This is a genomic window from Streptomyces sp. M92, from assembly GCF_028473745.1.
Classification (GTDB): Bacteria; Actinomycetota; Actinomycetes; order Streptomycetales; family Streptomycetaceae; genus Streptomyces.
In genome coordinates this window covers 3,234,485-3,290,853 of record NZ_CP101137.1, presented here as the reverse complement: position 1 = coordinate 3,290,853, position 56,369 = coordinate 3,234,485, and the positions used below count along the sequence as shown (strand labels likewise).

Sequence of the window (56,369 nt, the reverse complement as noted above, 5' to 3'; positions counted from 1 at the left end):
TCGCTCCAGTACATGAGCCACGAGCCGGTGCACCGCAAGTACCACCACGGCGAGATGACCTTCTCCATGGTGTACGCCTACAGCGAGAACTACGTGCTGCCGATATCGCACGACGAGGTGGTGCACGGGAAGAAGTCGCTGGTGTCGAAGATGCCCGGCGACTGGTGGCAGCAGCGGGCCAGTGTGCGGGCGTACCTGGGCTTCATGTGGGCGCACCCGGGCAAGCAGCTGCTCTTCATGGGGCAGGAGTTCGCGCAGGGCGCGGAGTGGTCCGAGGCGCACGGGCCCGACTGGTGGCTGCTCGACCCGGAGTACGGGGCGGCGGCGGACCACCGGGGCGTACGGGACCTGGTCCGCGACCTGAACACCGCCTACCGGGCCACACCCGCCCTGTGGCGGCTCGACACCCACCCCGACGGGTTCGCGTGGGTCGTCGGGGACGCCGCCGAGGACAACGTCCTCGCGTTCCTGCGGCTGGACGCCGACGGCACCCCGCTCCTCGCGGTGTCGAACTTCGCCCCGGTCGTCCGGCACGACTACCGCCTCGGCGTCCCGGACGACGTGCCCGCCTGGCACGAGGTGCTCAACACCGACGCCGTGCGGTACGGCGGCGGTGGCGTGGGCAGCCCCGACCCGGTCAAGCCGGAGGCGCGGGGGTGGCACGGCCGGGCGGCGAGCGTCCGCCTGACCCTGCCGCCCCTCGCGACGGTGTGGCTGCGTCCGGCCTAGGGAGCGGTGGCCTACGCGTCCACCAGTCCCTTCGGCAGCGGCTCGGTGTGCAGGACGCCGAGTCGCTGGGTGGCGCGGGTGAGGGCGACGTACAGGTCGCTGGTGCCGTAGCGGCCGGGCTCGACGACCAGGACGGAGTCGAACTCCAGGCCCTTGGACTGGCGGGGGTCGAGCAGGACGACCGTGTGGGTCAGGTCGGGTTCGCCGCCCGCCGTGACGCCGTCCAGCCGGGCGGCGAGCGCGGCGTGCAGCTCGCGCGGGGCGATGACGGCGAGGCGGCCCTCCTCGGGGGTCAGCTCGCCGACCGCCTCGGCCACCGCCGCCGGGAGGTCGTCCGTGGCGCGGACGAACGGCCGCACGCCCGTGGACCGCACCGAACTCGGCGGTTCGAAGGAGGGGTCCTCGGCCCGGACCACCGCCGCGGCCACGTCCATGATCTCGGCCGGGGTGCGGTAGTTGACGCCCAGACGGGTGTGCTCCCAGCGGTCCTCGACGTAGGGGGCGAGGATCTTCGACCAGGAGCCGACGCCGGCCGCCTCGGCGGTCTGCGCCGGGTCGCCGACCAGGGTCATCGAGCGGGTCGGGCAGCGGCGCATCAGCAGCCGCCAGGCCATCGGGGACAGCTCCTGCGCCTCGTCCACGATGATGTGCCCGAAGGCCCAGGTGCGGTCGGCGGCGGCACGCTCGGCGGCGCTGCGGTGGTCCTCCGCCTCCTGGCGTTCGGCGAAGCGTTCGGCGTCGATGATGTCGTGGGCGAGCAGGACCTCGGCGTCCTCCTCGTCCTTGTCCTCGAACTCGTAGGTCCGGGACGCGTACGACACGTCCAGCACGCCCTGCGCATAGGCGATCTGCGCCGCCCGCTCGCGTTCGGCGCGGGTGCGGGCGATGCGGTCGTCCACGCCGAGCAGTTCGGCCGCCTCGTCCAGCAGCGGCACGTCCGCGACGGTCCAGTGCCGGGTGACCGGGCGGCGGACGGCGGCGGCGTCCTCGGGGCTCAGGAAGTCCTCGGGGGCGGCGAGGAAGTCGGCGACCAGGCGGTGCGAGGTGAGGCGGGGCCACAGCTGGTCGACGGCCGACCAGACCTCGGGGTTCTCGGCGAGTTCGTCGCGGATCTGGGTGACGTCGCTCGCGTCGAGCAGGCTGGAGCCGTCGAAGGGGTCGGTGCCGATGCGCTCGGCGTACAGCTCGGTCAGCGTGTTGAGGATGTGCCCCTCGAAGTGCTCGCGGGCGGCGTTGTGCGGCAGCTTCGCGGCGCGGGTGCGTTCGCGGGCGACGCCGACGAGGCCGTCGTCCAGCATCAGGATCTCGCGGTCGTGCTCGATCGCGATCACCGGATCGGGCAGCGCCTGCCGGTCGCGGACCACCTCGGCGAGTACGTCGGCCATGTCGGCGCGGCCCTTGACCGCCGCCGCCTCGGGGGTGTCCGTCGCGGTGGCCTTCACGCCGGGGAACAGCTCGCCGACGGTGGCGAGGAGCACGCCGGTCTCGCCCAGGGAGGGCAGCACCTCGCCGATGTAGCCGAGGAAGGCGGGGTTGGGGCCGACGATGAGGACGGCGCGCTTGGCGAGCAGCTCGCGGTGCTCGTAGAGGAGGTAGGCGGCGCGGTGCAGGGCGACGGCGGTCTTGCCGGTGCCGGGACCGCCCTCGACGACCAGGACGCCGCGGTGCGGGGCGCGGATGATGCGGTCCTGGTCGGCCTGGATGGTCTGCACGATGTCGCCCATGCGGCCGGTGCGCGCCGAGTTCAGCGCGGCCAGCAGTACGGCGTCGCCGGACGGGTCCTCGTGGCCGGTGCGCGTCTCGTCGCCGACGTCGAGGAACTCGTCGTGCAGGGCGGTGACCCGGCGGCCCTCGCTGGCGATGTGCCGGCGGCGGCGCAGGCCCATCGGGGTGTGGCCGGTGGCCAGGTAGAAGGGGCGGGCGACGTCGGCCCGCCAGTCGATCAGCACCGGGGTGCGTTCGGCGTCGTCGGTGCGCAGGCCGATGCGGCCGATGTGGTGGCCCTCCCCGGAGGCGAGGTCGATCCGGCCGAAGCAGAGGGAGCCGTCCACCGCGTTGAGCGCGGCGAGCAGCCCGGAGCGCTCGGCGACCAGGATGTCCCGCTCCAGCCTGGCCTGCTGGGGGGTGTTGCCCTGCGCGAGCGCCTCGGTGACCGACACCTCGGCGTCGCCGCGCAGCGCGTCCACACGCGCGTACAGCCCGTCGATGAATTCCTGCTCGTGCCGCAATTCATCGTCCGGAAATTCGGTGTTTGACAATTCCACTCCCGGCCGCATATACTATGCCTACTGAACTTCTTCGTGACCTCTTTCTCCGAAGCTTCTGAAGTCACGAATCAACGAATATACGCAGAGAAATCCCCCGGGCGCAATTGCCCCGGGGGATTCTTTGTGCGGCGGTCCGGTCAGAGCACGTCGGCCAGCTCCTCCAGCAGCCGCCGCTTGGGCCGCGCACCCACCATCGACCTCACCGGTTCGCCCCCGCGGAAGACCATGAACGTCGGCATCGACAACACCTTGTACGCGTTGGTGGTCGCCGGGTTGCGGTCGACGTTCAGCTGCACCACCTTGAGCCGGCCGGCCTCCTCGGCGGCCACGGCGGCGAGCACCGGGGCCATCTGCCGGCACGGCGGGCACCAGTCCGCCGTGAACTCCACCAGCACCGGCAGCTCGCCGGCCAGCACCTCCTCGCCGAACTCCGCGTCCGTCACCTCCGGCACCCCGGTGACCGTCGTCATGCGTGTCCTCCCAGTTCGCACTTGGGCTCCGGACCCCCCGGAACCGCCGCCTCGGCCCGCGCGAGCTGCGCACCCACCTGCGCCCGCACCGACGTCAGCTGCTCGATCAGCGTGTCCAGCTCCGCCAGCTTGCGCCGGTAGACCACGAGGGACGCCGGGCAGGAGTCGCCCTCGGGGTGCCCGGCGCGCAGGCACTCCACGAACGGGCGGGTCTCCTCCAGGTCGAACCCGAAGTCCTGGAGCGTCCTGATCTGCCGCAGCAGCCTCAGGTCGTCCTCGTCGTAGGTCCGGTAGCCGTTCTCGCCCCGCCGCGCGGGCAGCAGGCCCCGCGACTCGTAGTACCGCAGCGTCCGCGTCGTGGTCCCGGCGCGTGCGGCCAGCTCGCCGATTCGCATGCGGACGAACGTAAGCCTTGACGCGGACGTCAAGGCAAGAAGCCCCGCGCCGGGGGCGCGGGGCTTCCTGGGGGGCCGGGCGGCTGAGCAACGGGGGGAGCACCTCAGCCGCCCGGGGCGTGGGGTGCGGTCAGGCCCGCGCCAGCTCCTTCTCGCCGCCCTGCTCGGGCAGGTCGGGCGCGTCACCGGCGTCGTCGTCGGCGTCGTGGTGGTCGTCCAGCAGGGTCTTCTCGTCGAACGGGATCCGGCCGGCGAGCACCTCGTTCACCCGGGCCTTGTCGATCTCCTTGGTCCAGGTGCCGATCAGGACGGTGGCGACGGCGTTGCCGCCGAAGTTGGTCAGGGCGCGGGCCTCGCTCATGAAGCGGTCGATGCCGACGATCAGGCCGATGCCGTCCACCAGTGCGGGCTTGTGCGAGGACAGACCACCGGCCAGCGTGGCCAGACCGGCGCCGGAGACACCGGCCGCGCCCTTCGAGGCGACCAGCAGGAAGAGCAGCAGCGGGATCTGCTCGCCGATCGACATCGGCGTGCCCATGGCGTCGGCGATGAACAGCGAGGCCATGGTCATGTAGATCATGGTGCCGTCGAGGTTGAAGGAGTAGCCGGTCGGGACGGTGATGCCGACGACCGGCTTGCTGATCCCCAGGTGCTCCATCTTCGCGATGAGGCGCGGCAGCGCCGACTCCGAGGAGGAGGTGGACAGGATCAGCAGGAACTCGCGGCCCAGGTACTTGAAGAGCGAGAAGACGTTGACGCCGGCGATGACGCGCAGCAGCGTGCCCAGTACCAGGAAGAGGAAGAGGACGCAGGTCACGTAGAAGCCGAGCATCAGGACGGCCAGGCTCTTGAGGGCGTCGACGCCGGCCGAGCCGGTGACGGCGGCGATGGCACCGAAGGCGCCGACCGGGGCCGCCCACATGATCATCGCCAGGACCCGGAAGACCAGCCGCTGGATGTGCTCGATGCCGCGCAGCACCGGCTGCCCGGCGTTGCCCATGGCCTGCAGGGCGAAGCCGCACAGCAGGGCGATCAGCAGGGTCTGCAGGACCTCGCCGGAGGTGAACGCCGACACGATCGTGGTCGGGATGATGCCCATCAGGAAGTCGACGGTGCCCTTGGCCTCCGCGTCGACCTGCGCCTGACCGGTCTCCTTGACGGCGTCGGTCACCGCGAGGCCGGTGCCCGGGTCGAGGATGTTGCCGACGACCAGGCCGATGGCGAGCGCCACCAGCGACATCACCAGGAAGTAGCCCAGCGCGATACCGCCGACCGCGCCGACCTTGGCGGCCTTGCGGACGGAACCGATGCCCAGCACGATCGTGCAGAAGATGATGGGCGAGATCATCATCTTGATCAGGCTCACGAAGCCGGTGCCGAGCGGCTTCAGCTCCGTCGCGAAGTCGGGCGCGATCAGACCGACGGCGATACCGAGGGCGACCGCGATGATCACCGCGATGTAGAGGTAGTGCGTGCGGTCCCGCTTGGCTTTGGGTGCGGGTGGTGCCGTAGCGGCGTTGCTGGTCACGGCGGCCCTCCTTGACGACGTCGTCGGCATCACCGGCGTGCGGCTCACGTCCGGGCGGTTGTTCGGGGATGCGGCGACTATCTCCCGCGTTGTGAGCGCGGTCACCCTTGCGTTCATTTAGTTCACAATCCAGCCAGGAGGGAGACTTGCGGCATGCACTTCCGCGTCCCGAGACCCCGCCCGCGCTCTTTGGCCGGGCAGCTCTTCGCCATGCAGGCCGTACTGATAGCGGTCGTGGTGGTCGGGTACGCGCTGTTCACCTACCTCAGCGACCGGGGGCAGGCGGAGGAGGCCGCCGGACGCCAGGCCAGGGCCGTGTCGCTGGCGATCGCCGACTCACCGTCCGTGGCGGAGGCGATCCGCACCCCGGACCCCACCGCCCGCCTCCAGCCGTACGCGGTACGGGTCATGCGGGACACGGACGTGGACTTCGTGACGATCATGAATCCGGACGGCATCCGCTGGACCCACCCCGACCCGAAGCAAATCGGCCATCCCTTCCAGGGCCACATCGAGCGCGCGCAGCGGGGCCAGACCTTCACCGAGACGTACACGGGCACGCTCGGCCCCTCGGTCCGGGCGGTGACACCGATCGTGGACGACGGCCGGATCGTCGGTCTGGTCAGCGCGGGGATCAAGGTCGAGGAGATCAGCAAGCGGGCGCAGGACCAGCTCACGGCGTTGCTCGGGGTCGCGGCCGGGGCACTGCTGCTCGGCGCGGTCGGCACGTACGTGATCAACGCGCGGCTGCGCCGGCACACACACGGCATGAACGCGGACCAGCTGAGCCGGATGCACGATTACCATCAGGCGGCGCTGCACGCGGTGCGGGAGGGGCTGCTGATGCTGGACGGGCAGTACCGTGTCGCGCTGATCAACGACGGCGGACGGGAGCTGCTCGGCGTGCACGATGACGTGATCGGGGCCTCGGTGGCGGATCTCGGGCTGCCGTCGCAGCTGACGGGGGCGCTGCTGGCGTCGGAGCCGCGGGTGGACGAGGTGCACCTGGCGGCGGACCGGGTGCTGGTGGTGAACACCTCGCCGGTCTCCGGCGGTGAGCGGCGGGGCACGGTGGTGACGCTGCGGGACGTGACCGAACTGCAGTCGCTGACGGGCGAGCTGGACTCGGAGCGCGGTTTCACGCAGGCGCTGCGCTCGCAGGCGCACGAGGCGGCGAACCGGCTGCACACGGTCGTCTCGCTGATCGAGCTGGGGCGGGCGGAGGAGGCCGTGGAGTTCGCGACGGCGGAGCTGGAGCTGGCGCAGGCGCTCACCGACCAGGTGGTGGCGGCGGTGAGCGAGCCGGTGCTCGCGGCGCTGCTGCTGGGCAAGACGGCGCAGGCCAACGAGCGGGGAGTGGAACTGGTGGTGTCGCGGGACAGCCGACTGGACGACGGGCTGCTGCCGCCGTCGCTGCCCGCCCGGGACCTGGTGACGATCCTGGGCAACCTGGTGGACAACGCGGTGGACGCGGCGCAGGGCGCGGTGCCGTCGCGGGTGACGGTGGCGGCGTACACGGAGGCTTCCGAAGCCGTGGGCTCCGAGCTGGTGCTGCGCGTGTCGGACACCGGCGCCGGGGTCGATCCCGCCCACGCGGACCTGGTCTTCCAGCGGGGCTTCTCGACCAAGCCGGCCGGCGAGGGCGGGCGCGGCCTGGGCCTCGCCCTGGTCCGGCAGGCGGTACGGCGGCACGACGGCACCCTGACCGTGACGGAGGCGGAGGGCGGCGGCGCCCGCTTCGAGGCGCGGCTGCCGCTGGGCGACGCGGCGGCACCCGTCACCTCGGCGGGCAGACCGGGCGCCGGGGGTGCGAGATGAGCACGGCCGACTCGCAGCCCATCCGGGTCCTGGTCGTCGAGGACGATCCGGTCGCCGCCGACGCGCATGTGATGTACGTCGGCCGGGTGCCGGGGTTCACGGCGGTCGGCAAGGCCCACACGGGCGCGGAGGCCCGCCGCATGCTGGACCGCACGCCGGTCGACCTGCTCCTGCTCGACCTGCACCTGCCGGACGTGCACGGACTCCAGCTGGCCCGCTCGCTGCGGGCGGCGGGGCATCACACCGACGTGGTAGCGGTGACGTCGGCACGGGACCTGACGGTCGTACGGGAGGGAGTCTCCCTGGGCGTCGTCCAGTACGTCCTGAAGCCCTTCACCTTCGCCACCCTGCGCGACCGCCTGGTGCGCTACGCGGAGTTCCGGAACGCCGCCGGGGAGGCCAGCGGCCAGGACGAGGTCGACCGCGCCCTGGCCACCCTGCGCGCCCCCGGCCCGGCGGCCCTGCCGAAGGGGCTGAGCGGGCCGACGCTGGAGCGGGTGACGGGCGCGCTGCGCGGCTCGGACGAGGGCCTGACGGCGGCGGGGGTCGCGGAGACGGTGGGCATCTCGCGGATCACGGCCCGCCGCTACCTGGAGCACCTGGTGGACGCGGGGCGGGCGGGGCGGGCCCCGCAGTACGGGCAGGTGGGGCGGCCGGAGTTGGTGTACCGGTGGGTGCGGGAGAGCGAGCGGGGCCGTTGAACACGACTTGTCCACCGCACACGCATTGACCTGACTAGACCACTCCTCTTACGTTCGCCGAGCAGCCGTCCCGGCCACAGCGTCGTGCCCGTAGGAGGTCTTGCCCGTGCGTCCCACCGTCCGGTCCGTCCGGTTCACCGCCCTGTTCACCCTCACCGCGCTCGCCTCCACCGCGCTCGCCGCCTGCGGCAGCGGCTCCGGCGACGATCCGGACACGGTGAAGGTCTCCTTCAAGCAGTCGACGGACAACTCCATCAAGGTGATGGACACCTATCTCGCCGACATCAAGAAGCAGTTCGAGAAGGCCAACCCGGGGAAGAAGGTCGAGCTCGTCCCCGTCAAGGCGCCGGACTCGGAGTACTACACCAAGCTCCAGCAGATGCTCCGCTCCCCCAAGACCGCGCCGGACCTGGTCTACGAGGACACCTTCCTCATCAACTCCGACATCACCAGCGGGTACCTGAAGCCCCTCGACGACTACCTGGCGAAGTGGGACGACTGGGACCGGTTCGTCGACACCGCGAAGGCGGCGGCCACCGGCGAGGACGGCAAGACGTACGGCGTCCCGGACGGGACGGACACGCGGGGCCTGTGGTTCAGCAAGGACGTGTTCGCCAAGGCGGGGCTGCCCGCCGACTGGCAGCCGAAGACCTGGGACGAGGTCCTGGACGCCGCCCGCACCATCAAGGAGAAGGTCCCCGGCGTCACACCGATCAACGTGTACACCGGCAAGCCCGCCGGCGAGGCCGCCACCATGCAGGGCTTCCAGATGCTGCTGTACGGCACGGACGACGGGACCGAGGACCCGCTGTACGACAAGGACGGCAAGAAGTGGATCACGGCGGGGCAGGGGTTCGAGGACTCCCTCGCCTTCGTCGAGACGGTGTACGAGGAGAAGCTCGGGCCGGAGGTCTCCGACGCGCTCGATCCCAACTTCGGGACCAGGGTGCGCGGTGAGCTGCTGCCGCAGGGCAAGCTCGGGATCGCGCTGGACGGCTCCTGGCTGCCGCAGGACTGGCTGGAGGGCAGCGGGCACGAGTGGCCCGAGTGGTCGAAGGAGCTGGGGCTCGCCGCCATGCCGACGCAGAACGGGCAGGCTCCGGGGCGCGTGAGCATGTCCGGTGGGTGGACCTGGGCCATTCCGGCCAAGGCGGGCAACCCGGACCTCGCCTTCGAGTTCATCAAGACGATGCAGACCAGGGCCAACGCCCAGAAGTGGTACGTCGCCAACTCCGGCATCGCGGTCCGCGAGGACGTGGCGAACGATCCCGCGTACGTCGAGGCGCAGCCCGGCATCGAGTTCTTCACCGACCTCGTCGAGGTCACCCACTACCGGCCCGCGTACCCGGCGTACCCGAAGGTGTCCGTCGCCATCCAGGAGGCGATGGAGGGTGTGACGACCGGTGACCTGTCGGTCGAGGAGGCGGCGCGCGGATACGACGAGGCGCTCAAGGAGGCGACCGACAACCAGGTGGTGAGCAAGTGACGGCGACCGCGCCGCGGCACGCGGGGCCGGGGGTGCGGAGGGAACCGGCGTCCCCGGCCGCCTCCGGGGGGCGGGCCGGCACCGTGCGCCGGTCCCTGTTCCGGGCCCTGCCCGTCTCCCCCGCCGTCGTCCTGCTGCTGCTCTTCCTCGCCGGCCCCATCGGCTACTGCGTGGTCATCGCCTTCACCGACCTCCAGCTCACCGGGCAGGCCGAGTCGTCCTTCGTCGGCTTCGAGAACTTCACCCGCGCGTTCCGGGACGAGGCGTTCCTCAACGCGGTGTGGCTGACCCTGGTCTTCACGGTGCTGTCGTCGCTGATCGGGCAGAACACCCTGGGCCTGGCGCTGGCCTCGCTGATGCAGCGGGCCTCGAAGCCGGTCCGGACGCTCACCGGCGGCATCGTTGTCACGGCGTGGGTGCTGCCGGAGGTGGTGGCGGGCTTCCTGCTCTACGCCTTCTTCCGCCGCGAGGGCACCCTCAACGCCATTCTGGACTGGCTCCGTCTGCCGTCCCAGAACTGGCTGTTCACGCTGCCGATCCTGGCGGTGTCCTTCGCCAACGTGTGGCGGGGCACGGCGTTCTCCATGCTGGTGTACTCGGCCGCCCTGAACGAGATCCCCAAGGAGGTCACCGAGGCCGCCGAGGTGGACGGGGCGAGCGGCTGGCGCCGGATGTGGCACATCACGCTGCCGATGATCCGGCGTTCCATCGGCACCAACCTGATGCTCAACACGCTGCAGACCCTGTCGGTCTTCGGGCTGATCTGGGTGATGACGCGCGGCGGCCCGAGCGGCAAGAGCCAGACGCTGCCGCTGTTCATGTACGAGCAGGCCTTCCAGAACAGTCTGATCGGGTACGGCACGGCGGTGGCGCTGCTGCTGTTGCTGATCGGCTCGCTGTTCTCGGTCGTGTACCTGCGCCTGCTGCGGACGGAGTTCTGACATGGCGTCCACGCTCGCGCCCCGCCGTACTCCCGCTTCGACCGCCCGGCGGGGCAGGCGGCGGATGGCCGCAGACGCCGGGCTGCTGGTGGCCGCCGCCGCCTTCGTGCTGCCGCTGGCCTGGGTGGTGCTGTCCGCCCTGGACCCGCACGCCAGTCTCAGGGTGAAGGTCCCCGACGGGGTGACGCTGGACAACTTCGACGCGATCCTCACCCCGGAGATCACCTTCACGCCGCTGCTGAACAGCCTGGTCCTGTGCGGCGGCGCGACGGCGCTGACGGCGGTGTGCGCGGCGCTCGCGGCGTATCCGCTCTCCCGTTTCCGGTCGCGGCTGAACCGGCCGTTCCTGCTGACCGTCCTGTTCGCGACCAGCCTGCCGATCACGGCGATCATGGTGCCGGTCTACGCCCTGTTCGTGCGGGTGAACCTGATCGACACCATGCACGGGACGATCTTCTTCTTCGCCGCCTCCCAGCTCCCGTTCGCCATCTGGCTGATGAAGAACTTCATGGACGGCGTGCCCAAGGAGCTGGAGGAGGCGGCCTGGACGGACGGAGCGTCGTCGTTCCAGTCGCTGCTGCGGATCGTGCTGCCGCTGATGGGGCCGGGCGTGGCGGTGGTGACCGTCTTCTCGTTCGTGATGATGTGGGGCAACTTCTTCGTCCCGTTCATGCTGCTGCTCACCCCGGACCAGATGCCGGCCTCGGTGAGCATCAACGACTTCTTCGGCAACCGGGGCATGGTGGCGTACGGGCAGCTGGCGGCGTTCTCGATCGTCTACTCGACGCCGGTGATCCTGCTGTACGTGCTGATCTCGCGGCGGCTGGGCGGGGGGTTCGCGCTGGGCGGGGCGGTCAAGGGGTGAGGGCGTGCGACGACCGGCGTGCGCCCGTAGGTTCGTACAATGCGTATCGCTGGCTGAACAGCCTGTAGTCAGGGTGCGCCCGTACCCCTACGGTGTGCGCGTGCGCCGACCCTCACCTCACCCGAACCAGTCGGGTCCCCCGTTCAACGCCCTCGCCGCCCGCCGGCTGCGTGCCGCCCTCAACATGGGGCCCGAGCACGTCGCCCACGGCATGCGGGTGTCGTACGGACTGCCGTACGTCACCCCCGACCATGTCATCGCCTGGGAGCGCGGCATCGCCTCCCCCGCCGGTTCCGAGCTCACCGCGCTCGCCGGCGTGCTGTGGTGCTCGCCCGGCGACCTGATAGGCCGGCCGCAGACGCTGCGCGAGCACCGCGTCGCGCGCGGTCTGGCGCCGGAGGACGTGGCCCGCGCCGCCGGGGTCGCGCTCGCGGCCTACCTGCGGATGGAGGAGACGGACGCCTGGCGCGGCACCGACCGCCAGTCCGCCGCACTCGCCCACGTGCTGGACCTCGCGCTGCCCGACTTCGTGACCGTCACGGGGCGCGAGGAGAAGCTCGCCGAGCTGCTGAGCAGTGCCGTCACCACCCGATGGCAGGGGTACGTACGGCCGGTCGGCAAGATCGCGCCGCTGGACCGGCGGGTCCTGGAGAACGTGCTCCAGGTGCTGCACCAGGACTACCAGGGCCACATGACCGCCACCCTCAGCTGGGGCGGCGGCGGTCCCGACTCCAGCGCGGCGGGCCGGGACTTCCTGGACCGGATCGTGGAGCACTTCTGGGCGGCGGTCGAGAAGCACCCGTGACCCGGGCCCCGGCTGTCTAGAAGACCGACTCCGCCTCGTCCATCCGGTCCTTGGGCACCGTCTTCAGCTCGGTGACCGCCTCCGCCAGCGGCACCATGACGACGTCCGTGCCGCGCAGGGCGGTCATCCGGCCGAACTCGCCCTGGTGCGCGGCCTCCACCGCGTGCCAGCCGAAACGGGTGGCGAGCACCCGGTCGTACGCGGTGGGCACGCCGCCGCGCTGGACGTGGCCGAGGATGACCGGCTTGGCCTCCTTGCCGAGCCGGCGCTCCAGCTCGTGGGCGAGCGCGGTGCCGATGCCCTGGAAGCGCTCGTGGCCGAACTTGTCGATGGCACCCTTGCCGTAGTCCATGGAGCCCTCGACGGGGTGGGCGCCCTCGGCGACGCAGACCACGGCGAACTTCTTGCCGCGGGAGAACCGCTCCTCGACCATCTTGACCAGGTCGGCGGGGTCGAAGGGGCGCTCGGGCAGGCAGATGCCGTGGGCGCCGGCCGCCATACCGGACTCCAGGGCGATCCAGCCGGCGTGGCGGCCCATGACCTCGACGACCATCACGCGCTGGTGGGACTCGGCGGTGGTCTTGAGGCGGTCCATCGCCTCGGTGGCGACACCGACCGCCGTGTCGAAGCCGAAGGTGCGGTCCGTGGAGGAGATGTCGTTGTCGATGGTCTTCGGCACGCCGACCACCGGCAGACCCGCGTCGGACAGCATCCGGGCGGCCGTCAGGGTGCCCTCGCCGCCGATCGGGATCAGCGCGTCGATGCCGAAGCTCTGGATCATGTCCCCGGCGTTCTCGCAGGCCTCGCGGAGCCGGTCGCGCTCCAGGCGGGAGGAGCCGAGGATGGTGCCGCCGCGGGCCAGGATGCCGCTGACCGCGTTGAGGTCCAGGGCGCGGTAGCGGCCGTCGAGCAGGCCGGCGTAGCCGTCCTCGAAGCCGATGACCTCGTCGCCGTAGTTGTCGACCGCTCGGTGCACGACCGACCGGATCACTGCGTTCAGGCCGGGGCAGTCGCCGCCTGCGGTGAGTACGCCGATACGCATCGTGCTCTGTCTCCTGCTCGCTGTTGACACCGGTGAGCCGCTCCAATTGTTTCACGGTCCGGGCACGGGCGGGCACTGCCGATTGCTGACGGGCGCCTTATCCATCGCCGGAGGTATTGTCAAGAGGGTTCCGCTCACCCCGGTGGGCGATTTTTGTGCACGGGACAGCCGCCACCAGACGAAACGGAGAGCACGCGTGACGCGCAGCGTGTACGTGACCGGTATCGACCGCGGCGACGGCCGCCAGGTCGTCGAACTGGGGGTGATGGAACTCCTGACCCGGCAGGTCGACCGCGTCGGCGTGTTCCGTCCCCTGGTCCACGACGGACCCGACCGGCTCTTCGAGCTGCTGCGGTCCCGCTACCGGCTCGCGCAGGACCCCGCGACCGTGTACGGCATGGACTACCAGGAGGCGTCGGCGCTCCAGGCCGAGCAGGGCACGGACGAGCTGGTCTCCGCGCTGGTCGACCGCTTCCACCTGGTCGCCCGGGACTACGACGTCGTCCTCGTCCTCGGCACCGACTTCGCCGCCACCCAGCTCCCGGACGAGCTGTCGCTGAACGCGCGGCTCGCCAACGAGTTCGGCGCCTCGGTCCTCCCGGTCGTGGGCGGGCGCGGGCAGGCCGCCGAGTCGGTGCTCGCCGAGACCGTCAACGCCTTCCGCGCCTACGACACGCTGGGCTGTGACGTGCTGGCCATGGTGACCAACCGGGTCGCCCGCGAGGACCGGGACGAGATCGCCGGGCTGCTCGGCGGCCGGCTGCCGGTGCCGTGCTGGGTGGTGCCGGACGAGCCCGCGCTGTCCGCGCCGACCGTCTCGCAGATCGCGCACGCCCTCGGCGCCAAGGTGGTCCTGGGCGACGACTCGGGGCTCGCCCGGGACGCGCTGGACTTCGTCTTCGGCGGCGCCATGCTGCCGAACCTGCTCGCCGCCCTGACCCCGGGCTGCCTGGTGATCACCCCCGGCGACCGCGCCGACCTGGTGGTCGGCACCCTGGCCGCGCACAGCGCCGGCACCCCGCCGATAGCCGGGGTGCTGCTCACGCTCAACGAGGTGCCGGGCGACGGCATCCTCACCCTGGCCGCCCGCCTGGCCCCCGGCACCCCGGTGCTGTCGGTGACCGGCAACAGCTTCCCCACCGCCGAGCAGCTGTTCTCCCTGGAGGGCAAGCTGGGCGCGGCCACCCCGCGCAAGGCGGAGACCGCCCTCGGCCTCTTCGAGCGGTACGTCGACACCGCCGACCTCAGCGAGCGGGTCTCCGCGCCCAGCAGCGACCGCGTCACGCCGATGATGTTCGAGCACAAGCTGCTGGAGCAGGCCCGCTCCGACCTGCGCCGGGTCGTCCTCCCCGAGGGCACCGAGGAGCGGGTGCTGCACGCGGCGGAGGTGCTGCTGCGCCGGGGCGTGTGCGAGCTGACGCTGCTCGGTCCCGTCGAGCAGATCCGCAAGAAGGCCGCCGACCTGGGCATCGACCTGGAGGGCGCCGAGCTGATCGACCCGACCGTCTCCGAGCTGCGGGACTCCTTCGCGGAGAAGTACGCGGCCCTGCGCGCCCACAAGGGCGTGACCGTGGAGCTGGCGTACGACGTGGTGTCCGACGTGAACTACTTCGGCACGCTGATGGTGCAGGAAGGATTCGCCGACGGAATGGTGTCGGGGTCGGTGCACTCGACGGCGGCGACGATCCGCCCGGCCTTCGAGATCATCAAGACCAAGCCGGACGCTTCCATCGTGTCGTCCGTGTTCTTCATGTGCCTGGCCGACAAGGTGCTGGTCTACGGCGACTGCGCGGTCAACCCGGACCCGGACGCCGAGCAGCTCGCCGACATCGCCACCCAGTCGGCGGCCACGGCCGCGCGGTTCGGGGTGGAGCCGCGGATCGCGATGCTGTCGTACTCGACGGGCACGTCCGGGTCGGGCGCCGACGTCGACAAGGTGCGCGAGGCGACGGAGCTGGTCCGCGCCGGCCGGCCCGACCTGCGCATCGAGGGGCCGATCCAGTACGACGCGGCCGTGGAGCCGTCGGTCGCCGCGACCAAGCTGCCGGGCTCGGAGGTCGCCGGGCAGGCCAGCGTGCTGATCTTCCCCGACCTGAACACCGGCAACAACACCTACAAGGCCGTGCAGCGCTCGGCCGGCGCGATCGCCGTCGGCCCGGTCCTCCAGGGGCTGCGCAAGCCGGTCAACGACCTGTCCCGGGGCGCGCTCGTCCAGGACATCGTCAACACCGTCGCCATCACGGCGATCCAGGCCCAGCAGTCCCCGAGCGAGAAGGTCTCCGCCCAGTGAGTGCCACCCGTGTCCTCGTCCTCAACTCCGGCTCCTCGTCGGTGAAGTACCAGCTCATCGACATGCGCGGCGGCGAGCGCCTGGCCGTCGGGCTGGTCGAGCGCATCGGGGAGCAGACCTCGCGACTGAAGCACACCCACGTGGCCGACGGCGACACCCGGGAGCAGCACGGCCCGATCGCCGACCACGAGGCCGCCCTGAAGGCGGTCGCCGCGGAACTGGGCCGGGACGGTCTGGGCCTGGACTCCCCGGAACTGGCCGCGATCGGGCACCGGGTGGTGCACGGCGGCATGTTCTTCACCGAGCCCACCCTCATCGACGACAGCGTGCTCACGGAGATCGAGCGGCTGGTCCCGGTCGCGCCGCTGCACAACCCGGCCAACCTCACCGGCATCCGCACCGCGCAGGCGCTCCGACCTGACCTGCCCCAGGTGGCGGTCTTCGACACCGCGTTCCACACCACGATGCCCCAGGCCGCGGCGCGCTACGCGATCGACCCGAAGATCGCCGACCGGTACCGCATCCGCCGCTACGGCTTCCACGGCACCTCGCACGCGTACGTCTCCCGCGAGACCGCGCGGCTGCTGGGCAAGGACCCGTCGGAGGTCAACGTCATCGTGCTCCACCTGGGCAACGGCGCCTCGGCCTCGGCGGTCGAGGGCGGCCGGTGCGTGGACACCTCCATGGGGCTGACGCCCTTGGAGGGCCTGGTGATGGGTACGCGGTCGGGAGACCTGGACCCGGCGGTCATCTTCCATTTGGAGCGCGTTGGCGGAATGTCCACGGACGAGATCGACACTTTCCTCAACAAGAGGAGCGGCCTGTTCGGTCTGTGCGGCGACAACGACATGCGGGAGATCCGCCGCCGGGTGGACGAGGGCGACGAGCGGGCTCGGCTGGCGTTCGACATCTACATTCACCGGCTGAAGAAGTACATCGGCGCCTATTACGCCGTTCTCGGACGGGTGGACGCGGTGGCCTTCACGGCCGGGGTCGGCGAGAACGCGGCACCGGTGCGCCAGGCCGCGGTGGCGGGCCTGGAGGGGCTCGGCCTGGCGGTGGACGGCGAGCTGAACGCCGTGCGCGGGGACGGGGCGCGGCTGATCTCGCCCGCACACGCGCGGGTGGCGGTGGCCGTGGTGCCGACCGACGAGGAAATGGAGATCGCGACACAAACCTACGCGCTGGTAAATGATTCCGGTGGTTCAGTTGCTTCGGGGAATCTCACCTGAGCGGCATCCCGCCCTTTTGTATTTTCCGCCAGACGGAATATTCCGCGCCGAAACAAACCGATAGGATGGCACCCATGCGCCGTTCGAAAATCGTCTGTACCCTCGGCCCCGCGGTCGACTCCCACGAGCAGCTCGTAGCGCTGATCGAAGCCGGCATGAACGTGGCCCGCTTCAACTTCAGCCACGGCACGCACGCCGAGCACCAGGGCCGTTACGACCGTGTCCGGGCCGCCGCCAAGGAGACCGGCAGGGCCATCGGTGTCCTCGCCGACCTCCAGGGCCCGAAGATCCGCCTGGAGACCTTCGCGGAGGGTCCCGTCGAGCTGGTGCGCGGTGACGAGTTCACCATCACCACCGAGGACGTGCCGGGCGACCGGACGATCTGCGGCACGACCTACAAGGGCCTGCCCGGTGACGTCACCAAGGGCGACCAGGTGCTCATCAACGACGGCAACGTCGAGCTGAAGGTCACCGAGGTCGAGGGCCCCCGGGTGAAGACGATCGTCATCGAGGGCGGCGTCATCTCCGACCACAAGGGCATCAACCTGCCCGGTGCCGCCGTGAACGTCCCCGCGCTCAGCGAGAAGGACGTCGAGGACCTGCGGTTCGCCCTCCGCATGGGCTGCGACCTGGTCGCCCTCTCCTTCGTCCGGGACGCCAAGGACGTCGCCGACGTGCACCGCGTGATGGACGAGGAGGGCCGCCGGGTCCCCGTCGTCGCCAAGGTGGAGAAGCCGCAGGCGGTCGAGAACATGGAGGACGTCGTCGCGGCCTTCGACGCCGTCATGGTCGCCCGTGGCGACCTGGCCGTCGAGTACCCGCTCGAGAAGGTCCCCATGGTGCAGAAGCGCCTGATCGAGCTGTGCCGGCGCAACGCCAAGCCGGTGATCGTGGCGACCCAGATGATGGAGTCGATGATCACCAACTCCCGCCCGACCCGCGCCGAGGCCTCCGACGTGGCCAACGCGATCCTGGACGGCGCCGACGCGGTGATGCTGTCCGCCGAGTCGTCGGTGGGCGCGTACCCGATCGAGACCGTCAAGACGATGTCGAAGATCGTCGCCGCCGCCGAGCAGGAGCTGCTGTCCAAGGGCCTGCAGCCGCTGGTGCCGGGCAAGAAGCCGCGCACGCAGGGCGGTTCGGTGGCCCGCGCCGCCGCCGAGATCGCCGACTTCCTGGGCGGCAAGGGCCTGGTGGCCTTCACCCAGTCCGGCGACACCGCCCGCCGGCTCTCCCGCTACCGCGCGGCCCAGCCGATCCTGGCCTTCACCACCGACGAGTCCACCCGCAACCAGCTGGCGCTCAGCTGGGGCGTGGAGCCGCACGTGGTGCCGTTCGTCAACACCACCGACGAGATGGTCGACCTGGTGGACCAGGAGACGGCCCGCCTCGGCCGGTTCAGCGACGGCGACATCGTCGTGATCACCGCCGGCTCGCCCCCCGGCGTGCCCGGCACCACCAACATGGTCCGGGTGCTGCACCTGGGCGAGACGCGGCGCGGCTGACCCCGCGCGGGTTTCCGCACGACGCCGAGGGCGCCCCCCGCGACAGGGGGCGCCCTCGCTCGGTCCCGGAAGGGGTCAGGTGATGTACTGGTGCAACCCGGGGATGTGCAGGGTTCCGCCGAACTGACCCGCTTGCACCACCTTCACGTCGGTGAAGTAGATCAGCGGGATGTTCAGCGGCGGCGGGTGCTCCGGGTCGAAGGTGATCGGGATCAGCCCGAGCAGGTTGCCCGAGATGCTCTCCGTGTACATCACCGTGTCGCCGTCGCGGATCGTGGACGTCGATCCCTTGGCCGCCTGCACGTGGTAGGTCTTGCCGAACTGCTCGTCCTTGACGATCTGGTGCAGGTCACCGATGTCGGTGCCGTTCGATATGACGTACTTCAGCACCCTCTTGGTCTTGCCGCTCGCCGTCTTCACCTCGACGATGCCCTTGTAGGAGGCACCCTTGAGGAGCAGCGAGCTGGCCTCGAGGTGCCAGGGGTCGTCCGGCAGCGGAACGGAGTTGTCCACCCCGCCCTCCGCGTCCGTGGCGACGGGGCAGTCCTCCGGGTCGGGGCCCGCGCTCTCGGACGTGCTCGGGCTCGGGCTCGGGCTCGGCGAGGCGGTGGCGGCCCCGGTCTCCTCCTCCGTCCCGCCCTCGGCGTCTTCCCGCGCTTCCCCGGCCGCCTCGTCCACCGACTCCTCGGTGTCCTCGGCCGCCTTCGAGGCAGTGCCGACCGGGTCCTTCACGGCTTCCTCCGCCGTGCCGGCGGCCTTGTCGGTGGTCTCCTGCGCCGGGCCGGACGCGTCCTCGCCGGCCTTCCCGCTCGTCGACGCCGAGGGGGTCGGCGTGGGGCTCTGGGCCTCCTCGGCCTTGCCGCCGGTGAAGATGCCCTCGATGGCGTCACCGAGGCCTTCCAGCAGGCCCCCGCCTGACTCGGAGGCGGACGGGGAGGGGGTCCCGGCGGGCGGGGACGGCGGCTCCCCGCCGCGCGCCTGCTTCTCCTGCGACGCGGAGACGCTCGGGTCGGGGGCGGCCGCGTCGTCGGAACCTGAATCCGGCGAAGGGGCCTCGCCCGTGTCCGTACCCTTGTCCTTGCCGGAGTCGCCGGCGGAGGCCGAGGCGCCGGGCTCCGCGACCTCGTCCCCCTTGTCGTCGCCGGACCGGCCGGACGACGACGGTGAGGGCGTGGGGGACGCGGACGCTTCCTCGTCGCCGCCCGTCATGGCCTCCACACAGGCCTTGTACTCCTCCGCCGTCAGGCTGTTGGCCGGCGGTGCGCCCTGGTCGTTGCCGTCCGCGACGGCGAGGGTGGGTGTGAAGCCCAGTCCCATGAGGACCGCCGTGGGCATCGCGGCCAAGGCGATCGCCTTGCCGGCGGGCATGTGGAATCTGGTGAACAGCGGCTTTCTGGGAGCCGCGTGGCGCGGCCCGGTTCTCGCGGGGGACGCCTCCGCGTCAGTCGCGCGGATGTCCTCGTCAGCCGGCACTGTGCCTCCCGTTCGCCCCGTTGGCCGGGCTCGTTCCTGACAGGTCGTTCGGCTCGTCCGGCACACCGGCCTCCGCCCTCGGCTGCGGGGTCGTGGCATCGGGCCCGGCGGTGCCGGGCAGTACGCCACCGGGCGCCTCGTCCGTGCCCCCGCCCTCCCCCGGGGTCTCGGTCTCCGAAGGCGCGCCCGGCGCCCAGGACACCGCCATCGCTCCACCGACCAGCGAGAGCAGGAAACCGATCACGAAGCCGCCGAAGTTGGACACCGGAATGGAGACCAGGCCCAGAAGGATCGCGGCGACGCCCGCGAACACCCTGATGTGCCGCTGGAACCAGAGACTCATGCCGAGGACCACGAGCAGCACGCCGATGATCAGGGACCCGGCACCGGCGGTGGTCGACATGGCCAGCGTCAGGTGCCCGATCTGCAGATTCGCGTAAGGGAAGTACATGATCGGGAAGCCGGCGAGCGCGACGAACAAGCCGGCCCAGAACGGCCGCGCGCCTCGCCAGGCACGGAACTGCAGCCTCCGGCGGGTGAACTGACCGGATACGGCAGCAGGGGTCTCGGCGCTCATGGAAAACAGCTCCCTGTTACGGCTTTGCTGTGGTGGAGAAGTCCGGCCGCGCGGACGGCGCGGCCGGAGAGTGGACGGACGGGGCGCTTGTCGCCCCGCCCGTCAGAGAGTGCTCAGTAGCACTCGGCCTTGGTGCCCTTGTGCAGCGACATGCTCAGGCCGCTCAGCTTGAAGGTTCCGGCAGTGGTCGCCCACGCCGTCTGCTTCACGTCCGTGAGCACGGCGGTGTCGGACTGCTGCGCGAAGCCGAACCTGTTGGCCTGCTCCTTGCCGCCCTGCATGCCGGGGCCCTTGCTCAGGTCACCGGCCGCCACGCCGATCTCCATGCCGGTGAAGGTGGCGTCGGCTTCGAGCTTCTCGACGTCGAGCTGCAGGTTCTTGGCGTAGACCTGCTTGTCCTCGTCCGGACTGTCACCGGCCTCCAGCCGGAGGGTGACAGAGCCGATCACCGGAATGTTCGGGGTGACGACCGACTGACACATCTTCTGGATGTGCGCCTCGCTGAACGACGAGACCGCCACCGGGTGGTGCACCTTCTCACCGGTGAGCGTGTACCCCTCGGTGAGGGCGCCGTACTGGGTGAAGCCGTCGCCCTTGAGCTGCTTGGCCGTCACCTTGAACGACTGCCCCGACACGCTGAACGACGCGGCGAGGGCACCCTGCGCCATCGCGACGCCTATCGCCGCCGTGGCGGCGACGCTGGGCACCATCACCACAGCGAACCGCTTCCATCTGGTCCCGCCACGCACCTGGGACTCCATATTTCCTCCTTCTCGGACGTACATCTCCTGGCCTCGGCCCGCCTCCGGAGCGGCGGCTGGGCCTGGCAGGGATGGGAGAAGTGCTACGTCCTCGGGAAGGAGAGCGCCCGCACTCGGCGGCACGTACGAAACGAGCCCGAATCACCGGCGATCACCCCCGAGCGACAACCACTGGTCGCGCCTGACACGCATCACGCACAACCTTGCTGGACAGGCTTCGCCGGCTGGACGAAGACCCCCCTGCCCAAGAGCCGGCGCCACTGCCGCCGACTCTGCTCGGTGGGGACCCAGGAACCCCCGCGACCCGACTGGCTTTCGGGGTACGGGAATGGACCGAGCGTCGCCGATCGTGGTGCATTCTCGGCGTCGGCACAAGGGGGTTCGTTACTCGCTGGTAACGGCTGGACAACCGGAGCACGACGCACCGGCCCCGGACGGCGACGCTGGGTGTGTCATGCGGTTGGAACAAAACTATTGATCGCTGGACAGAAACCGACAGATCGGCGCCGTCGACTTACTGGCAGTAACAGCGGCCGCGATTACCAAGATTTGGTAAAGCGCGGCCGCAGTGACCTACCGGAGACAGCTCATTCACACGGGCACCACCCGGACGGACGGGCGGTACCCCGCCCGCTAGAACAGGGCGCGGGCCAGCGCCCTGCGCGCCGCGGCCACCCTCGGATCGTCGGCGCCGACGACCTCGAACAGCTCCAGCAGCCGCAGCCGCACGGCGTCCCGCTCGTCGCCGGCCGTGACGCGGACCGTGTCGATGAGGCGCCCGAAGGCGTCCTCCACATGCCCGCCCACCAGGTCCAGGTCGGCGGCGGCGATCTGCGCCTGGGCGTCGCCCGGCTTGTCGGCCGCGTCCTGACGGACCCGCTGCGGGTCGGCGTCCTGCACGCGCTGGAGCAACTCGGCCTGGGCGAGGCCCAGTTTGGCCTCCGTGTTGCCCGGGTCCTCGGCCAGCACGTTCTTGTACGCCTGGACGGCCCCGCCCAGGTCACCGGCGTCCAGCGCCTGCACCGCGGCCTCGAGCGCCGCGTCGTGCGGACCGGCGGGACGCTCGGGGGCGGCGGCCTGGGCGGCGCCCGGCTCCGCCTCGGGGTCGACGGCGAGCCCGGTCAGGCCGAAGCGCTCCTCGGCGACCTGCACCAGCTGGTCGAGGGTCTGGCGGATCTGCGTCTCGCTCGCGGCGCCCTGGAAGAGCGGCAGCGCCTGCCCCGCCACGACCGCGAACACGGCCGGGATGCCCTGGACGCCGAACTGCTGCATCAGCATCTGGTTGGCGTCGACGTCGATCTTGGCGAGGAGGAAGCGCCCGCTGTACTCGACGGCGAGCCGCTCCAGGACCGGGCTCAGCTGCTTGCAGGGCTCGCACCACTCGGCCCAGAAGTCGATGACGACCGGGACCTCGGTGGACCGCTGCAGGACGTCGCTCTCGAAGCGGGCCTCGTCGACGTCGATGACGAGGTCGGCCGGGGAGACGGCGCCCGTCCCGCCGTTCCGGGCCGCCTCGGCGCGCGCCTGCTCCGCCTTCGCCTTGGCCTCCTGGGCCTGCTTCACCGCGGCGAGGTCGACGACCCCGCTCATGGACATGTTCCGTGGCTGCATGGGTCTATCCTCCCCCGTACCGCGCGTGTGCGTGAAAAGCGGGGTCGAAGCCCGCCTGGAAGTGTGCTGTTGACAGTCGTGCCGGCGCCGGGTCCCCACCCCACGCCCGTGGTCGTCGCTGGGGCACGGGCAGACCCGTGCTTTCGCTACGCCCCGTAGCGTAATACCAGGACGGGCCGCCGGAACAGCCCCCCTCCGTGATCTGCCTCACGGACGCCCGTTCGTTACCCGCCGGTTAAGGTCGGGGGATGCAGAGCAGCACCCACGCCGGCCGCTCCGGGCGCCCGCGCAGCGCCGCGGCGGACACCGCGATCCTGGCCGCGACGCGGGCGGCCCTGGTGGAACTGGGCTGGTCGAAGCTCACCCTGCAGGACGTGGCCACGCGGGCCGGGGTTGCCAAGACGACGCTGTACCGCCGCTGGGCGGGCAAGAACGAGCTGGTCGTCGACGCGGTCGCCGAGCTCTTCGACGAGCTGCGGCTGCCCGACCGGGGTTCCCTGGCCGCCGACATCGAGGGCGTGGTGCTCCAGTTCGCGGCGATCCTGGCCCGCCCGGAGGCCAAGAGCGGGCTGATGGCGGTGGTCGCCGAGTCCACGCGTGACGAGGCGCTGCGCGAGCGCATCCGTACCTCGATCGTAGAGCGGCAGAAGCGCCTGGTGCTGGAGGGCCGGGCGCGGGCCCAGGCACGCGGCGAACTGCCCCCCGAGACGGACCCGGCCGAGGCCGCCCGTACCGCGGACCTCATCTTCGACGTGGTCGCGGGCGCGGTCGTCCACCGCACCCTGGTCAGCGCGGAGGCGGCGGACGGGGAATGGGTACGCGGCTTCACGCAGGTGCTGCTGTGGGGTCTGGCCTCTCGACCGACCGAGTCGGGTGGCGGGCGGGCCTAGGCCGGGGGTCCCAGGAGGCGGAGCCCCCTGGGACGACGCCCGCGCCGGCAGGCCGACGCTCAGAATCCCGCCGGCTCCGTGTACACCCCCCACTCGTCCCGCAGCACGCCGCAGATCTCACCCAGCGTCGCCTCCGCGCGCACCGCGTCCAGCATCGGCTCGATCATGTTCCCGCCGGAGCGGGCGGCGGCCAGCATCGCGTCCAGCGCACCGCGTACGGCCGCGTCGTCCCGCGCCGCCCTGCGCTCCCCCAGCACCCGCACCTGCTCGCGCTCCACCTCGTGGCTGACGCGCAGGATCTCCAGGTCGCCGGTGACGGAACCGGTGTGGACGTTGACGCCGACGACCTTCTTGTCGTCCTTCTCCAGCGCCTGCTGGTAACGGAAGGCGGACTCGGCGATCTCGCCGGTGAACCAGCCGTCCTCGATGCCGCGCAGGAGACCGGAGGTGATCGGCCCGACGGGGTGCTGCCCGTCGGGGTGGGCCCGCAGCCCCCGTTCCTTGATCTGCTCGAAGATCTTCTCGGCGTCGGCCTCGATCCGGTCGGTCAGCTGCTCGATGAACCAGGAGCCGCCCAGCGGGTCGGCGACGTTGGCGACCCCGGTCTCCTCCATGAGCACCTGCTGGGTGCGCAGGGCGATCTCCGCGGCCTGCTCGCTGGGCAGCGCGAGGGTCTCGTCCAGGGCGTTGGTGTGCAGGGAGTTCGTCCCGCCGAGCACCGCCGCCAGCGCCTCCACCGCCGTACGCACCACGTTGTTGTACGGCTGCTGCGCGGTCAGCGAGACACCGGCGGTCTGCGTGTGGAAGCGCAGCCACTGCGCCTTGTCGGACTTCGCGCCGTACACGTCCCGCATCCACCGCGCCCAGATCCTGCGGGCCGCGCGGAACTTGGCGATCTCCTCGAAGAAGTCGAGGTGGGCGTCGAAGAAGAAGGAGAGGCCGGGCGCGAAGACGTCCACGTCCAGTCCGCGGCTGAGGCCCAGCTCCACGTACCCGAAGCCGTCGGCCAGGGTGTAGGCCAGCTCCTGCGCGGCCGTCGCCCCGGCCTCGCGGATGTGGTAGCCGGAGACGGAGAGCGGCTTGTAGGCGGGGATGCCGGCCGCGCAGTACTCCATCAGGTCGCCGATCAGGCGCAGGTGCGGCTCGGGCTGGAAGAGCCACTCCTTCTGCGCGATGTACTCCTTGAAGATGTCGGTCTGGAGCGTGCCGTTGAGCACGGACGCGTCCACGCCCTGGCGTTCGGCGGCGACCAGGTACATGCAGAACACGGGCACGGCGGGCCCGCTGATCGTCATGGAGGTCGTCACGTCACCGAGCGGGATGTCCTTGAACAGCACCTCCATGTCGGCGGCCGAGTCGATGGCCACGCCGCAGTGCCCGACCTCGCCGAGGGAGCGCGGGTCGTCGGAGTCGCGGCCCATCAGGGTCGGCATGTCGAAGGCGACCGAGAGTCCGCCGCCGCCGTTGCGGAGGATCATCTTGTAGCGCTCGTTGGTCTGCTCTGCGTTGCCGAACCCGGCGAACTGCCGGATGGTCCACGTGCGCCCCCGGTACCCGGTCGGATGCAGACCCCGGGTGAAGGGGTACTCCCCCGGCCAGCCGATCCGCTCGAAGCCCTCGTAGGAGTCCCCGGGCCTGGGCCCGTACACCGGCTCCACGGGATCGCCGGAGAGCGTGGTGAAGTCGGCGTCGCGCTTGCGCGCCGCGTCGTACCGGGCCTGCCAGCGAAGGCGGCCCTCCTCTATGGCGTCAGCATCCATACCTTCAAATTTACTAGGACGTCCAAGTAAATGTCGATGGGGTACCGCCGTACGGGTGCCCGTACGGCGGTGAAGGGGCTTGACAAGCCCCGCTTACGCCTTGGCGGCCGCGGGTGCCTCGGCGCCGGCGACCTTGGTCTCCAGCTCCTGGCTGATCCTGCGTTCCACGAAGAACGCGGCGGTCGGAACGGTCCCGGCCAGCAGCACCCACAGCTGCTTGCTGACCTTCCACTTCGCCTTGGCGCCCAGGTCGAAGGCGAAGACGAGGTAGATCACGTACAGCCAGCCGTGCGCGATGCTGACGACGCGGGTGAAGTCGGCCGCACCGTCCATGTCCAGCAGGTACTTGGCGATCATGCCGAGGCAGAGCAGGATCAGCAGCACACCGGTGACGTACGCCATGACCCGGTAGCGGGTCAGCACGCTCTTTTTCATGGGAACGAGCCTAACCGTCCGTTTCGCGCGATCTTCGGTCGGGCCCGGCGACTCGCTCAGGCCTCTTCGAAGTCGCCCGCCGCGACCCGCAGCGGCCTCAGCATCGCGAAGATCTCGCCGCACTCCTCGGCGTCGTACGCGCCCAGGCCGAAGTCCATCGCCATGAGGTCGCGGGTGGCCGACTCGACCACCTCGCGGCCCTTGTCGGTGATGGTGGCGAGGGTGCCGCGGCCGTCGTTGGGGTTGGGGCGCTTGTCGACCAGGCCGGACCGCACCAGCCGGTCGACGGTGTTCGTCACGGAGGTGGGGTGCACCATCAGACGCTCGCCGATCTTGGACATCGGCAGCTCGCCCGATTTGGAGAAGGTCAGCAGCACCAGCGCCTCGTAGCGCGCGAAGGTCAGCCCGTACGGCTTGACCACCGCGTCCACCTCGGCCAGCAGGATCTGGTGCGCCCGCATGATCGAGGTGATCGCGGCCATGGACGGCACGCCGCCCCAGCGCTGCTTCCACAGTTCGTCGGCGCGGGCGATGGGGTCGAAGGAGAGACTGAGGGGCTTCGGCACGGCATCAGACCCTACCGGCCGGTCATATCCCGGTCAGCCCCGTCTCGCCTTTCGATACCGCCGCCCGCGGCGCACCGCTACTCGGCGAGGTGCCGCTCCACGGTCTCCACCTTGGCGGTGAGACCGTCCGTCACACCGGGGCGGATGTCCGCCTTGAGGACCAGGGAGACGCGCGACGCCCGGGCCTCGACGGCGGCGACGGCACGCCGGACGACGTCCATGACCTCGTCCCACTCGCCCTCGACCGACGTGAACATCGCGTCGGTGCGGTTCGGCAGGCCCGACTCGCGGACCACCCGGACGGCGTCGGCGACGTACTCCCCCACGTCCTCGCCGACGCCGAGCGGCGTCACGGAGAAGGCGACGATCATGCGCCCACGATCCCTTCCTGGCGGGCACGGGAGGCGATGACCGCGCTCTCGGCCTCGCGCTTGAGCCTGCGCTCGGCGAAGAAGCCGCCGGTCGGCAGGACCGACATGACGAAGTAGAAGGCGGCGGTGCCGAAGGACCACTTGGCGCGGTTCCAGGCGTCCGCCCAGAAGATCACGTACAGGACGAAGAGGAAGCCGTGGACCGCGCCCATCACGGGCACCGCGTTGAAGTCGGTGGTCCGCTTCAGCACGGAGCACACCAGCAGCAGCAGGAACGAGATCGCCTCGGGGCTGGAGACCAGGCGGAGGCGGCGGAGGGCGGAGGCGGTCTTGAGGTCCACGGGTCACCTTCGGTGGGAGGGGATTCGATCGGCACTCGGGCACGCCCGACGAGCAGGGCGGTTTGTGAACGAACGCACAAGCGCGCGTCCATTGTGGCAAATCCCCGACGCGCCCGGGCGAGGGGGTCGGAGACCTGTCGGCGGGGCGGCCCGGCGGGCTACCTTCGCATTTGTGGCGATGTTCCGACTTCAGGGAAGCAAGGTACTCGCCGTCGACATGACCGGGGACGCCGTGAAGGCGAAGAACGGCTCGATGGTCGCGTACGACGGGGAGATGGCCTTCAAGAAGCTGAGCGGCGGCGGTGAGGGCCTCCGGGGCATGGTGACCCGGCGGATCACCGGCGAGCAGATGACGGTGATGGAGGTGAAGGGGCACGGTACCTGCTGGTTCGCGGACCGGGCCTCGGAGATCAACCTCGTCGGCCTCCAGGGCGACAAGCTGTACGTCGAGTCGAGCAACTTCCTGGCGGCCGACGCCGGGCTGCGGACCGGCACCAGCTTCACGGGGACGCGCGGCGCCTCGCAGGGCAACGGGCTGTTCACCACGACCGTGGAGGGGCACGGGCAGGTGGCGATCATGTCGGACGGGCCGGCGGTGGTGCTGCGGGTCAGCGCGCAGTACCCGCTGACCGTCGACCCCGGGGCGTACGTCGCGCACCAGGGGAACCTGCGGCAGTCCTTCCAGTCGGGTGTGACCTTCCGCACGCTGTTCGGTGAGGGCGGCGGGGAGGCCTTCCAGATCCGGTTCGAGGGCGACGGGCTGGTGTACGTGCAGCCGAGCGAGCGGAACACGATCGCGGGGGATGTGTGAGATGGCCTTCCGGGAGATCAACACGAAGATGGTGCAGGCGGCGGTGGCGCCCGGGCAGCGGCTGTTCAGTCAGCGCGGGGCGATGCTCGCCTACCAGGGGGACGTGTCCTTCACCCCGAACATGAGCGGCGGGCGGGGCGGTGTGGTGTCGATGATCGGGCGCCGGGTGGCGAACGAGGACACGCCGCTGATGACCGTCGAGGGCAGCGGCACGGTGCTCTTCGGGCACGGCGGCCATCACGTGCAGGTGATCGAACTCTCCGGCGACACGCTGTACGTGGAGGCGGACCGGTTGCTCGCCTTCGAGGGCACGCTGGAGCAGAACACCGTGTTCCTGGGCTCGGAGGGCGGGGTGATGGGCATGGTGCGGGGCCAGGTGAGCGGGCAGGGGCTCTTCACGACGACGCTGCGGGGTCACGGCTCGGTGGCGGTGATGGCGCACGGCGGTGTCTTCGAGGTGCCGATCACCCCGCAGCGTCCGGTGCGCGTGGACCCGCAGGCCTACGTCGCCCACCACGGCGACGTGCGCAACAAGCTGTCCACGGCGCTGGGCTGGCGGGACATGGTGGGGCGCGGCTCCGGCGAGGCGTTCCAGCTGGAGCTGAGCGGCAGTGGCACGGTGTTCGTCCAGGCCTCGGAGGAGAAGCTGTGAGCGCGGTGCACCACGACCCGGCGACCCTGCCGGCGGACGACAACGTCAATCCGTACACCTTCTGCGTGGAGCTCAAGGGGAGCCAGTGGTTCCTGCAGAAGGGGAAGATGATCGCCTACTACGGGGCGATCGAGTTCAACGGGGTCGGGCACGGGCGGCTGGACCGTCTGATGCGTACGTCGTTCCATTCGCCTCTGCACGCGAGCGACTGGGTCGTCGCCGAGGGCTCGGGCAAGATGCTCCTCGCCGACCGGGCGTTCGATGTGAATTCGTACGACCTCGAGGACGGCAACCTGACCATTCGCTCGGGCAACCTGCTCGCTTTTCAGCCAAGTCTTGCTCTCAAACAGTCGATCGTGCCGGGTTTTCTGACCCTGATCGGAACCGGAAAGTTCGTGGCCGCGTCGAACGGTCCGGTGGTGTTCATGGAGCCGCCGATCCGGGTCGACCCGCAGGCCCTGGTCGGCTGGGCGGACTGCCCGTCTCCGTGCCACCACTACGACCACGGGTACATGACCGGCCTGCTGGGCGGTCTACGTGCGATGACGGGGCTCGGCGGGGCCTCCGGGGAGGAGCACCAGTTCGAGTTCGCCGGCGCGGGGACGGTGCTGCTGCAGTCGAGCGAGACGCTGATGCCGGAGCAGGCCACGGGGGTCGCTCCGCAGCAGGCGGGGGTGCCCGGAGGGGGTGCTTCCGGGGGTCAGGGAGGCCGGCCCGGGGTACCGGGGCTTCCCGGACAGCTGGGGGACCTCCAGCGCCGCTTCGGGCTGTGAGCGGTAATCTGCGGAGTGTGACGTCGAACGCGTGCGCACCGTCACCGTCACGGATCACCCCTCACTAGTTCGCCTTTCAACATTTTAGGTAGACTTCATACATGGAGACCGAGACGGCCACCCGCTGGCTGACCGATACGGAGCAGTGTGCTTGGCGCACCCACCTGGAGGTCAACAGGCTGTTGACGCACCAGCTCGAGAAGGACCTGCAGCCGTTCGGCCTGACGATGAACGACTACGAGATCCTGGTGAACCTCTCCGAGTCGGAGGGCGACCGCATGCGGATGAGCGATCTGGCCACCGCCACGATGCAGTCGAAGAGCCGCCTCTCCCACCAGATCACCCGCATGGAGAACGCGGACCTGGTCCGGCGGGAGAACTGCGAGTCCGACCGCCGCGGGCTCTACGCCGTCCTCACCGAGCACGGCCTGGAGACGATGCGGAAGGTCGCCCCGCACCACGTGGCGTCCGTCCGCCGGCACTTCATCGACCTGCTGGCCCCCGAGGCCCTGACGGAGCTGGACAAGGCCCTCAAGCCGATCGCGGAGCACCTGCGCGGGCAGCGCGGTCGCCCTTGATCACAGCACTGTCCATAGCCATGGCAACGGTCTAGGCACCCGGCAGGCGGAGCTCGAACAGGGCACCGCCTGCCGGCGCGTCGTGGACCGTGAGCGTGCCGCCGTGCCGGACGGCGACGTCGCGGGCGATGGCCAGCCCCAGCCCGGCCCCGCCGTCGTCGCGGCTGCGGGCGGCGTCGAGCCGTACGAACCGCTCGAAGACCCGCTCCCGGTCGGCCGCCGGTACGCCTTCCCCGTCGTCGGCCACGGAGACCACGGCCGCCTCCCCGTCCCGCCGCACGGACACCTCCACGGCCGAGCGGGCGTGCCGCTGGGCGTTGTCGAGCAGGTTGGCCAGCACCCGGCCCAGCTGTCCGCGCGACCCGGCGACCGTCACGTCGTCCTCGGCCCGCACCCGCACCCCGGCCCGGCCCCCCGCCGCCTCCCGCGCCAGCCCGGCGAGGTCGACGCGCGCGTCGGCGGGCCGCTCCCCCGCGTCCAGCCTGGCCAGGAGCAAAAGGTCGGCGGCGAGCCGCTGCAGCCGTACGGTGTCCTCCACGGCGCCGTCCAGGTCCAGCAGCTCCGGGTGGGCGGCGGCCACCTCCAGCTGGGTGCGCAGCGAGGCGATCGGGCTGCGGAGCTCGTGCGAGGCGTCGGCGACGAACCGCCGCTGCCGCTCCACCGAGGACTCCAGGGCGGCCAGCGTCTCGTTGGTCGTCGAGGCGAGCCTGGCCACCTCGTCGTGCGTGCCCGGCACCGGGACGCGGCGCGCCAGGTCCTCGCTGGCGGTGATCGCGGCCATCTCCCGGCGGATGCCCTCCACGGGCCGCAGCGCGCGCCGGGTGACCAGCCAGGTCACCCATCCGACGACCACGAGCAGCAGCGGGAAGCCGATCAGCATGACGGTCAGCGCGGTGTTCACGGCGCCGTGCTCGGCGGAGAGCGGGGCGCCGGCCCAGACGGTGAGCCTTCCCTGCTCGTCGGTCTCGACGGGCACGGCGGCGAAACGGTAGTCCTCCGTGTCGCCGTCGATCGTCGCCGAGCCGTCGCTGACGGTGGTCCGCTCGCCGATCTCACCGGCTTCGAGCGCCTCGGCGGAGTCGTCGTCATCGTCCGAGCCGCCGTCGTCGGCGTCGTCGCCGGTGGGGGCCGGCCGCGGCTTCACCGCGTCGACGCCGGTGCCGCTGATCCGTTCCAGGTCCTCGCTGGCGGCGACGAGCCTGCCGTCCTCGTCGACGATCTGCAACGGGCGGTCGTCGACGTCCAGGGACAGCTCGCCGTACGGCGTCCCGACGGCCAGTTCGGTGGCGACCTCGCGCGCGGAGCGCTCCGCCTGGGTGCCCGCCTCACCGAGCAGGTTGGAGCGCAGGGACAGCAGGACGGCGGTACCGGCCGCGACCAGGGCGACGGCGACCACGAGGGTGGCGCCGAGCGTGGCGCGGGCCCGGACCGACCCGAGGAGGCGGCTCATCATTCGGCCTCCAGCCGGTAGCCGGCGCCGCGCACGGTCCGGATGAGGGCCGCGCGCAGCTTGCGCCTGAGGGCGCTGACGTAGACCTCGACGATGTTGGGGTCGCCGTCGTAGGCGAAGTCCCAGACGTGCTCCAGGATCTCGGCCTTGGACACCACCTGCCCGGCCCGCACCACGAGCTGCTCCAGGACGGCGAACTCCTTCGCCGTGAGGGTCACTTCGCGCTCGCCCAGGAAGACCCGGCGGGCGGCGGTGTCGACCTTCAGGTCGCCGTGGACGTGCACGGGCGAGGCGCCGGCTCCCTGAGTCCGGCGCCGCAGCAGGGCCTTCACGCGGGCGACCAGGACGACGTACGAGAAGGGCTTGGTGAGGTAGTCGTCGGCGCCCGTGTCCAGTCCCTCGGCCTCGTCGTACTCGCCGTCCTTGGCGGTGAGCATCAGGATCGGCACGTCGTGGCCGGCGGCGCGCAGGGCGGCGCAGACCCGGTAGCCGTTGAGGCCGGGCAGCATGATGTCGAGGATGACCAGGTCGTACACGCCCTCACCGGCCCGGTGCAGGCCCTCCCGGCCGTCGTGGACGACGTCCACGGCGTAGCCCTCGGCGGTGAGCCCCCTGGCGAGCGACAGGGCCAGCCGCTTCTCGTCCTCCACGATCAACAGGCGCATGCGTAAAGAGTCGCAAAACGTAGCTGAAGAAGCCTTCAGGTGGCTTCAGCTCCGCCTCAGCGTCCGTCCCCGACAGTGAGGGGGTCGAAAGCACAGCGACATCGAACGAACGTGTACGACTCGGAGGATTCCGTATGAAGCGCAACATCGTGATCGCCGCCGTCACCGCCGCCGCACTGATCGGGGGCGGTACGGCGACGGCGCTGGCGACCGCGGGGGACGACGACCCGGGTACGACGCGCCAGTCGGACGTCCGGGACCGGGACGACGCCGCGAAGGGCGCCGCGGACGACGGCGCGGACGACGGCGACGATTCCCGTGACCGTGACCACGACGGCGACCGGGACGACGACCGCGACGACGCCGCCCGCGCGTCCTCCGCGAAGGTGAAGGCGGCCGAGGCCGTCGCCGCCGCCCTGAAGGAGGCCCCGGGCACCGCCGTCTCCGCCGAGCTGGACGACGAGGACGGCGACGATGACGACGGCGACCGCGAGCGTGCGGTCTGGGAGGTCGACGTCCTCGCGGGCGACGGCACCTGGCACAGCGTCCGGATCGACCCGGGCTCCGGCAAGGTGCTCGGCTCCGAGACGGACGACGAGGACGACACCGACGAGGTGCGGGCCGCGCTGAAGGGCGCCTCCGTGGACGCCGCCGAGGCCGCGAAGGCCGCCGCCGGCCGTGGGACCGTGACCTCCGTGGAGCTGGACGAGGACGGCTACTACGGGGACGGCGAGGCCGCCTGGGAGGTCGAGTCCACGTCCTCGGGCAAGGGCGAGCAGGACTGGCGCGTCGACCTCAGCACCGGCAAGGTCACGGCCGACCGCTCGCACCACTCGGACTCCGACGACGACTGACCGGGCCCGGCCGCCCGGCGGCCCCTCGGCGGCGGCGCCCCGGCACCAGCGCCGCCACCGCGGCGACCGCGCCGGACACCGCGAAGCACACCGGCAGCGGAAGGCGCTCCACCAGCAGCCCCACGGCGGCGGCACCGGCCGACATCCCGGCGTTCACGGCGGTGTTGCACCAGGTCCCGGCCCGGACCCGGAAGCCGGGGGCCGCGCTCTCGTCGGCGACGAGGTAGGACGTGGTCAGCGCCGGCGCCACGAACAGGCCCGCACACGTGACGGCCAGGACCAGGGTGCCCAGGCCGGGTGCGAGGCCCGCGGCGGCCAGGCAGACGCCGAGACCGGCCGCGAAGAACGGGAGCCGGGCGCGGGTGGGCGAACTCCAGGCGACGGCGCCGTTGACGAGACCGCCGAGCGCGCTGCCCACCGACAGCGCCGCGAGCACCCAGGCGACGGCGCCGTCCCCGAGGCCGCGCTCCCCCGCGTAGGCGACGACGAGGAGGTCGACGGCGCTCACCGAGACACCGACGCACGCCGCGACGACGACGGGTTGCAGCAGGGCCCGCCCCTGTCCCGTGCCGCCCCTCCCGGGCGCGGGGGCGTCGCCCTTCTCCCGCTCCGCCGGACGCAGCAGGGCCGCCGCCGGTGAGGTGACGAAGGCGAGCGTGCCCACGACCACCAGGAACGCGCTGAGCACGAGACCTGCGGCCGGCGGGGCGACGGCCACGACGGCGCCGACCAGGAGCGGGCCGGAGACGAAGAGCAGTTCTTCGGCGACGCCGTCCAGGCTGTAGGCCCGCTGGAGCAGGTGCCGGTCCGGGAGCAGTTCGGCCCACACCGCGCGCATCGTGGAGCCGAGCGGCGGCGTGCAGGCCCCGGCGAGCGCGGCGGCCCCGGCGAGCACCGCCCCGGGCACACCGGGGTGCCGGCACAGTTCCGCCAGAGCGCAGAGCAGGCCGCCGTAGAGCAGGGCCATGGGTGTCACGGCCCGGCGCAGGCCGTGCCGGTCGACGAGTGCGGCGCGGTAGGGGGAGAGGAGGACGCCGGTGCCGCCGAAGACGGCCAGGACCGTGCCGGCCACGGCGTACGACCCGGTGGACCGGGTCAGGGAGAGCATCAGGGCGAGGGAGACCGTGCCGTACGACAGCCGGCCGACGAGGGCGGCCGCGAAGGTGCGGCGGGCATGGGGGACACGGAGGACGGCGGCGTACGAGGGCCGCGGAGTGGGCGTGGACACGCGAAGGGTTCCTCAAGAGGGAGGCAACGAGGGGACGCCGAGGCGCGCGACGGCCGGATGCGGCGGTCGCGTGCGGGGCGGGCCCTAGGCCAAGAGGAGGAACACGCGCGTCAACGTAGCAGCGCGGCCCGCAAGCCGCACGCCCATTACGGCACCGGCAACCGGCGGCCACTCGTGCGCGGGACCGGCCCAACACCTGGCGTGGGCAGGCCCACGGTGCCCGCTCCGGCCGACCGGCACGGACCGGCTCGGTGGGGTGCGCCCGCCCCGTTGCCCGGCTCGGCTCCGGACGGCGTGCCCGGCAGGACGCCGGATGCTGCCCCGCGGAGCACCACGCACCCCGCAAGGCGGATTCGCGCGACCGGCGTCCTGCGCCGCGACTCCGGCATCCGGCGCCGGCGGCCCGAAGTCTTGAGACACCGGGCTCGCCCGCGGACGCGTGCCCGACAGGGCACCAGCTGCCCACGGAGCACCACGCGCCCCGCAAGGGACATCGCATGACCGGCGTCCTGCGCCGCGAGTCCAGTACCCGGAGCCAGCCCAGGGGGCCTGCGCCGCGGTCGTCGCCGCGGCCGGCACTCGGCGCGTGTCAGCCGTTGGTCAGGCCCGCCACCAGTTCGTCCGCCGCGCGGTACGGGTCCAGTTCGCCCGCGACGATGCGTTCCGCGAGGGCGCCGAGGCGGCGGTCGCCGTGGAGGTCGCCGATACGTTCGCGCAGGGTGGTGACGGCGATGGTCTCGACCTCGCGGGCGGCGCGGGCGCGGCGGCGTTCGGCCAGGACGTCCCGTTCCTCCATCCAGGCGCGGTGCTTCTCCAGCGCCTCGACGACCTCGTCGACGCCCTCGCCGCGCGCGGCGACCGTCTTGACGATGGGCGGGCGCCAGTCGCCGGGACCGCGGGACTCGCCGAGGCCCAGCATGTGGTTCAGCTCGCGGGCGGTCGCGTCGGCGCCGTCGCGGTCGGCCTTGTTGACGACGTAGACGTCGCCGATCTCCAGGATGCCGGCCTTCGCGGCCTGGATGCCGTCGCCCATGCCCGGGGCGAGCAGGACGACGGAGGTGTCGGCCTGGGAGGCGATCTCGACCTCCGACTGACCGACGCCGACCGTCTCGACCAGGATCACGTCGCAGCCCGCCGCGTCGAGGACGCGGATCGCCTGCGGTGCCGCCCAGGCGAGGCCGCCGAGGTGACCGCGGGTCGCCATCGAGCGGATGTAGACGCCCGGGTCGGAGGCGTGCTCCGACATCCGGACGCGGTCGCCGAGCAGGGCACCGCCGGAGAAGGGGGAGGACGGGTCGACGGCCAGGACGCCGACCCGCCTGCCCTGCTTGCGGTACGCCGTCACCAGCGCCGAGGTGGAGGTCGACTTGCCGACGCCGGGGGAACCGGTCAGGCCGACGACGTACGCGTTGCCCGTGAGCGGCGCCAGCGCCTCCATGACCTCCCTGAGCTGCGGAGACGCCCCCTCCACCAGCGAGATCAGCCGGGCCACGGCCCGCGGCCGGCCTTCCCTGGCCTGGGCCACCAGCGAGGAGACGTCCTGCATCACAGCTCCGTTCAGTGAGAAGTCGTCACCCGGGTCCCTACCCGGTGACCCGAAGTCAGGCCTTGGGCACCCGCACGATCAGCGCGTCGCCCTGACCGCCGCCGCCGCACAGCGCCGCCGCGCCGACCCCGCCGCCGCGCCGCTTCAGCTCCAGCGCCAGGTGCAGCACGAGGCGGGCGCCGGACATGCCGATGGGGTGGCCCAGCGCGATGGCGCCGCCGTTGACGTTCACCTTTTCGATGGAAACGCCGAGGTCCTTCATTGACTGCACGGCGACGGCCGCGAAGGCCTCGTTGATCTCGATCAGGTCCAGGTCCGCGACGTCGAGCCCCTCCTTCTTCAGGGCGTGCTGGATCGCGTTCGACGGCTGCGACTGCAAAGAGTTGTCCGGGCCGGCCACGTTGCCGTGGGCACCGATCTCCGCGATCCACTCCAGGCCGAGCTCCAGCGCCTTGGCCTTGCTCATGACGACCACGGCCGCGGCGCCGTCGGAGATCTGCGAGGACGAGCCCGCGGTGATCGTGCCGTCCTTGGCGAAGGCGGGGCGCAGCTTGCCCAGCGACTCGGCGGTGGTGTCACCGCGGATGCCCTCGTCCTTGCTGAACAGCACCGGGTCGCCCTTGCGCTGCGGGATCTCCACCGGGGTGATCTCGGCCTCGAAGAGCCCGTTCTTCTGGGCGGCGGCGGCGCGCTGGTGGGAGAGCGCGGCGATCTCGTCCTGGGCGGGGCGCTCGATGCCCAGTCGGGTGTTGTGCTTCTCCGTCGACTCGCCCATGGCGATGTCCTCGAAGGAGTCGGTCAGACCGTCGTGCGCCATGGCGTCGAGCATCTGGACCGCGCCGTACTTGTAGCCCTCGCGGGACTTCGGCAGCAGGTGCGGGGCGTTGGTCATGGACTCCTGGCCGCCGGCGACGACCACGTCGAATTCACCGGCGCGAATGAGCTGGTCGGCGAGCGCGATCGCGTCCAGGCCCGACAGGCAGACCTTGTTGACCGTGAGCGCCGGCACGTTCATGGGGATGCCGGCCTTGACGGCGGCCTGGCGGGCCGGGATCTGCCCGGCGCCGGCCTGGAGCACCTGCCCCATGATCACGTACTGGACCTGGTCGCCGCCGATCCCGGCGCGGTCGAGGGCGGCCTTGATGGCGAAGCCGCCGAGGTCGGCGCCGGAGAAGGACTTCAGCGAGCCGAGCAGCCGCCCCATCGGGGTGCGGGCGCCCGCGACGATGACGGAGGTCGTGCCGTTCTTTCCAGAGGTTCCAGAGGTTTCAGCGGTTCCAGAAGACATGAGCTGCGATCCCCTTTTCCGGCCCGCACAGGCCGAGGAGTGAACGAGGGTTTACTCGAATGTACTGAGCGGTATGCCGCCCGTCACCCGGCGGTCGGTGTGATCGCGCGCACGTTGCGTAACCACCTCCGGAGCGCTGCACTGAATCCATGCTGACGCGAATCGACCACATCGGAATCGCCTGCCGCGACCTCGACACGACCGTCGAGTTCTACCGTGCCACCTACGGCTTCGAGGTGTTCCACACCGAGGTCAACGAGGAGCAGGGTGTCCGCGAGGCCATGCTCAAGATCAACGATACGTCGGACGGCGGCGCCTCCTACCTCCAGCTCCTGGAGCCGACCCGCGAGGACTCGGCGGTCGGCAAGTGGCTCGCCAAGAACGGCGAGGGCGTCCACCACATCGCCTTCGGTACGGCGGACGTGGACGCCGACGCGGCCGGCATCCGGGACAAGGGCGTACGCGTTCTGTACGACGAGCCCCGGCGCGGTTCGATGGGGTCGCGGATCACCTTCCTGCACCCCAAGGACTGCCATGGCGTACTGACAGAACTCGTCACTTCGGCGGCCGTTGAGTCACCTGAGCACTGACCCTCGTACATATGGGCCGGTAGGGTTGGGTGCGGTCGCCGCTCAGTCCGGGGTGACCCGGTCCTGCCGTCTGTGGTGGCGGGACCGCCGGGGTCCGTGTTTCGGGGGGCGAACGCCGGGGCAGGAACACGTGCTCCGCCGTTGATCTGACACCATTCCCCGGGGGCCCCGTCCTGCGGACGGACGGAGCTCGTTCGGAAGTTTTTGCGACCAGGGGACGGATGGGACCGCGCAGTGCGGGGCTACGAGAGCCAGGAGCGAGAGCCGGCGGCTGACGTCGACCACCTCTCTCGGTTCGAGGCCGAGATGAAGCGGCTGAAGACCGAGCGGGAAAAGGCGATCCAGCACGCCGAGGACCTCGGCTACCAGGTCGAGGTGCTGCGCGCCAAGCTGCACGAGGCGCGGCGCACCATCATGTCCCGGCCCGCCTTCGACGGCGGCGACATCGGGTACCAGGCCGAGCAGTTGCTGCGCAACGCGCAGACGCAGGCCGACCAGCTGCGCGCGGACGCCGAGCGGGAGCTGAGCGAGGCCCGGGCGCAGACGCAGCGCATCCTCCAGGAGCACGCCGAGCATTCCGCCCGGCTCCAGTCGGAGCTGCACCAGGAGGCGGTGACCCGGCGCCAGCAGCTCGACCAGGAGCTGGCCGAGCGCCGGCAGACCGTCGAGTCCCACGTCAACGAGAACGTGGCGTGGGCGGAGCAGCTGCGCGCCCGCACCGAGCAGCAGGCCCGCCGGCTGCTCGACGAGTCCCGCGCGGAGGCCGAGCAGGCCCTGGCCGCGGCCCGCGCGGAGGCCGAGCGGCTGACCACCGAGGCCCGGCAGCGGCTGCGCAGCGACGCCGAGAGCGCCCGCGCGGAGGCCGAGCAGATCCTGCGCCGGGCCCGCGCGGACGCCGAGCGGCTGCTGAACGCCGCCTCCACGCAGGCCCAGGAGGCCACCGACCACGCCGAGCAGCTGCGCAGCTCCACGGCGACCGAGTCGGAGGACGCGCGGCGCCGGGCGCAGGAGCTGAGCCGGACCGCCGAGCAGCGGATGACCGAGGCCGAGGAGGCGCTGCGCAAGGCGCAGACCGAGGCCGAGAAGCTGGTCGCCGAGGCCGAGGAGAGTGCCGCCAAGGCCCTGGCGAGCGCCGAGCAGACCAACGAGCAGCGCACCCGCACCGCCAAGGAGCAGGTCGCCCGGCTGGTCGGCGAGGCCACCAAGGACGCCGAGACGACGAAGGCCGAGGCCGAGCAGCTGGTCGCGGACGCCCGCGCCGAGGCTGAGAAGATCGTCGCCGAGGCCGCCGAGAAGGCCCGCACGATCACCGCCGAGGAGTCTGCGACCCAGCTGTCCAAGGCGGCCAAGACCGCCGAGGACGTGCTGAACAAGGCCTCGGAGGACGCCAAGCGCACCACGAAGGCCGCCGCCGAGGAGGCCGAGCGGATCCGCTCCGAGGCCGAGGCCGAGGCGGACCGGCTGCGCGGCGAGGCGCACGACATCGCCGCGCAGCTCAAGGGCGCGGCGAAGGACGACACCAAGGAGTACCGCGCCAAGACGGTCGAGCTCCAGGAGGAGGCGCGCCGGCTGCGCGGCGAGGCCGAGCAGCTGCGCGCCGACGCGGTCGAAGAGGGCGAGAAGATCCGCGCCGAGGCCCGCAAGGAGGCCGTGGCGCAGATCGAGGAGGCGGCGAAGACCGCCGAGGAGCTGCTCGCCAAGGCCAAGGCGGACGCCGACGAGCTGCGGCAGACCGCGACGGCGGACGGCGAGAAGGTCCGTGCCGAGGCCATCGAGCGGGCGACGACCCTGCGCCGGCAGGCCGAGGAGACCCTGGAGCGCACCCGCGCGGAGGCCGAGCGGCACCGCGCGGAGGCCGAGGAGCGGGCCGAGGAGCTCAAGGCGGAGGCCGAGCGGGCCGCCGGCGAGCTGCGCGAGGAGACCGAGCGCGCCGTCGAGGCCCGCCGCGAGGAGGCCGCCGAGGAGCTGACGCGGCTCCAGACGGAGGCCGAGGAGCGGCGCACGGCCGCCGAGCAGGCGCTGACCGAGGCCCGCGACGAGGCCGAGCGGATCCGGCGCGAGGCCGCGGAGGAGAGCGAGCGGCTGCGCAGCGAGGCCGCGGAGCGCATCCGTACGCTCCAGCAGCAGGCCGAGACGGAGGCCGAGCGGCTGCGCACCGAGGCCGCCGCGGACGCCTCCGCCTCCCGCGCGGAGGGCGAGGCCGTCGCCGTACGCCTGCGGTCGGAGGCCTCCAGCGAGGCCGAGCGGCTGAAGTCGGAGGCGCAGGAGAGCGCCGACCGGGTCCGGGCGGAGGCGCAGAGCGCCGCCGAGCGGATCGCCGCCGAGGCGTCCGAGACGCTGGCCGCCGCCCAGGAGGAGGCGGCCAGGCGCCGCCGCGAGGCCGAGGAGCTGCTCGGCGACGCCCGGCAGGAGGCCGACCAGGAGCGCGAGCGGGCCCGCGAGCAGAGCGAGGAGCTGCTGGCCTCGGCGCGCACGCGCGTGGACGAGGCGCAGGCCGAGGCGGTCCGGCTGGTCGAGGAGGCCGACCGGCGCGCCACCGAGATGGTGTCGGCCGCCGAGCAGCACGCGACACAGGTACGGGAGTCGGTCGCCGGGCTGCACGAGCAGGCCCAGGAGGAGATCGCCGGGCTGCGCTCCGCTGCCGAGCACGCGGCGGAGCGCACCCGGCGCGAGGCCGAGGAGGAGGCGGACCGGGTCCGCGCCGACGCCTACGCGGAGCGGGAGCGGGCGAGCGAGGACGCCGGGCGTCTGAGGCACGAGGCGCAGGAGGAGACGGAGGCCGCCAAGGCGCTGGCCGAGCGGACGGTGTCCGAGGCCATCACCGAGGCCGAGCGCATCCGCGCGGACGTCGCCGAGCACGCCCAGCGGGTGCGCACCGAGGCCTCCGACGCCATCGCCGAGGCCGAGCAGTCCGCGTCCCGTACCCGGGCGGACGCCCGCGAGGACGCCAACCGCATCCGGTCCGACGCGGCGACGCAGGCGGACACCCTGATCACCGAGGCGCGTTCCGAGGCGGAGCGGCTGACCACCGAGACGGTGACCGAGACCGACCGGCTCCGCACGGAGACGGCCACGGAGGCGGAGCGCGTCCGCACCGAGGCGGCGAACGAGGCCGAGCGGGTTCAGGCGGCCGCGGCCGAGGAAGCCGAGCGGCTGCGGACCGAGTCGGTCGCCGAGGCGGAGCGCGTCCGCACCGAGGCGGCGAACGAGGCCGAGCGCGTCCAGACGGAAGCGGCCGAGGAAGCCCACCGGCTGCGGACGGAATCGGTCGCGGAGGCCGAGCGGCTGCGGACCGAGTCGGTCGCCGAGGCGGACCGGGTCAGGACCGAGGCGGGTGCCCAGGCCGAGCAGCTGCTCTCGGACGCCACCGGGGAGGCCGAGCGGCTGCGCGCCGAGGCCGCGGAGACGGTCGGTTCCGCGCGGCAGCACGCCGAGCGTGTCCGCACCGAGGCGGAGCGGGTGCGGGCTCAGGCGGAGGAAGAGGCCGAGCGGGTCACCGCGGCCGCCCGCGAGGAGGCCGAGCGCACCCTCGACGAGGCCCGCAAGGACGCCAACAAGCGGCGTTCGGAGGCTGCGGAGCAGGTCGACACGCTCATCACCGAGACCACCGCCGAGGCCGACAAGCTGCTCGCCGAGGCCCAGCAGCAGGCCCAGAAGGCCACCGCGGACGCCGAGTCGCAGGCCGACACGATGGTCGGCGCGGCCCGCGCGGAGGCCGACCGGATCGTCCAGGAGGCGACGGTCGAGGGCAACACCCGGGTGGAGAAGGCCCGTACGGACGCGGACGAGCTGCTGGTCGGCGCCCGTCGGGACGCGACCGCCATAAGGGAACGCGCGGAGGAACTGCGCGAGCGCCTCACCTCCGAGATCGAGGAGCTGCACGAACGCGCCCGCCGCGAGGCCGCCGAGACGATGAGGTCGGCCGGCGACCGCTGCGACGCGCTCGTCAAGGCGGCCGAGGAGCAGCTCGCCAAGGCGGAGGCGAAGGCCAAGGAGCTGGTGTCGGAGGCCAACTCCGAGGCCGGCAAGGTGCGCATCGCCGCCGTCAAGAAGGCCGAGGGGCTGCTCAAGGAGGCCGAGCAGAAGAAGGCCAAGCTGGTCAGGGAGGCCGAGGAGCTGAAGGCCGAGGCCGTCCGCGAGGCGCGGGAGACGGTCGAGGAGGGCAAGCGCGAGCTGGAGATCCTGGTGCGGCGCCGCGAGGACATCAACGCCGAGATCTCCCGGGTGCAGGACGTCCTGGAGGCGCTGGAGTCCTTCGAGGCGCCCGCGGGCGGCGGCAAGGACAACGGGGTCAAGGCCGGTGCCACGGTGGGTGCCCCACGTTCGGGTGGCAAATCGTCAGACGGCTAGCGTCCGGGGCGGATTCGGTGTCTGCTGGAGATCTTTGGGGTACGACCGGACAAACCCTTGACCAAGACTTTGGCAAGCCGTCCGCGTGTCAGCCACCCGAAAGAGGTGTCATTCTCCGTATCAAACGTGCATCCGCTCGATGACACACCGCATCGGCGCCTAGGATTCCCTCTATCACCTCACCCGGTCTCTTTCGACAGGAACCCCATGAGCGACACTTCCCCCTACGGCTTCGAGCACGTGCGGCGTGGGTACGACCGCGCTCAGGTGGACGACTACATCGCCAAGCTCGTCTCCGACCGTGACAGCGCTCACTCCCGCATCACCGCTCTGGAAAAGCGCATCGAGGAGCTCCACCTCGAGACCCAGAACGCCCAGGCGCAGGTGAACGACGCCGAGCCGTCGTACGCCGGTCTCGGTGCCCGGGTCGAGAAGATCCTGCGTCTCGCCGAGGAAGAGGCGAAGGACCTGCGCGAGGAGGCCCGGCGCGCGGCCGAGCAGCACCGCGAGCTCGCCGAGTCGGCGGCCCAGCAGGTGCGCAACGACGCGGAGTCGTACGCCGCGGAGCGCAAGGCCAAGGCCGAGGACGAGGGCGTCCGGATCGTCGAGCAGGCCAAGGGCGACGCCGCGCAGCTGCGTTCCGAGGCGCAGAAGGACGCGCAGTCCAAGCGCGAGGAGGCCGACGCCCTCTTCGAGGAGACCCGCGCCAAGGCCGCGCAGGCCGCCGCCGACTTCGAGACCAACCTCGCCAAGCGCCGCGAGCAGTCCGAGCGCGACCTGGCCTCCCGTCAGGCCAAGGCCGAGAAGCGGCTCGCGGAGATCGAGCACCGCGCGGAGCAGCTGCGCCTGGAGGCGGAGAAGCTGCGCACGGACGCCGAGCGCCGCGCCCGCCAGACCGTCGAGACGGCGCAGCGCCAGGCCGAGGACATCGTGGCCGACGCCAACGCCAAGGCCGACCGGATCCGTTCGGAATCCGAGCGCGAGCTGGCCGCCCTCACCAACCGCCGCGACTCCATCAACGCGCAGCTGACCAACGTGCGCGAGATGCTGGCGACCCTCACGGGCGCCGCGGTGGCCGCCGCCGGCACGCCGGCCGACGAGGAGCCGGTCTCCCGCGGGGTCCCGGCCCAGCAGTCCCGCTGACGCGGGGCGTACACCGGCGAAACGGGCGCGGAATTCGGACGAAGCCTTCTGTCACCGGGGTGGCAGAGGGCTTCGTCCCGTTCTAGCGTGGTCGCCATGATCGAGCTCGAGGGGCTGACCAAGCGGTACGGCGAGAAGGTAGCGGTCAACAATCTCTCCTTCACCGTCAGACCGGGCATCATCACGGGCTTCCTCGGCCCCAACGGTGCGGGCAAGTCGACCACCATGCGGATGGTGCTGGGCCTGGACCGGCCGACGGCCGGGGACGTCCGGATCGACGGCAAGCACTACGACCAGCTGAAGGACCCGCTGACGTACATCGGCGCGCTCTTGGAGGCCAAGGCCTGGCACGGCGGGCGCAGCGCCTACAACCACCTGCTGTGCCTCGCGCAGAGCAACGGCATCCCCACCGGGCGGGTCCGCGAGGTCCTGGACACGGTCGGGCTGACGGCGGTCGCCAAGAAGAAGACCAAGGGGTTCTCCCTGGGCATGGGCCAGCGGCTGGGCATCGCCGCGGCGCTGCTGGGGGACCCGCGCATCCTGATGTTCGACGAGCCGGTCAACGGGCTCGACCCCGAGGGCATCCACTGGATCCGCAACCTGATGAAGACGCTGGCCTCCCAGGGCCGTACGGTCTTCGTCTCCTCCCACCTGATGAGCGAGATGGCGCTGACGGCGGACCACCTGGTCGTCATCGGGCAGGGCAGGCTGCTGGCGGACACCTCGATGGCCGACTTCATCGCGGAGAACTCGCGCAGCTACGTACGCGTCCGCACTCCGCAGCGCGAGCGGCTGCTCGACGTGCTGCACGGCGAGGGCGTCACGGTCGTCGAGACCGGCGACGTGCTGGAGGTGGACGGCGACAAGGCGGAGGCCGTCGGCGAGCTGGCGGCGCGGCACCAGATCGTGCTGCATGAGCTGAGCCCGCAGCGGGCCTCGCTGGAGGAGGCGTTCATGCAGCTGACGGCGGAGTCGGTGGAGTACCACGCGCACGACGGCCGGCCGGCCGGTCCGGTGCCGCCGGGGCAACAGCGGCAACAGCAGCAGTGGGGCAGCGAGTGGAGGAAGGGATGAGCATGGCGGCGACACAGGTCGTCCGGTCCGAGTGGACCAAGATCCGTTCGGTCGCGTCCACGGTGTGGACGCTGGGCCTCGCCGTGGTCGTCACCATCGCCCTCGGCATGCTGATCTCGGCGCTGTCGAAGAGCGAGTTCGACAACATGGGCCGCGAGGACCAGCTCACCTTCGACCCGACCTTCATCAGCTTCGCCGGGACGAGCCTCGGCCAGCTGGCGATGATCGTGTTCGGCGTGCTGGTGGTGGCGAACGAGTACAGCACCGGCATGATCCGCACCTCGCTGGCCGCCGTGCCGAAGCGGGGCACCTTCCTGTTCAGCAAGATCGCGGTGGCCACCGCCCTCGCGCTGGTCGTCAGCATGATCACCAGCTTCGCCACCTTCTTCCTCGGGCAGGCGATGCTCGGCGACCTCAAGGCCTCGATCGGTGATCCGGGCGTACTGCGCGCGGTCATCGGCGGCGGGCTCTACATGACGCTGATCGCGATGTTCTCGATGGGCGTCGCCGCGATGCTGCGCTCGCCGATGCTGTCCCTGGGCATCCTGATGCCGTTCTTCTTCCTGATCTCCAACATCCTGGGCAACGTCCCGGCCACGGAGAAGGTCGGCCGGTTCCTGCCCGACCAGGCCGGCAGCAAGATCATGCAGGTGGTGGCGCCGCTCGACGACGACGTGCCCTACGGACCGTGGGGCGGACTCGGGATCATGGCATTGTGGGTGATCGCGGCCCTCGTCGGCGGGTACGTGGTGCTGAGGAAACGGGACGCCTAGTCACTGTCCGGCACGGTTTCGCGAAGGACCGGATTTTACCCGGGCTTGAACGGAACCGTCAGCGCCTCGATATCCTCCTAATCCTTACGGGGGCGTGCGCCCTGCTGTCCTGAACCTTCCGATGGGTGCGGAGCATGATCGAGGCTGTCGGCCTGACCAAGCGCTACGGCGACAAGACCGCAGTGCACAATCTGTCCTTCCAGGTGCGGCCAGGTGCCGTCACCGGCTTCCTCGGGCCGAACGGCTCGGGGAAGTCGACGACGATGCGCATGATCCTCGGCCTGGACAACCCCACCGCGGGCCACGTCACCATCGGCGGTCACCCGTACCGCAGGCTGCCGAACGCCCCCCGCCAGGTGGGCGCGCTGCTCGACGCCAAGGCGGTGCACGGCGGCCGGTCCGCCCGCAGCCACCTGCTGAGCCTGGCCCAGCTCTCGGGCATCCCGGCCCGGCGGGTGGACGAGGTGCTCGGCGTGGTGGGCCTCCAGGACGTGGCCAAGCGGCGCTCCAAGGGCTTCTCGCTCGGCATGGGCCAGCGGCTCGGCATCGCCGCCGCCCTCCTCGGCGACCCCCAGGTGCTGCTCTTCGACGAGCCGGTCAACGGTCTCGACCCCGAGGGCATCCACTGGGTGCGCAACCTGATGAAGGCGCTCGCGGCGGAGGGTCGTACGGTCTTCGTCTCCTCGCACCTGATGAGCGAGATGGCGCTGACCGCCGACCACCTGATCGTCATCGGGCGCGGTCAGCTGATGGCCGACATGAGCGTGACGGACTTCATTTCGGCCAACTCCGCCGACTTCGCGCGGGTGCGCACGCCGGACACCGAGCCGCAGCTGCGCGAGAAGCTGACGTCGGCGCTGACCGAGGCGGGCGGGCACGTCATGTCCGAGCAGGACGGCGCGCTGCGGGTGACCGGGCTGGCGCTCCCCCGGATCAGCGACATCGCGCACGACACCGACGTACGACTGTGGGAGCTGTCGCCGCACCAGGCCTCACTGGAGGAGGCGTACATGCGGATGACGCAGGGCGCCGTGGACTACCGCTCGACCGCCGACCAGAAAGCGGCTCTCCAGCAGCCGCTGCCGCCCGGCGCGCAGCCGCCGATGCCGGTGCCCGGGCAGGGTCAGCCCGGCTGGTACGCCCCGCCGCCGCCCCAGCAGGGCGGTCAGCCCTTCGCGGCGCCGCAGGGCGCGCCCGGCCAGGCCCCGGCGGGACCGTACGGCGCCCCGCCCGCGCCCGGCGGCGCGGTGCCGGGCGGCGGGCAGTCCGCCAACCCGTACGCGGCACAGCAGGCCCCGCAGGCGCAGTCGCCGCAGCCGGCACAGCAGCCCGCCCAGGCTCCGCAGTCGCCCGCTCCGGCCGCCGCGCCGCCCGCCGCCGCCCCCGCGCCCGTCACCGACCCGACCAAGCCCGAGGACGCCCGATGAGCACGCCCCAGCCCCCGATGCCGCAGGCCGCACCCGACTGGCAGGCGGCGCCCGGTTCGCCCTACCCCACGTACACCTCGCCGATCCCGGTGGTACCCACGCACCTCGGGCACGCGGTCGCCTCCGAGTGGACGAAGATCAAGTCGGTCCGCTCCACGATGTGGACGCTGGGCGTCTTCATCGTGCTGGTCGTCGGTCTGGGCCTGCTCACCGGCGCGGTGGTGGCGAGCTCGGACACCGACGTGGACGGTGAGAGCCCGCTCGCCCTCGGCTTCTTCGGCCTGCTGCTCGGCAGCATCTGCCTGATCACCCTCGGCGTGCTGACCACCGCCTCGGAGTACGGCACCGGCATGGTGCGCACCACGATGACGGCGTGCCCCAGCCGCGGCCGGGTCCTCGCGGCCAAGGCGATCGTGTTCTTCCTGGTGGCGTTCGTGGTGACGCTGGTCTCCGCCACGCTCGTCGCCCTGATGCACGTGACCATGCTGGAGGGCAACGGAGCCGGCGACCCCACCGGGAGCGAGTGGCTGAAGGGCACCGTCGGCGTCTCGCTCTACGTGGCGCTGCTCGGCCTGCTGTCGCTGGCCATCGGCTCGATCATCCGCCACTCGGCGGGCGCCATCACCATCATGATCGGGGCCCTGCTCGCCCCGCTGGTGATCGCGCTCTTCATGTTCGCGGAGTCCCTGAAGGACGTGCAGCAGGCGCTGTTCGAGTACTCGATCCCGAACCAGATGAGCATCTTCTACGCCAACTCGCTCAGCGACTCCGGCCCGTCCGGCTGGGACCCGCTGTGGATCATGCTCGGCGTGACGGCGGTCGCGTTCGCCGGCGCCTTCGCCCTGCTGCAGAAGCGGGACGTGTAGCCGGCGTTCAGAACCTCGGCGCGTTACGGGACCGCTGCACCCGCGTGGTGCGGCGGTCCTTCGCGTTCCAGCAGGACTTGTGCCAGTGCCGGCGCTCGTCCACGCCCGAGTGCGCCGGCCAGGCCACCACGTGCGGGACGCCGTCCGGGATCAGCTGGTCGCATCCCGGGCAGCGGTACGACTTCCCCTGCGCGCTCGCGCCCGCCACGTGCCGTACGCTCCAGTCATCACCCTGCCAGCTCTCCGACGACTGCCAGCCGCCGTAGCGGCCGGAGCCGTCGTCCTCGGCGCTGCGGCCGGACGATGCGGCTCCCTTGGGTCGGTTGCGACGCGGGGACACAGGACACCTCACGGAGCTATACAGGGAGTACGGACCGCATCCAGCCTACGCGGGACGGACCGGGGTACCCGTACGGCGCCAACCCCCACAACTCGCCCCGCAGGGACCTCCACCGGTGCTTTCCGCCCCGCCGCTACGGCCGATTCTGCAGACAATCCGCAAATCCCTCCGCCCGACCGTGTCCTCGGCACGTGTCAGACGGTTATGCCCTGCGGGGGAGCTCCGTGTCGGAGCCGAGGAAGCAGGAAGAGCAATGCGCGTTGGAAGTTTCGTGTTGGGCGCCCAGTTCCCGGGCCAGGGTCACGGCGAAGCGCTGCACCGCGCGGTCCGCTCGGCCGAGGTCGCCGAGGAGGCGGGGCTCGACGCGGTCTGGCTGGCCGAACACCACTTCGTCCCGTACGGCACGTGTCCGTCGGCCGTGACCCTGGCCGCGCTGCTGCTGGGCCGCACCCGCCGCATCCGGGTCGGCACCGCGGTGAGCGTGCTGCCCACCGCCCACCCCGTGGCGCTCGGCGAGCAGGCCGCGCTGCTGCACGTCACAACCGGCGGCCGGTTCTCACTGGGCGTGGGCCGGGGCGGCCCGTGGGTGGACCTGGAGGTGTTCGGCACGGGCCTGGAGGCGTACGAGAAGCAGTTCCCGGAGTCACTCGATCTGCTGATGCGCTGGCTGCGCGAGCCGGCCGTCGGCGCCTCGGGCGACCGCTTCCGGTTCCGCGAGGTGCCCGTCGTCCCGCGGCCCTCGGAGTCCCTGTCGGAGGAGCCGGGCCCGGAGGTCGTCGTCGCCTGCACCTCCCCGGCGAGCGTGCGCACGGCTGCCGAGCGGGGGCTGCCGATGCTGCTGGGGATGCACGTCGGGGACGAGGAGAAGGCCGAGATGGTCGCCCTGTGGCGACGGCACGCCCGCGCCGCCGGGCGGCCGTCGGCGGAGATCCACGGCGCGGCCCACGTGTCGGCCGGCGTCTGCCAGATCGCCGACCGGCGCACGGACGCGGCCGAGACCCTGCTCAAGGCCGTGCCGGGCTGGCTGCGCCAGGGACTGGGCGCCCACGTCACGGTCGACGGCCGCGCCCGGCGGATGCGCGATCCGTACGCCTACACCGAACTCCTCTGCGGCCTGCACCCGGTGGGCACGCCCCGCCTGTGCGCCGACCGGCTCGCGGCGACCGGTGAACGCACCGGGATCGACCGCTTCGCCCTGCTCGTCGAGGGGTCCGGAGACCTCGCGGCGACCGAGGAGAACGTACGGCGGCTCGGGGCCGAGGTGCTCCCCCAGCTCGGCTGAGGGAGCCGGCGGCGAGCCTGCCGCTCCGGTACGCACTGCACCTCCCGCGTACCGAGCGGCAAGCGGACGTCGTCGTCAGCAGTCGCGGAATTCGGGCGACTGGTTCAGGACCTGGCTGCGTACCGAGGTGAAACGGGTCAGCGTCTCGTCGACGGAGGAGTCCAACGGGAACACCGCCACCCGGTGGCAGTTCTGGAAGGCCAGCCGCACACCGAAGTGCCGCTGCAGTGCACCGCGTATGGCGTCACTCGCCAGCGCACGCAGCAGCTGGCCGCGCGCCTGCTCGTCCGGCGGGGGCGTCTGGTTGTCGGCGAACGCACCGCCGTCGACCTTCAGCTGTGCCACCAGGGAGCTGACCATCTCCCATGCGTAAGGCAGGGAAGTCCGGACGCAGTCGACGAAGGCTGCTTCGTCGACCTCGCCTCGCTCGGCCTGTTCGAGTAGGGCCGGTGAGACGTCGAGCGACATGGGTTCTCCTCTCGCACCCCCGACTGGCAGGGGTTGCCGGACAGTTAGGGGAGTGCGCGATTTTGAACACGCTGCGTACACACACCGCGACCTCCCGTTCAATACCGTAAGCAACCGATCGTGACCGCACCAGGAGAATGCCTAGATGGGCACCAACCGGTAGGCACACAATCGGCCAGTGCGCAAGACGGGGCCAATGGGAGAAGTGGGACGGGCCGCGCGGGCACCCCGGCACGGGCGAATCGCGTCGGGCGGGGCGCGTCGAGTAGCGTTGCCGACCATGCGTCTCGTCATTGCCCGCTGCTCGGTCGACTACGCCGGGCGGCTCACCGCCCATCTCCCCTCGGCCCCTCGTCTGATCCTGGTCAAGGCGGACGGCAGCGTCTCGATCCACGCCGACGACCGGGCCTACAAGCCCCTCAACTGGATGTCGCCTCCGTGCACCCTCAAGGAGGGCTCCGGCGACGAGGAGGGCGTCTGGACCGTCGTCAACAAGGCGGGCGAGAAGCTCATCATCACGATGGAGGAGATCCTGCACGACTCCTCGCACGAGCTGGGCGTCGACCCGGGCCTGATCAAGGACGGCGTGGAAGCACACCTCCAGGAGTTGCTGGCCGACCGCATCGAGACGCTGGGCGAGGGCTACACCCTCATCCGCCGCGAGTACCCGACCGCCATCGGTCCCGTCGACATCCTGTGCCGGGACGCCGAGGGCGGAACCGTCGCGGTGGAGATCAAGCGGCGCGGCGAGATCGACGGCGTGGAGCAACTCACGCGCTACCTGGAGCTGTTGAACCGCGATCCGCACCTCGCCCCGGTGCGCGGCGTCTTCGCCGCCCAGGAGATCAAGCCACAGGCCCGCGTGCTCGCCACGGACCGCGGGATCGGCTGCCAGGTGCTGGACTACGACGCCATGCGGGGCATCGAGGACGACAAGCTGCGGCTGTTCTGAGGGGCGTCGGGTACGACGTGCGGAAGGGCCGGGTCCGTGGAGCGGACCCGGCCCTTCCGCGTGGCCTCAGATGATCAGGCCCTGCGCCGAGCCGCTGCCGCCCGGCGTCCCCGTGCCGGTGCTCGCGGTGCTGCTCTGCGAGGCGGTGGAGGGGGAGCCGGCGGGCGAGCCGGCGGTGGTGCTCGTCTCGCTCGGCCCGCTGGCGCTGGTGGAGGTGGACGGGTCGGTCGACGACGAACCCGACTCACTCGGGGACGGACCCGGGTCCGTGGGCTCATCGGTGCCGGGGGCGGTCTCGGAGTCACTGGGGTCCGGTGAACCGGTGTCCGTCGGCGACTCGCTGGACGTAGACGGTCCGGACGGCGACGAGGACGAGGAGGAGGACGAACCGCCCGGCTCGTCCGAGTCGCCCGGGTCGGGAGAGTCCTGGCCGCCGGGATCGCCGGAGGCGCTCGCGCCGTCCGACGGCCCTGCCGACTCGCTGGGCGTCGGGTCGTCCGACGTGCCGACGGTGCCGTCCGGGCCCGGGTCGGTGGGCCGGCCGCCGTCCTCCGGGCCGGCACCGTCGTCCGACGGCCGGTCCGCGCCCAGGCTGCCGTCGTCGACGCCCTGGCTGGCCGACGGGTTGACGCCGACCTCGTTGGAGGGAGTGCCGGCGTCGTTGTCGGAGGTGGCGCCGAGGGTCACCACGGTGCCGAGCACGGCGACGAGCAGCGCGCCCGCTCCGGCGGCCACGAGGTTGCGCCGCGCGAAGCCCTTGATGCCACCGCCGACCGTCCGGGACCGCTCCGTGGCGGGCACCCGGCTGGTGACCAGGGTCGGGGACGGCTGGAGCGGCGGGAAGGGCTCGGGGACGCCCGCGGACGGCGACGCCGACTCCTCGTTGCGGGCGTCGGGCACCTCCTCCCCCGCGGTCGGCCCGAGACCGAGGCCCACGCCGACGACGCCGAGTCCGGCGGCGGACGGGGAGCCGCCGAGCGCCCCCGCGCCGACGCCCGGTCCGGGAGTGTCCCCGGAGCGGTCGGTGACCAGGGCCAGGGCACGGCGGCCGGCGACGGCGCCGCGCTTGTCGGACAGGGCGCCGCGCAGCCCGATGGAGGCCTCCAGCTCGGCGCGGGCCCGGTCGAGCTGCCCCTCGCACAGCGCGAGGACGCCGAGCTCGTGGTGGAAGTACGCCTGCTCGGCGACGTCACCGGCGAGCCGGGAGGCCTCGGTGCCGGAGCGCAGCGAACGCTCCCAGGCGCTCCAGTGCGGCCCGGCGGCGAACGCGGGGGCCGCGGCGCGGGCCAGCTGGACGGCGGGGCTCTCCTCGCCGTCCGCGGGCCGGGTCGTCGCCGGCACCAGCACGGCGAGGGCGGCCAGTACGGCGTCGGCCTCGGCGCAGACCCGCTCCGGGGTCACCGAGGGGTGCCCGGCCCACCAGGCGTAGTGCTGGGCGGCGGCCAGTGCGCGCTCCGGTGCCCCGTCGGCGTACCCGGCGCCCTCCAGCTGGGTGAGCACCCCGGCGGCGAGCCGGTAGCGGGAGCCGACCGGCGAGACCAGTCCGCAGTCGGCCAGCTCGCCCAGAGCGGCGTCCGCGTGGGTGTCCCCGACCAGTGCGGGCAGGTGCGCCTGGTGCGGCACCTCGCCGCCGAGCGCGACGGCGAACTCCAGGGTGGTGCGGGCCGAGGCGCTGAGCCGGGAGGCGAGCAGCGGGGCGGGCGCGGCGGCCTCGCCGAGGGACGGCAGGGGTACGTCGTCGCTCTCCGCGGCGTCGCGGGGCGTGTCGTCGGCGGGGCGGGCGTCGGCGAAGACGCCGAACTCGTCGACGGCGTCGGCACCGGCCCGCTGCCGGTCGCGCCGGCGCAGCAGGGCACCGGCCTGGACGAAGCGCAGCGGCAGGCCCTCGGACTCGAACCAGAGGTCGCCGGCCCAGTTGGCCTCCTCGTCGGTCAGGGTGCGGCCGGCGGCGCGTTCCAGCAGCTCCACGCCGTCCGAGCGGTCCAGGCCGGTGAGGAAGACCTCCTCGACGGACGAGTCGGCGGAGGGGGCGGGCACGTCCGGGGTGGCGCCGATGAGCCAGGCGCACTCGGGGGTGGCGTCCAGCAGTTCGTCGAGGGCGGTGCCGCCGAACTCGACGTCGTCCAGGACGACGACCGCGCCGACCTCCCGGAGCCGGGCGAGCAGTTCCTCGCGGTCCGGGCGGTGCAGGGGCGCGCGGTGGACGGCGTAGAAGAGGTCGTGGAGGAGGTCGCCGGCGTTGCGGTGGAAGCCGCTCAGGCGGACGACCCCGTCGGGGGCGAGGCCCGCGCAGTCCTCGGCGACGACGTCGAGGAGGCTGCTGCGGCCGGAGCCCGCCGGGCCGGTGAGGCGGACGGAGCGGCCCCGGGCGAGCAGCCGCACCAGGCGTTCGCGTTCGTCGTCGCGGGCCAGCAGTCCGAGCACGGTGCGGGTCGGGCCCGGCGGGGCGGGCGGCCGGGCGGCCCGTTCCACCTCGGCGCGTTCGGCCGCGGTGAGCTTCTCGGGCCGGGCGGGCCGCTCGACGGGCGGGCAGAGTTCGATCTCGCTGCCGTCGACCGGGTTGACGGTGAGCAGGAAGTCCCCGGAGACGAGCTGCACCGTGCGGGCGAGCGCGGGCACGTGCTGTCCGAGGTCGGGCGTGAGAGGGTCCCTGGACGGGCGCGGGCGCGGCGTGTCGCCGTCGTGGCCGTGCTCCTCGGGTCCCCGGTTGTTCGGGTCCATAGGTTCAAGCCCCCCAAAAGCGTCGTGTGCCGGTCCCCCGGTCGGGACCACCCTCCCGGCCTTGCCGCACACCGCGCTGTCGCTTCTGGTCCGGGCCCGCCGGTGGGTTGCGAAAGGGGCGGGCAGCCAGACCCTAAACCTTCGCTCAGTATCTCCGACAGTCCGGGGTAGCGACCCGTCCGAGACGTCACGGTCTCGTGAGGATTGCGTGTGCCGGGCGATTTCCGCGTGGTTCGACGGGCGGTGTCCGGGTGCCCCCGGCCCGCCGGGCCACACGGGTCCCGTGACGTCACACGGTCCGTCGCGGTCACACCCTGGGCAGGGTCTCCACGCCGATGCCGCCCTCGATGGCGAGGATCCGGTGCAGCCGGGTGGCCACCAGCAGGCGCTGCATCTGCGGCGGTACACCGCGCAGCACCAGCCGGCGGCCGCAGCGGCCGGCCCGCCGGTGGGCTCCCATGATCACACCGAGTCCGGTGGCGTCCCAGGAGTCCAGTTCGGACAGGTCCAGCACCAGGTCGCCGACTCCGTCGTCGACGGCCGAGTGCAGGACCGTACGGGCGTCCGCCGCGCTGCGGACGTCGAGGCGGCCCCCGACGACCAGCTCGACGTGGTCGCCCCTGATGTGCATATGCGCTCCCCGGCGTGCGTCTTCGTCTACGTCGTCTTCGTCGTCTGTGCGGTGCGGCCCGGCGTCGTGGTCCATCGGCGGTATCAGGTGTTGCTACCTCTGACTGGCCGAAACGATCGGAGGTTGCCGCCTGTAAGCGAACCGATACCGAATTCACCCCGCCGTGTGATGTGCGGCGGGGCTGACGCGACCTCAGTGCTTGTAGAAGCCCTGCCCGCTCTTGCGGCCGATGTCACCGGCGTCCACCATCCGGCGCATCAGCTCCGGCGGGGCGAACTTCTCGTCCTGGGACTCGGTGTAGATGTTGCCGGTGGCGTGCAGCAGGATGTCGACGCCCGTCAGGTCGGCGGTGGCCAGCGGTCCCATGGCGTGTCCGAAGCCCAGCTTGCAGGCGAGGTCGATGTCCTCGGCGGTGGCGACGCCCGACTCGTACAGCTTCGCGGCCTCGACGACGAGGGCGGAGATGAGGCGGGTGGTGACGAAGCCGGCGACGTCGCGGTTGACGACGATGCAGGTCTTGCCGGTGGACTCGGCGAACTCCCGGGCGGTGGCGAGCGTTTCGTCACTGGTCTTGTAGCCGCGCACCAGCTCGCACAGCTGCATCATCGGGACCGGCGAGAAGAAGTGGGTGCCGACGACCCGCTCGGGGCGCTCGGTCACGGCCGCGATCTTGGTGATCGGGATGGCGGAGGTGTTGGAGGCGAGGATCGCCTCGTCCTTCACCAGCTTGTCGAGCGCGCGGAAGATCTCGTGCTTGACTTCCAGCTTCTCGAAGACGGCCTCGACGACGACGTCCGCGTCGGCGGCGGCGTCCAGGTCGGTGGTGGCGGTGATGCGCGCGAGGGCCGCCTCGGCCTCGTCGGCGGCCAGCTTGCCCTTGGCGACGAACTTGTCGTACGAGGCCTTGATGCCGTCGGTGCCGCGCCGCAGCGCCTCGTCGGTGACGTCTCGCAGGACGACGTCCCAGCCCGCCTGGGCGGAGACCTGGGCGATGCCCGACCCCATGAGACCGGCTCCGATGACGGCGAGCTTCCGTGCCACTGTGCGACTCCCCTGATACGCGCTGATTCTCGTCTCTCGGCCGGAGATTAGCGGGCGTGGGGCGCTGTGTGACCGGTTAGTAACGCGCGTCACGTCTCAGATGACGGACATCACACCCACGTGTGCCATTCGGGTGTCAGAGCGCGCCTCGTACGGCGTAGTTGAGCGCCTTCCCGCTCGGCGGCTCGTCCATCTCGCCGGCCGACGGCCGCCATGACCGTGCCGGCCGTGACGGTGGGCACACGCGTGTTCCGTACCGCCGGAGCCTAACTACGCTGGCCCCATGGTCAACCTGACGCGCATCTACACCCGGACCGGCGACCAGGGCACCACCGCCCTCGGCGACATGAGCCGGGTCCCCAAGACCGACCTGAGGATCTCCGCGTACGCCGACGCCAACGAGGCGAACGCGGTGATCGGCACGGCGATCGCTCTCGGCGCCCTGCACGAGGAGGTCGTCAAGGTCCTCGTCCGCGTCCAGAACGACCTGTTCGACGTGGGCGCGGACCTGTCGACGCCGGTGGTGGAGAACCCGGAGTTCCCGCCCCTGCGGGTCGAGCAGTTCTACGTCGACAAGCTGGAGGCGGACTGCGACCGCTTCCTGGCCGAGGTGGAGAAGCTCCGCTCCTTCATCCTGCCGGGCGGCACGCCCGGCGCGGCCCTGCTGCACCAGGCGTGCACGGTGGTCCGGCGGGCCGAGCGCTCGACGTGGGCGGCCCTGGAGGCCCACGGCGAGACGATGAACCCGCTCACCGCGACCTACCTGAACCGTCTCTCCGACCTGCTCTTCATCCTGGCCCGGGTGGCCAACAAGGAGGTCGGCGACGTGCTGTGGGTGCCGGGCGGGGAGCGCTAACCGGCCGAGCGCCGGCGCGCCGACCGGAACAGGCCCCAGACGGTCTGCGCGCCGCCGACGCACATCATCACGACGCCGGCCTTCGTCAGGTCGACGACGGGGACGTCCACGTCCCCCGCGAACATCCAGAGGACGAGGCCGGCCACGAAGGTGCCGCCGCCCTCCCACAGCAAACGTTCCGCCAGGCCCTTCATCGGCGCGCGCCCTCCCTTTCCTTCACCGTCTCCGACGCGTCCGGGGCCGTCCCGGCCGGGTCCTTCTTCGGCCAGATCAGGTACCCGAGGGCCACCAGGCCGTGGATGGCGAGGACCCGGACCGCCGCCCACTGGAAGGCGCGCAGGGACGAGACGTCGCCCTCGTCGCCGACGTACCAGACCGCGCCCTGGAGCAGCGCGCAGGCCACGGCCGCGCCCAGCAGGGTGCGCAGCCACAGCCGGCCCTCGTGGGCCGCCCGCGCCCGGCCGTAGCGCGGGGGCTTGACCGGCGGCGGGCCGCCGGCCAGGCGGTGGGCGGCGTGGCCGTCGAGCCAGCGGATCGTGTAGTGGCCGTACGCGACCGTGTAGCCGATGTACAGCGCGGCCAGTCCGTGCTCCCAGCCCGGCTCGGTGCCGTTCTTCAGGTCCCATGCCGTCGCGGCGAACAGCACCAGCTCCAGCACCGGCTCGCACAGCAGCAGGAACACACTGGTGCGGCGCCACTTCAGCAGGTAGCGGGCGGCCAGCCCGAGGGCCAGCAGGACCCAGAAACCGATCTCGCAGGCGATGATCAACGCGACGACCACGACGCACTCCCTTCCTTCACGCTTCCAGGCTGCCGTCGGAAGCCGCCGCGTTCGTCGTCGCCGGGGGCGAACCTCCGGTACATCGAAAGATGCAGTGCGGGACCGTTCCGCGGGATCAGGCGGACGGGGCACGGGCCGTGTTGGATGGTGGCATGGCCGTACGACTCCCCCGCCCGCGCCGCTTCGACGTGTACGCCGCGTCGGCGGGGCTGCTGGGCGGGCTGCTGCTGTGGGGCATCGGCCTGGGCGTGCGGCCCGCCGGTGAGCCGATCGTGCTGTTCGACGGCCGCTGGCCGCTGCTGGTCCCGCTCGCCGTCATGGCGGGCTGCGAGCTGCTGCGCCGGGCCGCGCCGCGCACGGGGCTGCTGAT

53 protein-coding genes (2 of these 53 running past the window's edge) are annotated in these 56,369 nt (G+C 71.7%); 27 read left to right on the top strand and 26 right to left on the bottom strand.

Annotation, left to right across the window (positions count from 1 at the left end):
- Positions 1-729: the final stretch of a 1,4-alpha-glucan branching enzyme gene (gene glgB, locus M6G08_RS15135; RefSeq protein WP_272587690.1), read on the top strand. The gene continues 1,692 nt to the left of window position 1, outside the view; only the last 729 of its 2,421 coding nucleotides appear in the window; the start codon falls outside the window, past its left edge; the stop codon is at positions 727-729.
- A gap of 11 nt (positions 730-740) precedes the next feature.
- Here the strand turns inward: glgB and M6G08_RS15130 are convergent, their stop codons facing one another.
- From M6G08_RS15130 to M6G08_RS15115, 4 genes are all read right to left on the bottom strand, one after another.
- Positions 741-3,005, bottom strand: a complete 2,265-nt coding sequence (locus M6G08_RS15130) for a HelD family protein (RefSeq protein WP_272587689.1) — start codon at positions 3,003-3,005, stop codon at positions 741-743.
- 128 nt (positions 3,006-3,133) lie between these two features.
- Complete coding sequence (locus tag M6G08_RS15125; protein WP_272587688.1) at positions 3,134-3,466, bottom strand: thioredoxin family protein; 333 nt, start codon at positions 3,464-3,466, stop codon at positions 3,134-3,136.
- Positions 3,463-3,861 carry a MerR family transcriptional regulator gene (locus M6G08_RS15120; protein ID WP_272587687.1) on the bottom strand — a complete coding sequence of 133 codons (399 nt, stop codon included), beginning with the start codon at positions 3,859-3,861 and terminating at the stop codon, positions 3,463-3,465. Before M6G08_RS15120 ends, M6G08_RS15125 begins: the two co-directional genes overlap by 4 nt.
- Positions 3,862-3,991: 130 nt before the next feature.
- Positions 3,992-5,389, bottom strand: coding sequence for a cation:dicarboxylate symporter family transporter (locus tag M6G08_RS15115; RefSeq protein WP_272587686.1), 1,398 nt, complete (start codon positions 5,387-5,389; stop codon positions 3,992-3,994).
- 153 nt (positions 5,390-5,542) lie between these two features.
- Here M6G08_RS15115 and M6G08_RS15110 point away from each other — a divergent pair, with 153 nt between their 5' ends.
- The 6 genes from M6G08_RS15110 (at position 5,543) to M6G08_RS15085 (ending at position 12,005) form a co-directional block, all read left to right on the top strand.
- Positions 5,543-7,207 (top strand): sensor histidine kinase, encoded by a 1,665-nt coding sequence (locus tag M6G08_RS15110; RefSeq protein WP_272587685.1) that lies wholly within the window; start codon positions 5,543-5,545, stop codon positions 7,205-7,207.
- Positions 7,204-7,908: a response regulator gene (locus tag M6G08_RS15105; protein WP_272587683.1), complete on the top strand. Its 705-nt coding sequence runs from the start codon at positions 7,204-7,206 to the stop codon at positions 7,906-7,908. The genes M6G08_RS15110 and M6G08_RS15105 overlap by 4 nt, the downstream gene beginning before the upstream one ends.
- A gap of 106 nt (positions 7,909-8,014) precedes the next feature.
- Complete coding sequence (locus tag M6G08_RS15100) at positions 8,015-9,394, top strand: extracellular solute-binding protein (RefSeq protein WP_272587682.1); 1,380 nt, start codon at positions 8,015-8,017, stop codon at positions 9,392-9,394.
- Positions 9,391-10,335, top strand: coding sequence for a carbohydrate ABC transporter permease (locus M6G08_RS15095; RefSeq protein ID WP_272587681.1), 945 nt, complete (start codon positions 9,391-9,393; stop codon positions 10,333-10,335). The genes M6G08_RS15100 and M6G08_RS15095 overlap by 4 nt, the downstream gene beginning before the upstream one ends.
- 1 nt (position 10,336) lies before the next feature.
- Positions 10,337-11,200 carry a carbohydrate ABC transporter permease gene (locus M6G08_RS15090; protein ID WP_272587680.1) on the top strand — a complete coding sequence of 288 codons (864 nt, stop codon included), beginning with the start codon at positions 10,337-10,339 and terminating at the stop codon, positions 11,198-11,200.
- Between the two features lie 100 nt (positions 11,201-11,300).
- Positions 11,301-12,005 carry a helix-turn-helix domain-containing protein gene (locus M6G08_RS15085; RefSeq protein ID WP_272587679.1) on the top strand — a complete coding sequence of 235 codons (705 nt, stop codon included), beginning with the start codon at positions 11,301-11,303 and terminating at the stop codon, positions 12,003-12,005.
- Positions 12,006-12,021: 16 nt separating this feature from the next.
- Here M6G08_RS15085 and M6G08_RS15080 read toward each other — a convergent pair whose 3' ends face one another.
- Positions 12,022-13,047 (bottom strand): ATP-dependent 6-phosphofructokinase, encoded by a 1,026-nt coding sequence (locus M6G08_RS15080; protein WP_272587678.1) that lies wholly within the window; start codon positions 13,045-13,047, stop codon positions 12,022-12,024.
- 196 nt (positions 13,048-13,243) lie between these two features.
- On the opposite strand from M6G08_RS15080, the gene pta reads away from it, so the two are divergent.
- The 3 genes from pta (at position 13,244) to pyk (ending at position 18,074) form a co-directional block, all read left to right on the top strand.
- Complete coding sequence (pta, locus tag M6G08_RS15075; protein WP_272587677.1) at positions 13,244-15,337, top strand: phosphate acetyltransferase; 2,094 nt, start codon at positions 13,244-13,246, stop codon at positions 15,335-15,337.
- Positions 15,334-16,569 (top strand): acetate kinase, encoded by a 1,236-nt coding sequence (locus M6G08_RS15070; RefSeq protein WP_272587676.1) that lies wholly within the window; start codon positions 15,334-15,336, stop codon positions 16,567-16,569. Before pta ends, M6G08_RS15070 begins: the two co-directional genes overlap by 4 nt.
- Positions 16,570-16,643: 74 nt before the next feature.
- On the top strand, positions 16,644-18,074 hold the full coding sequence (gene pyk, locus M6G08_RS15065; protein WP_272587675.1) for a pyruvate kinase: 1,431 nt from the start codon (positions 16,644-16,646) through the stop codon (positions 18,072-18,074).
- Between the two features lie 75 nt (positions 18,075-18,149).
- Here pyk and M6G08_RS15060 read toward each other — a convergent pair whose 3' ends face one another.
- The 4 genes from M6G08_RS15060 to M6G08_RS15045 all read right to left on the bottom strand — a co-directional run bounded on the left by M6G08_RS15060 (position 18,150) and on the right by M6G08_RS15045 (position 22,496).
- Entirely contained in the window at positions 18,150-19,547 is a 1,398-nt protein-coding gene (locus M6G08_RS15060) for a hypothetical protein (protein ID WP_272587674.1), read from the bottom strand.
- The gene (locus M6G08_RS15055; protein WP_272587673.1) at positions 19,537-20,124 is read right to left on the bottom strand and encodes a DUF6114 domain-containing protein; all 588 of its coding nucleotides are present in this window, start codon (positions 20,122-20,124) and stop codon (positions 19,537-19,539) included. Before M6G08_RS15055 ends, M6G08_RS15060 begins: the two co-directional genes overlap by 11 nt.
- 113 nt (positions 20,125-20,237) lie before the next feature.
- A complete protein-coding gene (locus M6G08_RS15050; RefSeq protein WP_272587672.1) occupies positions 20,238-20,885 on the bottom strand; it encodes a DUF6230 family protein in 648 nt (215 codons plus the stop codon).
- A gap of 633 nt (positions 20,886-21,518) precedes the next feature.
- Positions 21,519-22,496, bottom strand: coding sequence for a tetratricopeptide repeat protein (locus M6G08_RS15045; protein ID WP_272587671.1), 978 nt, complete (start codon positions 22,494-22,496; stop codon positions 21,519-21,521).
- A gap of 248 nt (positions 22,497-22,744) precedes the next feature.
- On the opposite strand from M6G08_RS15045, the gene M6G08_RS15040 reads away from it, so the two are divergent.
- Positions 22,745-23,386 carry a TetR/AcrR family transcriptional regulator gene (locus tag M6G08_RS15040; protein ID WP_272587670.1) on the top strand — a complete coding sequence of 214 codons (642 nt, stop codon included), beginning with the start codon at positions 22,745-22,747 and terminating at the stop codon, positions 23,384-23,386.
- A gap of 59 nt (positions 23,387-23,445) precedes the next feature.
- Here M6G08_RS15040 and icmA read toward each other — a convergent pair whose 3' ends face one another.
- The 5 genes from icmA to M6G08_RS15015 form a co-directional block, all read right to left on the bottom strand.
- Positions 23,446-25,146, bottom strand: a complete 1,701-nt coding sequence (icmA, locus tag M6G08_RS15035; protein ID WP_272587669.1) for a coenzyme B12-dependent isobutyryl-CoA mutase large subunit — start codon at positions 25,144-25,146, stop codon at positions 23,446-23,448.
- Positions 25,147-25,239: 93 nt separating this feature from the next.
- A complete protein-coding gene (locus M6G08_RS15030; protein ID WP_272587668.1) occupies positions 25,240-25,581 on the bottom strand; it encodes a DUF3817 domain-containing protein in 342 nt (113 codons plus the stop codon).
- A 56-nt stretch (positions 25,582-25,637) separates the two neighbouring features.
- Complete coding sequence (locus M6G08_RS15025) at positions 25,638-26,147, bottom strand: MarR family winged helix-turn-helix transcriptional regulator (RefSeq protein WP_272587667.1); 510 nt, start codon at positions 26,145-26,147, stop codon at positions 25,638-25,640.
- Positions 26,148-26,224: 77 nt separating this feature from the next.
- The gene (locus M6G08_RS15020; protein WP_272587666.1) at positions 26,225-26,518 is read right to left on the bottom strand and encodes an MTH1187 family thiamine-binding protein; all 294 of its coding nucleotides are present in this window, start codon (positions 26,516-26,518) and stop codon (positions 26,225-26,227) included.
- Entirely contained in the window at positions 26,515-26,859 is a 345-nt protein-coding gene (locus tag M6G08_RS15015; RefSeq protein ID WP_272587665.1) for a DUF3817 domain-containing protein, read from the bottom strand. The genes M6G08_RS15020 and M6G08_RS15015 overlap by 4 nt, the downstream gene beginning before the upstream one ends.
- 178 nt (positions 26,860-27,037) lie before the next feature.
- On the opposite strand from M6G08_RS15015, the gene M6G08_RS15010 reads away from it, so the two are divergent.
- From M6G08_RS15010 to M6G08_RS14995, 4 genes are all read left to right on the top strand, one after another.
- The gene (locus M6G08_RS15010; protein ID WP_272587664.1) at positions 27,038-27,670 is read left to right on the top strand and encodes an AIM24 family protein; all 633 of its coding nucleotides are present in this window, start codon (positions 27,038-27,040) and stop codon (positions 27,668-27,670) included.
- Between the two features lies 1 nt (position 27,671).
- Entirely contained in the window at positions 27,672-28,322 is a 651-nt protein-coding gene (locus tag M6G08_RS15005) for an AIM24 family protein (RefSeq protein ID WP_272587663.1), read from the top strand.
- On the top strand, positions 28,319-29,095 hold the full coding sequence (locus tag M6G08_RS15000) for an AIM24 family protein (protein ID WP_272587662.1): 777 nt from the start codon (positions 28,319-28,321) through the stop codon (positions 29,093-29,095). The genes M6G08_RS15005 and M6G08_RS15000 overlap by 4 nt, the downstream gene beginning before the upstream one ends.
- Positions 29,096-29,196: 101 nt before the next feature.
- On the top strand, positions 29,197-29,673 hold the full coding sequence (locus M6G08_RS14995; RefSeq protein WP_217254511.1) for a MarR family winged helix-turn-helix transcriptional regulator: 477 nt from the start codon (positions 29,197-29,199) through the stop codon (positions 29,671-29,673).
- A gap of 31 nt (positions 29,674-29,704) precedes the next feature.
- Here the strand turns inward: M6G08_RS14995 and M6G08_RS14990 are convergent, their stop codons facing one another.
- Both M6G08_RS14990 and M6G08_RS14985 read right to left on the bottom strand, forming a co-directional pair.
- Complete coding sequence (locus M6G08_RS14990) at positions 29,705-31,123, bottom strand: sensor histidine kinase (RefSeq protein WP_272591345.1); 1,419 nt, start codon at positions 31,121-31,123, stop codon at positions 29,705-29,707.
- Positions 31,123-31,788 carry a response regulator transcription factor gene (locus tag M6G08_RS14985; RefSeq protein ID WP_073724106.1) on the bottom strand — a complete coding sequence of 222 codons (666 nt, stop codon included), beginning with the start codon at positions 31,786-31,788 and terminating at the stop codon, positions 31,123-31,125. Before M6G08_RS14985 ends, M6G08_RS14990 begins: the two co-directional genes overlap by 1 nt.
- 134 nt (positions 31,789-31,922) lie before the next feature.
- Between M6G08_RS14985 and M6G08_RS14980 the strand changes: the two genes are divergently transcribed.
- Positions 31,923-32,642 (top strand): PepSY domain-containing protein, encoded by a 720-nt coding sequence (locus M6G08_RS14980; protein ID WP_272587660.1) that lies wholly within the window; start codon positions 31,923-31,925, stop codon positions 32,640-32,642.
- Here M6G08_RS14980 and M6G08_RS14975 read toward each other — a convergent pair.
- The 3 genes from M6G08_RS14975 to M6G08_RS14965 form a co-directional block, all read right to left on the bottom strand.
- The gene (locus tag M6G08_RS14975) at positions 32,599-33,870 is read right to left on the bottom strand and encodes an MFS transporter (protein WP_272587659.1); all 1,272 of its coding nucleotides are present in this window, start codon (positions 33,868-33,870) and stop codon (positions 32,599-32,601) included. The genes M6G08_RS14980 and M6G08_RS14975 overlap by 44 nt on opposite strands.
- A 589-nt stretch (positions 33,871-34,459) precedes the next feature.
- Positions 34,460-35,416 carry a methylmalonyl Co-A mutase-associated GTPase MeaB gene (meaB, locus tag M6G08_RS14970; RefSeq protein WP_272587658.1) on the bottom strand — a complete coding sequence of 319 codons (957 nt, stop codon included), beginning with the start codon at positions 35,414-35,416 and terminating at the stop codon, positions 34,460-34,462.
- A 55-nt stretch (positions 35,417-35,471) separates the two neighbouring features.
- Entirely contained in the window at positions 35,472-36,704 is a 1,233-nt protein-coding gene (locus tag M6G08_RS14965) for an acetyl-CoA C-acetyltransferase (protein WP_272587657.1), read from the bottom strand.
- A gap of 149 nt (positions 36,705-36,853) precedes the next feature.
- Here M6G08_RS14965 and mce point away from each other — a divergent pair, with 149 nt between their 5' ends.
- From mce to M6G08_RS14930, 7 genes are all read left to right on the top strand, one after another.
- The gene (mce, locus tag M6G08_RS14960; RefSeq protein ID WP_272587656.1) at positions 36,854-37,294 is read left to right on the top strand and encodes a methylmalonyl-CoA epimerase; all 441 of its coding nucleotides are present in this window, start codon (positions 36,854-36,856) and stop codon (positions 37,292-37,294) included.
- A 234-nt stretch (positions 37,295-37,528) separates the two neighbouring features.
- Positions 37,529-41,644: a polarized growth protein Scy gene (gene scy / locus M6G08_RS14955; RefSeq protein WP_272587655.1), complete on the top strand. Its 4,116-nt coding sequence runs from the start codon at positions 37,529-37,531 to the stop codon at positions 41,642-41,644.
- 207 nt (positions 41,645-41,851) lie between these two features.
- Complete coding sequence (locus M6G08_RS14950) at positions 41,852-42,787, top strand: coiled-coil domain-containing protein (protein WP_073724119.1); 936 nt, start codon at positions 41,852-41,854, stop codon at positions 42,785-42,787.
- A 96-nt stretch (positions 42,788-42,883) separates the two neighbouring features.
- A complete protein-coding gene (locus M6G08_RS14945; protein WP_272587654.1) occupies positions 42,884-43,861 on the top strand; it encodes an ABC transporter ATP-binding protein in 978 nt (325 codons plus the stop codon).
- Positions 43,858-44,634, top strand: coding sequence for an ABC transporter permease (locus tag M6G08_RS14940; protein WP_272587653.1), 777 nt, complete (start codon positions 43,858-43,860; stop codon positions 44,632-44,634). Before M6G08_RS14945 ends, M6G08_RS14940 begins: the two co-directional genes overlap by 4 nt.
- Before the next feature lie 134 nt (positions 44,635-44,768).
- Positions 44,769-46,061, top strand: coding sequence for an ABC transporter ATP-binding protein (locus M6G08_RS14935; RefSeq protein WP_272587652.1), 1,293 nt, complete (start codon positions 44,769-44,771; stop codon positions 46,059-46,061).
- A complete protein-coding gene (locus M6G08_RS14930) occupies positions 46,058-46,927 on the top strand; it encodes an ABC transporter permease (protein WP_272587651.1) in 870 nt (289 codons plus the stop codon). Before M6G08_RS14935 ends, M6G08_RS14930 begins: the two co-directional genes overlap by 4 nt.
- Positions 46,928-46,934: 7 nt before the next feature.
- On the opposite strand, the gene M6G08_RS14925 is transcribed toward M6G08_RS14930, so the two are convergent.
- A complete protein-coding gene (locus M6G08_RS14925; RefSeq protein ID WP_272587650.1) occupies positions 46,935-47,267 on the bottom strand; it encodes an Rv1322 family protein in 333 nt (110 codons plus the stop codon).
- Positions 47,268-47,520: 253 nt separating this feature from the next.
- On the opposite strand from M6G08_RS14925, the gene M6G08_RS14920 reads away from it, so the two are divergent.
- Positions 47,521-48,549, top strand: a complete 1,029-nt coding sequence (locus M6G08_RS14920) for an LLM class flavin-dependent oxidoreductase (protein WP_272587649.1) — start codon at positions 47,521-47,523, stop codon at positions 48,547-48,549.
- 75 nt (positions 48,550-48,624) lie between these two features.
- Here the strand turns inward: M6G08_RS14920 and M6G08_RS14915 are convergent, their stop codons facing one another.
- The gene (locus tag M6G08_RS14915) at positions 48,625-49,017 is read right to left on the bottom strand and encodes an SCO5389 family protein (protein WP_019326839.1); all 393 of its coding nucleotides are present in this window, start codon (positions 49,015-49,017) and stop codon (positions 48,625-48,627) included.
- 280 nt (positions 49,018-49,297) lie between these two features.
- Between M6G08_RS14915 and nucS the strand changes: the two genes are divergently transcribed.
- Complete coding sequence (nucS, locus tag M6G08_RS14910) at positions 49,298-49,969, top strand: endonuclease NucS (RefSeq protein WP_272587648.1); 672 nt, start codon at positions 49,298-49,300, stop codon at positions 49,967-49,969.
- A 66-nt stretch (positions 49,970-50,035) separates the two neighbouring features.
- Here nucS and M6G08_RS14905 read toward each other — a convergent pair whose 3' ends face one another.
- The 3 genes from M6G08_RS14905 to M6G08_RS14895 form a co-directional block, all read right to left on the bottom strand.
- Positions 50,036-52,690: an ATP-binding protein gene (locus tag M6G08_RS14905; protein WP_272587647.1), complete on the bottom strand. Its 2,655-nt coding sequence runs from the start codon at positions 52,688-52,690 to the stop codon at positions 50,036-50,038.
- A gap of 307 nt (positions 52,691-52,997) precedes the next feature.
- Complete coding sequence (locus tag M6G08_RS14900; RefSeq protein WP_003973611.1) at positions 52,998-53,321, bottom strand: STAS domain-containing protein; 324 nt, start codon at positions 53,319-53,321, stop codon at positions 52,998-53,000.
- Positions 53,322-53,513: 192 nt separating this feature from the next.
- Complete coding sequence (locus M6G08_RS14895; RefSeq protein WP_272587646.1) at positions 53,514-54,362, bottom strand: 3-hydroxyacyl-CoA dehydrogenase family protein; 849 nt, start codon at positions 54,360-54,362, stop codon at positions 53,514-53,516.
- 283 nt (positions 54,363-54,645) lie between these two features.
- Between M6G08_RS14895 and M6G08_RS14890 the strand changes: the two genes are divergently transcribed.
- Positions 54,646-55,218 (top strand): cob(I)yrinic acid a,c-diamide adenosyltransferase, encoded by a 573-nt coding sequence (locus M6G08_RS14890; protein ID WP_272587645.1) that lies wholly within the window; start codon positions 54,646-54,648, stop codon positions 55,216-55,218.
- On the opposite strand, the gene M6G08_RS14885 is transcribed toward M6G08_RS14890, so the two are convergent.
- Together M6G08_RS14885 and M6G08_RS14880 are read right to left on the bottom strand one after the other, a co-directional pair.
- The gene (locus M6G08_RS14885; RefSeq protein WP_272587644.1) at positions 55,215-55,412 is read right to left on the bottom strand and encodes a DUF5708 family protein; all 198 of its coding nucleotides are present in this window, start codon (positions 55,410-55,412) and stop codon (positions 55,215-55,217) included. The two genes, M6G08_RS14890 and M6G08_RS14885, sit on opposite strands and share 4 nt — an antisense overlap.
- Positions 55,409-55,999, bottom strand: coding sequence for a hypothetical protein (locus M6G08_RS14880; RefSeq protein WP_272587643.1), 591 nt, complete (start codon positions 55,997-55,999; stop codon positions 55,409-55,411). The genes M6G08_RS14885 and M6G08_RS14880 overlap by 4 nt, the downstream gene beginning before the upstream one ends.
- Positions 56,000-56,151: 152 nt before the next feature.
- Here M6G08_RS14880 and M6G08_RS14875 point away from each other — a divergent pair, with 152 nt between their 5' ends.
- A protein-coding gene (locus M6G08_RS14875) for a sensor histidine kinase (protein ID WP_272587642.1) crosses the window boundary here: on the top strand, positions 56,152-56,369 show its beginning. Its footprint extends 979 nt past the window's final position; only the first 218 of its 1,197 coding nucleotides appear in the window; the start codon lies at positions 56,152-56,154; its stop codon lies beyond the right edge, outside the window.

Coding starts and splice junctions, on each gene's coding strand:
- M6G08_RS15130 (WP_272587689.1), bottom strand. CDS start 3,005: ATGCGGCCGGGAGTGGAATTGTCAAACACCGAATTTCCGGACGATGAA.
- M6G08_RS15125 (WP_272587688.1), bottom strand. CDS start 3,466: ATGACGACGGTCACCGGGGTGCCGGAGGTGACGGACGCGGAGTTCGGC.
- M6G08_RS15120 (WP_272587687.1), bottom strand. CDS start 3,861: ATGCGAATCGGCGAGCTGGCCGCACGCGCCGGGACCACGACGCGGACG.
- M6G08_RS15110 (WP_272587685.1), top strand. CDS start 5,543: ATGCACTTCCGCGTCCCGAGACCCCGCCCGCGCTCTTTGGCCGGGCAG.
- M6G08_RS15105 (WP_272587683.1), top strand. CDS start 7,204: ATGAGCACGGCCGACTCGCAGCCCATCCGGGTCCTGGTCGTCGAGGAC.
- M6G08_RS15090 (WP_272587680.1), top strand. CDS start 10,337: ATGGCGTCCACGCTCGCGCCCCGCCGTACTCCCGCTTCGACCGCCCGG.
- M6G08_RS15080 (WP_272587678.1), bottom strand. CDS start 13,047: ATGCGTATCGGCGTACTCACCGCAGGCGGCGACTGCCCCGGCCTGAAC.
- pyk (WP_272587675.1), top strand. CDS start 16,644: ATGCGCCGTTCGAAAATCGTCTGTACCCTCGGCCCCGCGGTCGACTCC.
- M6G08_RS15055 (WP_272587673.1), bottom strand. CDS start 20,124: ATGAGCGCCGAGACCCCTGCTGCCGTATCCGGTCAGTTCACCCGCCGG.
- M6G08_RS15050 (WP_272587672.1), bottom strand. CDS start 20,885: ATGGAGTCCCAGGTGCGTGGCGGGACCAGATGGAAGCGGTTCGCTGTG.
- M6G08_RS15045 (WP_272587671.1), bottom strand. CDS start 22,496: ATGCAGCCACGGAACATGTCCATGAGCGGGGTCGTCGACCTCGCCGCG.
- M6G08_RS15040 (WP_272587670.1), top strand. CDS start 22,745: ATGCAGAGCAGCACCCACGCCGGCCGCTCCGGGCGCCCGCGCAGCGCC.
- icmA (WP_272587669.1), bottom strand. CDS start 25,146: ATGGATGCTGACGCCATAGAGGAGGGCCGCCTTCGCTGGCAGGCCCGG.
- M6G08_RS15030 (WP_272587668.1), bottom strand. CDS start 25,581: ATGAAAAAGAGCGTGCTGACCCGCTACCGGGTCATGGCGTACGTCACC.
- M6G08_RS15020 (WP_272587666.1), bottom strand. CDS start 26,518: ATGATCGTCGCCTTCTCCGTGACGCCGCTCGGCGTCGGCGAGGACGTG.
- M6G08_RS15010 (WP_272587664.1), top strand. CDS start 27,038: ATGTTCCGACTTCAGGGAAGCAAGGTACTCGCCGTCGACATGACCGGG.
- M6G08_RS15005 (WP_272587663.1), top strand. CDS start 27,672: ATGGCCTTCCGGGAGATCAACACGAAGATGGTGCAGGCGGCGGTGGCG.
- M6G08_RS14995 (WP_217254511.1), top strand. CDS start 29,197: ATGGAGACCGAGACGGCCACCCGCTGGCTGACCGATACGGAGCAGTGT.
- M6G08_RS14990 (WP_272591345.1), bottom strand. CDS start 31,123: ATGAGCCGCCTCCTCGGGTCGGTCCGGGCCCGCGCCACGCTCGGCGCC.
- M6G08_RS14985 (WP_073724106.1), bottom strand. CDS start 31,788: ATGCGCCTGTTGATCGTGGAGGACGAGAAGCGGCTGGCCCTGTCGCTC.
- M6G08_RS14980 (WP_272587660.1), top strand. CDS start 31,923: ATGAAGCGCAACATCGTGATCGCCGCCGTCACCGCCGCCGCACTGATC.
- meaB (WP_272587658.1), bottom strand. CDS start 35,416: ATGCAGGACGTCTCCTCGCTGGTGGCCCAGGCCAGGGAAGGCCGGCCG.
- M6G08_RS14965 (WP_272587657.1), bottom strand. CDS start 36,704: ATGTCTTCTGGAACCGCTGAAACCTCTGGAACCTCTGGAAAGAACGGC.
- mce (WP_272587656.1), top strand. CDS start 36,854: ATGCTGACGCGAATCGACCACATCGGAATCGCCTGCCGCGACCTCGAC.
- M6G08_RS14950 (WP_073724119.1), top strand. CDS start 41,852: ATGAGCGACACTTCCCCCTACGGCTTCGAGCACGTGCGGCGTGGGTAC.
- M6G08_RS14945 (WP_272587654.1), top strand. CDS start 42,884: ATGATCGAGCTCGAGGGGCTGACCAAGCGGTACGGCGAGAAGGTAGCG.
- M6G08_RS14940 (WP_272587653.1), top strand. CDS start 43,858: ATGAGCATGGCGGCGACACAGGTCGTCCGGTCCGAGTGGACCAAGATC.
- M6G08_RS14935 (WP_272587652.1), top strand. CDS start 44,769: ATGATCGAGGCTGTCGGCCTGACCAAGCGCTACGGCGACAAGACCGCA.
- M6G08_RS14930 (WP_272587651.1), top strand. CDS start 46,058: ATGAGCACGCCCCAGCCCCCGATGCCGCAGGCCGCACCCGACTGGCAG.
- M6G08_RS14920 (WP_272587649.1), top strand. CDS start 47,521: ATGCGCGTTGGAAGTTTCGTGTTGGGCGCCCAGTTCCCGGGCCAGGGT.
- M6G08_RS14915 (WP_019326839.1), bottom strand. CDS start 49,017: ATGTCGCTCGACGTCTCACCGGCCCTACTCGAACAGGCCGAGCGAGGC.
- nucS (WP_272587648.1), top strand. CDS start 49,298: ATGCGTCTCGTCATTGCCCGCTGCTCGGTCGACTACGCCGGGCGGCTC.
- M6G08_RS14905 (WP_272587647.1), bottom strand. CDS start 52,690: ATGGACCCGAACAACCGGGGACCCGAGGAGCACGGCCACGACGGCGAC.
- M6G08_RS14900 (WP_003973611.1), bottom strand. CDS start 53,321: ATGCACATCAGGGGCGACCACGTCGAGCTGGTCGTCGGGGGCCGCCTC.
- M6G08_RS14890 (WP_272587645.1), top strand. CDS start 54,646: ATGGTCAACCTGACGCGCATCTACACCCGGACCGGCGACCAGGGCACC.
- M6G08_RS14885 (WP_272587644.1), bottom strand. CDS start 55,412: ATGAAGGGCCTGGCGGAACGTTTGCTGTGGGAGGGCGGCGGCACCTTC.